This is a genomic window from Mesorhizobium robiniae (assembly GCF_040545535.1).
GTDB lineage: Bacteria > Pseudomonadota > Alphaproteobacteria > Rhizobiales > Rhizobiaceae > Mesorhizobium > Mesorhizobium robiniae.
Genome location: NZ_JBEPMC010000012.1, coordinates 112,823 through 167,669, shown reverse-complemented (window position 1 = coordinate 167,669; position 54,847 = coordinate 112,823). Strand labels below are relative to the sequence as shown.

Annotated in this window: 64 protein-coding genes and 1 pseudogene (2 of these 65 cut by a window edge); 41 read left to right on the top strand and 24 right to left on the bottom strand. The window is 62.4% G+C overall.

Annotation, left to right across the window (positions count from 1 at the left end):
- The 15 genes from ABID19_RS27950 to ABID19_RS27880 all read left to right on the top strand — a co-directional run.
- Positions 1-191: the 3' portion of a DUF3597 domain-containing protein gene (locus ABID19_RS27950; RefSeq protein ID WP_354494121.1), read on the top strand. The gene continues 262 nt to the left of window position 1, outside the view; only the last 191 of its 453 coding nucleotides appear in the window; its start codon lies beyond the left edge, outside the window; the stop codon is at positions 189-191.
- A 155-nt stretch (positions 192-346) separates the two neighbouring features.
- On the top strand, positions 347-607 hold the full coding sequence (locus tag ABID19_RS27945) for a DUF982 domain-containing protein (RefSeq protein WP_354494120.1): 261 nt from the start codon (positions 347-349) through the stop codon (positions 605-607).
- A gap of 56 nt (positions 608-663) precedes the next feature.
- Positions 664-852: a DUF3606 domain-containing protein gene (locus ABID19_RS27940; RefSeq protein WP_354494119.1), complete on the top strand. Its 189-nt coding sequence runs from the start codon at positions 664-666 to the stop codon at positions 850-852.
- Positions 853-872: 20 nt separating this feature from the next.
- Complete coding sequence (locus tag ABID19_RS27935; RefSeq protein WP_084646720.1) at positions 873-1,034, top strand: hypothetical protein; 162 nt, start codon at positions 873-875, stop codon at positions 1,032-1,034.
- A gap of 140 nt (positions 1,035-1,174) precedes the next feature.
- A complete protein-coding gene (locus ABID19_RS27930; RefSeq protein WP_354494118.1) occupies positions 1,175-2,224 on the top strand; it encodes a glycosyltransferase family 2 protein in 1,050 nt (349 codons plus the stop codon).
- Positions 2,205-2,903 carry a class I SAM-dependent methyltransferase gene (locus ABID19_RS27925; protein WP_354494117.1) on the top strand — a complete coding sequence of 233 codons (699 nt, stop codon included), beginning with the start codon at positions 2,205-2,207 and terminating at the stop codon, positions 2,901-2,903. Before ABID19_RS27930 ends, ABID19_RS27925 begins: the two co-directional genes overlap by 20 nt.
- 78 nt (positions 2,904-2,981) lie before the next feature.
- Entirely contained in the window at positions 2,982-4,472 is a 1,491-nt protein-coding gene (locus tag ABID19_RS27920) for a hypothetical protein (protein WP_354494116.1), read from the top strand.
- Between the two features lie 87 nt (positions 4,473-4,559).
- Positions 4,560-4,853 (top strand): hypothetical protein, encoded by a 294-nt coding sequence (locus ABID19_RS27915; RefSeq protein ID WP_354494115.1) that lies wholly within the window; start codon positions 4,560-4,562, stop codon positions 4,851-4,853.
- Between the two features lie 227 nt (positions 4,854-5,080).
- Positions 5,081-5,170 (top strand): K(+)-transporting ATPase subunit F, encoded by a 90-nt coding sequence (gene kdpF, locus ABID19_RS27910; protein ID WP_081609884.1) that lies wholly within the window; start codon positions 5,081-5,083, stop codon positions 5,168-5,170.
- 34 nt (positions 5,171-5,204) lie between these two features.
- A complete protein-coding gene (gene kdpA / locus ABID19_RS27905) occupies positions 5,205-6,908 on the top strand; it encodes a potassium-transporting ATPase subunit KdpA (RefSeq protein ID WP_354494114.1) in 1,704 nt (567 codons plus the stop codon).
- A gap of 53 nt (positions 6,909-6,961) precedes the next feature.
- Complete coding sequence (locus ABID19_RS27900) at positions 6,962-7,177, top strand: hypothetical protein (protein WP_354494113.1); 216 nt, start codon at positions 6,962-6,964, stop codon at positions 7,175-7,177.
- Entirely contained in the window at positions 7,174-9,267 is a 2,094-nt protein-coding gene (gene kdpB / locus ABID19_RS27895) for a potassium-transporting ATPase subunit KdpB (protein WP_354494112.1), read from the top strand. Before ABID19_RS27900 ends, kdpB begins: the two co-directional genes overlap by 4 nt.
- Before the next feature lie 12 nt (positions 9,268-9,279).
- Entirely contained in the window at positions 9,280-9,849 is a 570-nt protein-coding gene (kdpC, locus tag ABID19_RS27890) for a potassium-transporting ATPase subunit KdpC (protein WP_354494111.1), read from the top strand.
- A gap of 52 nt (positions 9,850-9,901) precedes the next feature.
- Entirely contained in the window at positions 9,902-12,643 is a 2,742-nt protein-coding gene (locus ABID19_RS27885) for a sensor histidine kinase KdpD (RefSeq protein ID WP_354494110.1), read from the top strand.
- Positions 12,640-13,332 (top strand): response regulator transcription factor, encoded by a 693-nt coding sequence (locus ABID19_RS27880; RefSeq protein WP_354494109.1) that lies wholly within the window; start codon positions 12,640-12,642, stop codon positions 13,330-13,332. Before ABID19_RS27885 ends, ABID19_RS27880 begins: the two co-directional genes overlap by 4 nt.
- A gap of 30 nt (positions 13,333-13,362) precedes the next feature.
- Here the strand turns inward: ABID19_RS27880 and ABID19_RS27875 are convergent, their stop codons facing one another.
- Positions 13,363-13,944 carry an invasion associated locus B family protein gene (locus ABID19_RS27875; protein WP_354494108.1) on the bottom strand — a complete coding sequence of 194 codons (582 nt, stop codon included), beginning with the start codon at positions 13,942-13,944 and terminating at the stop codon, positions 13,363-13,365.
- 396 nt (positions 13,945-14,340) lie between these two features.
- Between ABID19_RS27875 and ABID19_RS27870 the strand changes: the two genes are divergently transcribed.
- On the top strand, positions 14,341-14,613 hold the full coding sequence (locus tag ABID19_RS27870; protein WP_354494107.1) for a hypothetical protein: 273 nt from the start codon (positions 14,341-14,343) through the stop codon (positions 14,611-14,613).
- A 132-nt stretch (positions 14,614-14,745) separates the two neighbouring features.
- A complete protein-coding gene (locus ABID19_RS27865; RefSeq protein WP_354494106.1) occupies positions 14,746-15,255 on the top strand; it encodes an NUDIX hydrolase in 510 nt (169 codons plus the stop codon).
- On the opposite strand, the gene ABID19_RS27860 is transcribed toward ABID19_RS27865, so the two are convergent.
- From ABID19_RS27860 to ABID19_RS27840, 5 genes are all read right to left on the bottom strand, one after another.
- A complete protein-coding gene (locus tag ABID19_RS27860) occupies positions 15,231-16,082 on the bottom strand; it encodes a citryl-CoA lyase (protein WP_354494105.1) in 852 nt (283 codons plus the stop codon). The genes ABID19_RS27865 and ABID19_RS27860 overlap by 25 nt on opposite strands.
- Positions 16,079-17,263, bottom strand: a complete 1,185-nt coding sequence (locus ABID19_RS27855) for a CaiB/BaiF CoA transferase family protein (RefSeq protein WP_354494104.1) — start codon at positions 17,261-17,263, stop codon at positions 16,079-16,081. The genes ABID19_RS27860 and ABID19_RS27855 overlap by 4 nt, the downstream gene beginning before the upstream one ends.
- A gap of 15 nt (positions 17,264-17,278) precedes the next feature.
- Entirely contained in the window at positions 17,279-18,802 is a 1,524-nt protein-coding gene (locus tag ABID19_RS27850) for a tripartite tricarboxylate transporter permease (RefSeq protein ID WP_354494103.1), read from the bottom strand.
- Between the two features lie 4 nt (positions 18,803-18,806).
- Positions 18,807-19,343, bottom strand: a complete 537-nt coding sequence (locus ABID19_RS27845; RefSeq protein WP_354494102.1) for a tripartite tricarboxylate transporter TctB family protein — start codon at positions 19,341-19,343, stop codon at positions 18,807-18,809.
- 126 nt (positions 19,344-19,469) lie between these two features.
- Positions 19,470-20,447 (bottom strand): Bug family tripartite tricarboxylate transporter substrate binding protein, encoded by a 978-nt coding sequence (locus tag ABID19_RS27840; RefSeq protein ID WP_354494101.1) that lies wholly within the window; start codon positions 20,445-20,447, stop codon positions 19,470-19,472.
- Positions 20,448-20,651: 204 nt separating this feature from the next.
- Here ABID19_RS27840 and ABID19_RS27835 point away from each other — a divergent pair, with 204 nt between their 5' ends.
- A complete protein-coding gene (locus ABID19_RS27835; RefSeq protein WP_354494100.1) occupies positions 20,652-21,422 on the top strand; it encodes an IclR family transcriptional regulator in 771 nt (256 codons plus the stop codon).
- 12 nt (positions 21,423-21,434) lie between these two features.
- Here the strand turns inward: ABID19_RS27835 and ABID19_RS27830 are convergent, their stop codons facing one another.
- Positions 21,435-21,974 carry a GNAT family N-acetyltransferase gene (locus ABID19_RS27830; protein WP_354494099.1) on the bottom strand — a complete coding sequence of 180 codons (540 nt, stop codon included), beginning with the start codon at positions 21,972-21,974 and terminating at the stop codon, positions 21,435-21,437.
- Positions 21,975-22,201: 227 nt separating this feature from the next.
- Here ABID19_RS27830 and ABID19_RS27825 point away from each other — a divergent pair, with 227 nt between their 5' ends.
- Positions 22,202-22,657, top strand: a complete 456-nt coding sequence (locus ABID19_RS27825) for a DUF2214 family protein (protein WP_354494098.1) — start codon at positions 22,202-22,204, stop codon at positions 22,655-22,657.
- Here the strand turns inward: ABID19_RS27825 and nth are convergent.
- A complete protein-coding gene (gene nth, locus ABID19_RS27820; RefSeq protein ID WP_354494096.1) occupies positions 22,651-23,448 on the bottom strand; it encodes an endonuclease III in 798 nt (265 codons plus the stop codon). The genes ABID19_RS27825 and nth overlap by 7 nt on opposite strands.
- Positions 23,449-23,470: 22 nt before the next feature.
- On the opposite strand from nth, the gene ABID19_RS27815 reads away from it, so the two are divergent.
- A complete protein-coding gene (locus ABID19_RS27815; RefSeq protein ID WP_352935386.1) occupies positions 23,471-23,965 on the top strand; it encodes a DUF2244 domain-containing protein in 495 nt (164 codons plus the stop codon).
- Here ABID19_RS27815 and ABID19_RS27810 read toward each other — a convergent pair whose 3' ends face one another.
- Complete coding sequence (locus ABID19_RS27810; RefSeq protein WP_354494095.1) at positions 23,966-24,784, bottom strand: class I SAM-dependent methyltransferase; 819 nt, start codon at positions 24,782-24,784, stop codon at positions 23,966-23,968. It abuts the gene before it with no gap.
- 113 nt (positions 24,785-24,897) lie between these two features.
- Here ABID19_RS27810 and ABID19_RS27805 point away from each other — a divergent pair, with 113 nt between their 5' ends.
- The 6 genes from ABID19_RS27805 (at position 24,898) to ABID19_RS27780 (ending at position 29,813) form a co-directional block, all read left to right on the top strand.
- Entirely contained in the window at positions 24,898-25,776 is an 879-nt protein-coding gene (locus ABID19_RS27805) for a methylated-DNA--[protein]-cysteine S-methyltransferase (RefSeq protein WP_354494094.1), read from the top strand.
- Between the two features lie 152 nt (positions 25,777-25,928).
- Positions 25,929-26,837 (top strand): ribokinase, encoded by a 909-nt coding sequence (locus ABID19_RS27800; RefSeq protein WP_354494093.1) that lies wholly within the window; start codon positions 25,929-25,931, stop codon positions 26,835-26,837.
- Positions 26,838-26,846: 9 nt separating this feature from the next.
- On the top strand, positions 26,847-28,295 hold the full coding sequence (locus tag ABID19_RS27795) for an amidase (RefSeq protein WP_354494092.1): 1,449 nt from the start codon (positions 26,847-26,849) through the stop codon (positions 28,293-28,295).
- 109 nt (positions 28,296-28,404) lie between these two features.
- Complete coding sequence (locus tag ABID19_RS27790) at positions 28,405-29,019, top strand: LysE family translocator (protein ID WP_352935395.1); 615 nt, start codon at positions 28,405-28,407, stop codon at positions 29,017-29,019.
- A gap of 127 nt (positions 29,020-29,146) precedes the next feature.
- Entirely contained in the window at positions 29,147-29,437 is a 291-nt protein-coding gene (locus ABID19_RS27785; protein WP_354494091.1) for a hypothetical protein, read from the top strand.
- Between the two features lie 4 nt (positions 29,438-29,441).
- Positions 29,442-29,813 carry a hypothetical protein gene (locus ABID19_RS27780; RefSeq protein ID WP_354494090.1) on the top strand — a complete coding sequence of 124 codons (372 nt, stop codon included), beginning with the start codon at positions 29,442-29,444 and terminating at the stop codon, positions 29,811-29,813.
- Between the two features lie 6 nt (positions 29,814-29,819).
- Here ABID19_RS27780 and ABID19_RS27775 read toward each other — a convergent pair whose 3' ends face one another.
- Positions 29,820-30,761: a nucleoside hydrolase gene (locus ABID19_RS27775; protein ID WP_354494089.1), complete on the bottom strand. Its 942-nt coding sequence runs from the start codon at positions 30,759-30,761 to the stop codon at positions 29,820-29,822.
- 143 nt (positions 30,762-30,904) lie between these two features.
- Between ABID19_RS27775 and ABID19_RS27770 the strand changes: the two genes are divergently transcribed.
- Entirely contained in the window at positions 30,905-31,330 is a 426-nt protein-coding gene (locus tag ABID19_RS27770) for an Hsp20 family protein (RefSeq protein WP_352935401.1), read from the top strand.
- A 64-nt stretch (positions 31,331-31,394) separates the two neighbouring features.
- A complete protein-coding gene (locus tag ABID19_RS27765) occupies positions 31,395-31,652 on the top strand; it encodes a BQ00720 family protein (RefSeq protein ID WP_258122204.1) in 258 nt (85 codons plus the stop codon).
- A gap of 74 nt (positions 31,653-31,726) precedes the next feature.
- Here the strand turns inward: ABID19_RS27765 and ptsN are convergent, their stop codons facing one another.
- The 6 genes from ptsN to lptC all read right to left on the bottom strand — a co-directional run bounded on the left by ptsN (position 31,727) and on the right by lptC (position 37,049).
- A complete protein-coding gene (ptsN, locus tag ABID19_RS27760) occupies positions 31,727-32,191 on the bottom strand; it encodes a PTS IIA-like nitrogen regulatory protein PtsN (RefSeq protein ID WP_095488401.1) in 465 nt (154 codons plus the stop codon).
- Positions 32,192-32,345: 154 nt separating this feature from the next.
- A complete protein-coding gene (hpf, locus tag ABID19_RS27755; protein ID WP_354494088.1) occupies positions 32,346-32,930 on the bottom strand; it encodes a ribosome hibernation-promoting factor, HPF/YfiA family in 585 nt (194 codons plus the stop codon).
- A 267-nt stretch (positions 32,931-33,197) separates the two neighbouring features.
- The gene (rpoN, locus tag ABID19_RS27750; RefSeq protein ID WP_354494087.1) at positions 33,198-34,724 is read right to left on the bottom strand and encodes an RNA polymerase factor sigma-54; all 1,527 of its coding nucleotides are present in this window, start codon (positions 34,722-34,724) and stop codon (positions 33,198-33,200) included.
- 189 nt (positions 34,725-34,913) lie between these two features.
- Complete coding sequence (lptB, locus tag ABID19_RS27745; protein ID WP_354494086.1) at positions 34,914-35,729, bottom strand: LPS export ABC transporter ATP-binding protein; 816 nt, start codon at positions 35,727-35,729, stop codon at positions 34,914-34,916.
- Positions 35,729-36,349 carry an LptA/OstA family protein gene (locus ABID19_RS27740; RefSeq protein ID WP_354494085.1) on the bottom strand — a complete coding sequence of 207 codons (621 nt, stop codon included), beginning with the start codon at positions 36,347-36,349 and terminating at the stop codon, positions 35,729-35,731. The genes lptB and ABID19_RS27740 overlap by 1 nt, the downstream gene beginning before the upstream one ends.
- Positions 36,336-37,049, bottom strand: coding sequence for an LPS export ABC transporter periplasmic protein LptC (gene lptC / locus ABID19_RS27735; protein ID WP_354494084.1), 714 nt, complete (start codon positions 37,047-37,049; stop codon positions 36,336-36,338). The genes ABID19_RS27740 and lptC overlap by 14 nt, the downstream gene beginning before the upstream one ends.
- Positions 37,050-37,367: 318 nt before the next feature.
- On the opposite strand from lptC, the gene sppA reads away from it, so the two are divergent.
- The 11 genes from sppA (at position 37,368) to olsB (ending at position 47,720) form a co-directional block, all read left to right on the top strand.
- Positions 37,368-38,321 (top strand): signal peptide peptidase SppA, encoded by a 954-nt coding sequence (gene sppA / locus ABID19_RS27730; RefSeq protein WP_354494083.1) that lies wholly within the window; start codon positions 37,368-37,370, stop codon positions 38,319-38,321.
- A 68-nt stretch (positions 38,322-38,389) separates the two neighbouring features.
- A complete protein-coding gene (locus ABID19_RS27725) occupies positions 38,390-38,674 on the top strand; it encodes an integration host factor subunit beta (protein WP_023797441.1) in 285 nt (94 codons plus the stop codon).
- An 80-nt stretch (positions 38,675-38,754) separates the two neighbouring features.
- Positions 38,755-39,087, top strand: coding sequence for a lipopolysaccharide assembly protein LapA domain-containing protein (locus ABID19_RS27720; RefSeq protein WP_126104883.1), 333 nt, complete (start codon positions 38,755-38,757; stop codon positions 39,085-39,087).
- Between the two features lie 34 nt (positions 39,088-39,121).
- Positions 39,122-40,102: a bifunctional Delta(1)-pyrroline-2-carboxylate/Delta(1)-piperideine-2-carboxylate reductase gene (gene lhpI, locus ABID19_RS27715; RefSeq protein ID WP_354494082.1), complete on the top strand. Its 981-nt coding sequence runs from the start codon at positions 39,122-39,124 to the stop codon at positions 40,100-40,102.
- Between the two features lie 144 nt (positions 40,103-40,246).
- Positions 40,247-40,732, top strand: a complete 486-nt coding sequence (locus ABID19_RS27710) for a DUF1772 domain-containing protein (RefSeq protein ID WP_354494081.1) — start codon at positions 40,247-40,249, stop codon at positions 40,730-40,732.
- Positions 40,733-40,822: 90 nt separating this feature from the next.
- Positions 40,823-41,860: a class I SAM-dependent rRNA methyltransferase gene (locus ABID19_RS27705; protein WP_354494080.1), complete on the top strand. Its 1,038-nt coding sequence runs from the start codon at positions 40,823-40,825 to the stop codon at positions 41,858-41,860.
- Positions 41,861-42,718 carry a TrmH family RNA methyltransferase gene (locus ABID19_RS27700; protein ID WP_354494079.1) on the top strand — a complete coding sequence of 286 codons (858 nt, stop codon included), beginning with the start codon at positions 41,861-41,863 and terminating at the stop codon, positions 42,716-42,718.
- Between the two features lie 8 nt (positions 42,719-42,726).
- Positions 42,727-43,227 carry a signal peptidase II gene (lspA, locus tag ABID19_RS27695; RefSeq protein WP_354494160.1) on the top strand — a complete coding sequence of 167 codons (501 nt, stop codon included), beginning with the start codon at positions 42,727-42,729 and terminating at the stop codon, positions 43,225-43,227.
- A 52-nt stretch (positions 43,228-43,279) separates the two neighbouring features.
- On the top strand, positions 43,280-44,269 hold the full coding sequence (gene acuI, locus ABID19_RS27690) for an acrylyl-CoA reductase (NADPH) (protein WP_354494078.1): 990 nt from the start codon (positions 43,280-43,282) through the stop codon (positions 44,267-44,269).
- Positions 44,270-44,378: 109 nt separating this feature from the next.
- Positions 44,379-46,667: a hybrid sensor histidine kinase/response regulator gene (locus ABID19_RS27685; RefSeq protein ID WP_354494077.1), complete on the top strand. Its 2,289-nt coding sequence runs from the start codon at positions 44,379-44,381 to the stop codon at positions 46,665-46,667.
- A gap of 177 nt (positions 46,668-46,844) precedes the next feature.
- Entirely contained in the window at positions 46,845-47,720 is an 876-nt protein-coding gene (gene olsB / locus ABID19_RS27680) for a l-ornithine N(alpha)-acyltransferase (RefSeq protein ID WP_352935727.1), read from the top strand.
- A 109-nt stretch (positions 47,721-47,829) separates the two neighbouring features.
- Here olsB and grpE read toward each other — a convergent pair whose 3' ends face one another.
- Positions 47,830-48,465 (bottom strand): nucleotide exchange factor GrpE, encoded by a 636-nt coding sequence (grpE, locus tag ABID19_RS27675; RefSeq protein WP_354494076.1) that lies wholly within the window; start codon positions 48,463-48,465, stop codon positions 47,830-47,832.
- Positions 48,466-48,704: 239 nt separating this feature from the next.
- Between grpE and ABID19_RS27670 the strand changes: the two genes are divergently transcribed.
- Both ABID19_RS27670 and ABID19_RS27665 read left to right on the top strand, forming a co-directional pair.
- Entirely contained in the window at positions 48,705-48,917 is a 213-nt protein-coding gene (locus tag ABID19_RS27670) for a hypothetical protein (RefSeq protein WP_354494075.1), read from the top strand.
- Between the two features lie 169 nt (positions 48,918-49,086).
- Positions 49,087-50,109, top strand: coding sequence for a fatty acid desaturase (locus tag ABID19_RS27665; RefSeq protein ID WP_354494159.1), 1,023 nt, complete (start codon positions 49,087-49,089; stop codon positions 50,107-50,109).
- Between the two features lie 82 nt (positions 50,110-50,191).
- On the opposite strand, the gene ABID19_RS27660 is transcribed toward ABID19_RS27665, so the two are convergent.
- From ABID19_RS27660 to ABID19_RS27630, 7 genes and pseudogenes are all read right to left on the bottom strand, one after another.
- The gene (locus tag ABID19_RS27660; protein WP_354494074.1) at positions 50,192-50,359 is read right to left on the bottom strand and encodes a hypothetical protein; all 168 of its coding nucleotides are present in this window, start codon (positions 50,357-50,359) and stop codon (positions 50,192-50,194) included.
- A gap of 399 nt (positions 50,360-50,758) precedes the next feature.
- On the bottom strand, positions 50,759-52,048 hold the full coding sequence (locus tag ABID19_RS27655; protein WP_354494073.1) for an MFS transporter: 1,290 nt from the start codon (positions 52,046-52,048) through the stop codon (positions 50,759-50,761).
- A gap of 39 nt (positions 52,049-52,087) precedes the next feature.
- A complete protein-coding gene (locus ABID19_RS27650) occupies positions 52,088-52,516 on the bottom strand; it encodes a VOC family protein (protein WP_354494072.1) in 429 nt (142 codons plus the stop codon).
- A gap of 339 nt (positions 52,517-52,855) precedes the next feature.
- Positions 52,856-53,115: pseudogene (locus ABID19_RS27645) on the bottom strand (SLOG family protein); the annotation flags it as partial.
- Positions 53,116-53,138: 23 nt separating this feature from the next.
- Positions 53,139-53,669 (bottom strand): DUF934 domain-containing protein, encoded by a 531-nt coding sequence (locus ABID19_RS27640; protein WP_354494071.1) that lies wholly within the window; start codon positions 53,667-53,669, stop codon positions 53,139-53,141.
- Between the two features lie 169 nt (positions 53,670-53,838).
- The gene (locus ABID19_RS27635) at positions 53,839-54,603 is read right to left on the bottom strand and encodes a phosphoadenylyl-sulfate reductase (RefSeq protein ID WP_354494070.1); all 765 of its coding nucleotides are present in this window, start codon (positions 54,601-54,603) and stop codon (positions 53,839-53,841) included.
- Positions 54,578-54,847 carry the end of a nitrite/sulfite reductase gene (locus ABID19_RS27630; protein ID WP_354494069.1) on the bottom strand. Its footprint extends 1,401 nt past the window's final position, so only the last 270 of its 1,671 coding nucleotides appear in the window; the start codon falls outside the window, past its right edge; the stop codon is at positions 54,578-54,580. The genes ABID19_RS27635 and ABID19_RS27630 overlap by 26 nt, the downstream gene beginning before the upstream one ends.

Here is a 54,847-nt window from a genome sequence, read left to right as displayed (position 1 = left end):
GCTCGATCGTCGACCTGATGAAGGCCCTCGATATCGACAGCAGCCTCGCCGCCCGCAAGGAGCTTGCTCGCGATCTGAACTACACCGGCGACATGAGCGACTCTGCAACCATGAATGTGTGGCTGCACGGTGCATTGATGAAAAAGCTTGCCGAAAATGGCGGCAAGATCCCAAGCGATCTGGCTGCCTAGTTCTGCCCAATTCTGCCTGGATCCCTGACCTTCGGAATGGGCCAGACCAAAAAGTGCGAGCGCCACCCGATGTCATCGAGAGGGGCTCGCTCAACGTCTCTGGAACGAATACCCCGCTGCGCCGTTCCTCTCGCTGGAGTTGAGGAGTGGCGTCAATGCGTGATGAACAATTCGACGTTCCCGTGACGATCGAGAGCGCACCGACCGGACGGCCCGTCTCTGTGACGAGGACGGTCCAGGCGGCCACGCTTCTGGTCGACACATGGCCAGACGAAAATCGCGGGCCGAAATATCGCGCAGCCTTGAAAGCCATGATGGATGCGATGGAGCAGCGTCGGGCAGTTGGCAGTGCGCGGCGGGCATTCACGGCCGCGGCTAAGGAAGCCCATCTGTTTGTGCGCGAAGGCCGGCGCTAAGGAACCTCACGAAATTTCCGTCGTTATGCTCCAGGGTCGAGACGAGGAGAACTGCCATGGCCGACGACAAGACCAAGACCGACAACCGCGATCGCTCGCAAGTGGCGGGCGATGAAGACTATGAGGTGAGGCATTTCGCCGAGGAAGCCGGCATCACTCCCGAGCAGGCTCGCACGCTGATCAAGCGCCACGGCACCGACCGCAAGGTGCTGAACGAAATCGCACAGAGCATAAAGGCGTTGTGATGGCTGGCAAGAGGGCCGCAATGGCCGATCGGAAGAAACGCGAACCGGACGACAAGGAAGCCCTGCGCCTCGCCGAAACCACCGATGTTTCGCCCAACCAAGCGAAAGATCTGATGCGCAAGCATGGCAAGGATAGCGCTAAGGTCGAGAAGGAAGCGAAGAACTTCAAGGCCGAAGGCTGAGCCACCGATTTGGCGGAGCGGCCGCTTACGACGTCGTGCGCCGCCACGGTCTGACGGCGCCGGCCGAGCTGAGCTGAGCGGTTTTATCGGTTTTCTAACAAATTCGGCCTATTCCCGTTCTAATAACGGGAGCTGGGCTTTTGGCGCAAACAGAGAAAATCGACACGCGACGAGCCATTGCGCTGTCTGTTGTCGTGCCGTGCTACAACGAAATCGGGGGGATCGCCGAGCTTTACCGGCGCGTCACAGCCGCTTGCCGTGAACAAGCGGGGCATTCCTACGAGATCGTCCTGGTCGTCGATGGAGCGACCGACGGTACGCGAGAGGCCATTTTCGAGCTCGCCAGACAGGACAGCCACGTCGTCGGATTGGATCTTGCCCGCAACTACGGCCACCAGATTGCGCTCAGCGCCGGCCTGGAGTTTTGCCGCGGCCAGCGCATTCTCATTCTCGATGCCGACCTTCAGGACCCGCCGGAATTACTCGAAGCCATGATGGCAAAGATGGATGAGGGTTTCGACGTCGTCTATGGCCAGCGGCTGAAGCGGCAAGGCGAAGGCTGGTTCAAGCGCGCGACGGCGGCCGTGTTCTACCGTCTGCTGCGCAGGATGGTCGATGTCGACATGGCGCTCGATTCCGGGGACTTTCGCCTGATGAGCCGCCGTGCGCTCGATCATCTCAATGCGATGCCCGAGCGCTACCGCTTCATTCGCGGCATGGTGAGTTGGATCGGTTTGAAACAGGTGGCCTTTCCCTATGAACGGCACCAGCGCTTCGCCGGCTCCACGCACTATCCCCTGAAGAAGATGGTGCTTCTGGCAATGGACGCGATGACCAGCTTCTCGATCGTGCCACTGCGGTTTGCCTCGCATCTCGGCATGATCTTCGGTTTGCTCGGACTTGCCGCGCTCGGCTACACGCTGTTCTCATGGTTTGCCGGCAGCGTCTTGCCCGGCTGGACCAGCCTAGCCGCTATCATCCTGATCCTTGGCAGTGTCCAGCTTCTGGTCCTCGGGATTTTCGGCGAGTATCTCGGGCGCATGTATATGGAGACCAAGCGACGGCCTCTCTATCTCGTCAACGAGATCGCTGCCCACGATCCCGCCGCCGCGAAGCTGCACGTCAATCAACTGCAGGAACTGGCTCGGGAAATGACGAAGGGAGCCGCGCGTGCTTCAGGCCGAGTTTGACCAGTTCGCGCAGGAATATCAGCAGCAGCACGCCGCAAGCATCCGGCTGAGCGGCGAAACGCCGGATTTCTTTGCGCAGTACAAGATCGACGACGTCGCGGCACGACTTGCTCGTTCCGGCGTGAAACCGCGGCGGGTACTCGACTTTGGCGCCGGCGTCGGCAATTCGCTGGGACCGATGCGGGCTGCGTTTCCCGACAGCGAAATCACCTTGCTCGACCCGTCCTCACAGTCGCTCGACATCGCCCACAAGCGCTTTCCCGGCCAGGCTCGTTTCAGGCATTTCGACGGCGAAACGATCCCTTTTGCAGACGGCAGTTTCGATCTCGTCTTCGCCGCCTGTGTGTTCCATCACATCCCTGAAAACCTCCATGTCGGTCTGATCAAGGAGATCGAGCGCGTGCTGGCTGACGGCGGCAGCTTCTTTCTGTTCGAGCACAATCCCTGGAATCCTCTGACGACGCACGCCGTCCGAAGCTGTGCCTTCGACGAGAACGCGGTTCTGATCAACGGCCGCGACATGCGAGCGCGAGTGGCCGCAGCAGGCTTCTCCAGGGCCGATATCGTCTACCGGATTTTTTTTCCGCGCCTGTTCGCAAGATTGCGGCCCCTGGAACGCTACTTGAGCGGGATTCCTGTGGGGGCTCAATATTTCGTGCATGCGCTCAAGCCTGCCTGACCGAACGCCTTGCCCCTCGGATGAGCGACACGCCGAAACCTCTGATCAATCTGCCGCAAAGCGGTCTGGAGACATGATATGAACGTGGTTCAGGCGACCATGGTGGCGGCGTCGCCGGTCAATGACGCCCAGCGGTCGCGGTTGATGTTCTGCCTGCTCGTCGTGCCTATCATTGCGTTCGCGCTTTGCGCCCATGCGGTCGAAATCCTGCAGGATCCCGACTGCTGGTGGCAGGTCAAGGTGGGACTCGACCTGCTGGCAAATCGTACGTTCCCGCTTGTCGACAGCTATTCTCATACCTTCGCCGGCCAGCCATGGATCGCCAAGGAATGGCTTGGGCAGATTCTCCTCGCATTCGCCTACACGGCAGGCGGCTGGAACGGCGTGGCGATGCTGATCATCGCCACCATCGCGCTGACGATGTCGCTGCTGTCATGGCATCTCAGCACCTGGCTGAGACCGATCGCAGCGGTCGGACTGGCCTTGTTCGCGGCGGCCATGATCTCTCCCATCTACACCGCACGTCCCCACATCTTCACCTTGCCCATTATCGTGATCTGGGCTGCAACGCTTTTCCGCACGGCGCGCAATGAGCAAGCACCGCCTCTCTGGCTGCTTGGTCTTCTTGTGCTATGGGCCAATCTCCACGCGACCTTTACTCTGGGCTTCGTCATTGCGGCCTTCGCCGGCCTCGATCTTCTTGCGCGAACCCGCCTGTCCAACCCCGTGCTCCTCGCCAAATGGGTGGCTTTCGGTCTGCTTTGCCCGCTGGTCAGCCTGATCAATCCCTATGGCGTCAAGGCCATCCTCGCCACATTCACCGTAGCCTACGGCAATGAAGCGGTTCCCCTGATCGCCGAGTGGCGACCCTTCGACGCCTCGGATCAACCGCTCCAGGAAGTGGGTATCTTGCTGTTCGTTTTCGCGCTGCTTGTGTCGAGACTTCGCATCGGCTGGGCCAAGGCTCTGTTCATCATCTTTGCCCTGCATATCTACCTCACCCATTTGCGCTTCATGTATCTGTTCTTCCTGCTGGTGCCGATCGTGATTGCGGCCGAGATAGCGGAGCAATATCCAGCACTTTCCCTGGCGAAGTGGATTGAGGACAAGCGCGACGGGCTGGAACGGTTTTTCGCCAAATGGTTTTACCAGATCTGCGGCGTGGCAGGCGTTTTGGCGATGGGCGCGGTAGCCACGCTCACCAGCGCCTATCAGGTCGAGCCGAGCCAGAAGACTTCCGCCCGGGACGCGCTTGCATTCGCCGAGAGTCATCATCTGTCAGGCAATGTCCTGAATTCTTACAATTTCGGCGGCACCCTGATCTTCCACGGCTTCAAGACATTCATTGACGGTCGGACGGATCAGCTCTTTCTCAACGGCTTCACGAATACCAACACCGAAATGGGCCGTAGCGGCGGAAAGCCGGTCCTCGAGGCACAGCTCAACAAATATGCGATCGATTGGGCGCTGCTGACCGCGGACGACAGCCGCATTCCCTTCTTCGACGAGTTGGGATGGAAACGGGCATATTCCGACAAATACGCCGTGATCTACGTGCCCGGCGCCTGATTTCGGCGTCGATCGGTAACCACGCTGCGCGCCCATCGGCTGAGGCCGCTCATCGCGGCGCTGGAACTGGAAAGCAATCCAATTCCGGTGAAATACGCGCTGCATCTCGCGCTGGGGCTGAGCGCCGATATCCGCTTGCCGCTGCCTTCGGTGCAGCCGGAAACAGCCGGCGCCATTCGCGAGGCGATGCTGATACTTGCCGAGAACGACAGCAATGTCTTCCGCTCAAGACGGGCTGTCGTCGGCGCTGGATATTGGGGGCCGAACGCGCCCTATCGGACAGTCACTTCTAAGCCCGAAACGCGCTTCAGCAGTGTAAATCTTTATAGGAATTTTATTTCTTTTCTGTCCGGAACGTCTCGAATCTTTATGGTATTTTGATCCATATTCTGTCGAGAACATGCAACTCGGCCCAGATCACCATCACGGTCGGTGTCTCCATACTTTCGACATGCCGATCGCAGGTGTGCAAAGCAGAAGAAAATAAAACTGGAACAAGGAACATCCGCGATGGACATCATCGTTCTCGGAATTGGGGTTTTGTCTTTTGCCCTGTTCTTCGCCTACATCAAAGCTTGCGACAGTCTTTAGGCGGAAGGATCCCAAAAATGCTTGTCGACTATATCCTCGGTGGCGGCGTGACCTTGTTTCTTCTCGCCTACCTGACTTACGCCCTCGTTCGCCCAGAACGCTTCTGACAGCAACTGGCGCCAGGCACGGAAAGCTATGTCAATGACTCTCTACGGATGGCTACAGATCCTCGTCTATTGCGGCATCGTCGTTTTGCTCGTGAAGCCGCTCGGCGGCTACATGTATCGCGTTTTCAGCGGCGACCGCACATTCCTCTCGCCGATTCTGGCCCCCGTCGAGCGGAGCCTTTATCGCATCTCGGGAACCAGCGAGCGCGAGGAGCAGCACTGGACCTCCTATGCAGCGGCCTTGCTGTTCTTCAACCTGGCCGGCTTCCTGGTGCTTTACTTCCTGCAACGGCTGCAAGGCAGCCTGCCTTACAATCCCGCCGGCATGACCGCCGTCGAACCCGGGCTCGCCTTCAACACCGCCGCCAGCTTCATGACCAACACCAACTGGCAGAACTATGGCGGCGAAGGCACGATGTCCTATCTCGTGCAGATGGCCGGGCTCACCGTGCAGAACTTCCTGTCGGCTGCAACCGGTATCGCCATCGCGATCGCGCTGATCCGCGGCTTCACCAAGGCTTCTGGCAAATCGATCGGCAATTTCTGGGTCGACATGACCCGGTCCACCCTTTACCTGCTGTTGCCGCTCTGCATCGTGCTGACGCTGGTCTATGTCTATCTCGGCGTGCCGCAGACGCTCGGCGCCTACATCAGCGCAACCACGCTCGAAGGCGCACAGCAGACGATCGCAGTCGGCCCCGTCGCTTCGCAGATCGCCATCAAGATGCTCGGCACCAATGGCGGCGGCTTCTTCAACGCCAATGCCGCGCATCCGTTTGAAAATCCCGACGCGATCTCGAACCTGATCCAAATGGTTTCGATCTTCGCCATCGGTGCGGCGCTGACCAACGTCTTCGGCCGCATGAACGGCAACCAGCGCCAGGGTTGGGCGATCCTGACTGCGATGGGCGTCCTGTTCATCGCTGGCGTTGCCGTCTGCTACTGGGCGGAAGCATCGGGCAATCCGCTGGTTCACGTCCTGGGCATCGACGGCGGCAACATGGAAGGCAAGGAAATGCGTTTCGGCATCGCCTTGTCGGCGCTGTTTGCGGTCGTCACCACGGCCGCGTCCTGTGGCGCCGTCAATGCCATGCATGATAGCTTCACCGCACTTGGCGGCATGATCCCGATCATCAACATGCAACTCGGCGAGGTCATCGTCGGCGGCGTCGGCGCCGGCCTCTACGGCATCCTGATGTACATCGTGATCGCCGTCTTCGTCGCCGGACTGATGGTCGGACGCACGCCCGAATACCTCGGCAAGAAGATCGAGGCTAAGGAGATCAAGATGGCAATGCTGGCCATTCTCTGCCTGCCGCTGGCGATGCTGGTCTTCACCGCCATCGCGGTGGTGCTGCCGACAGGCGTCGCTTCCATGGCCAATGCCGGCCCGCACGGCTTCTCCGAGGTTCTCTATGCCTACACCTCGGCTGCCGCCAACAACGGCTCGGCCTTTGGCGGCCTGACCGGCAACACGCCCTGGTACAACATCACGCTCGGCATCGGCATGCTGATGGGCCGCTTCCTGGTCATCATCCCGGCTTTGGCAATTGCCGGTTCGCTGGTCGCCAAAAAGACGGTGCCCGCCTCCGCCGGCACCTTCCCGACCGACGGGACGTTGTTCGTCGGACTGCTGGTCGGCGTCATCCTGATCGTTGGCGGCCTCACCTTCTTCCCGGCTCTGGCGGTTGGGCCGATCGTCGAGCACCTGGCTGGCATCCACGGGCAGACATTCTGAAAACCGCCCCGCCTTGGATCCCCAGCTTGGATCCCCCACCTTGGATCAATGTCATGTCCTGGTTCGAAACCATACGTCGCAAGATTCGCCATCGGGCAGATCAGAAGGGCGAGGCAAACCCTCCGCCTTTCCCGACCCTGTCCACCTTCTTCGGCATTGCGGCAGTCATGTTCGTGATCTGGTTGCTGGCCTCCGGGCTTCCGCATCTGCTTTCGGCATACGATCGATCGGTGCCATCCAACAACATCGACACTGGAGCCACTAAATGAGCCAGTCCAAATCGGCTGTAATCATGGATGCCCGCATCCTGCTGCCTGCCATCGGCGGCGCCTTCAGGAAACTGAACCCGCGCACCTTGATGCGGAATCCGGTGATGTTCGTCGTCGCCGTCGTCTCGGCACTCACCACTGTCCTGTTTGCCAAGGATCTTGTCACTGGCGGCGGCGATCTCGGCTTCTCGCTGCAGATCATCATCTGGCTGTGGTTCACCGTGCTTTTCGCCAACTTCGCCGAAGCGGTCGCCGAAGGCCGAGGCAAGGCGCAGGCCGATTCGCTGCGCAAGGCGCGCACCGAAACCCAGGCCAAGCTATTGACCGGCGACGACCGCAGCAAGTTCAAGCTTGTGCCGGGCACAGGCCTGAAGGTCGGCGACGTGGTGCTCGTCGAGGCCGGCGACATCATCCCGTCGGACGGCGAGGTGATCGAAGGCGTCGCCTCGGTCAACGAGGCGGCGATAACAGGCGAATCCGCTCCGGTCATTCGCGAATCCGGCGGCGACCGCTCCGCGGTGACCGGCGGCACGCAGGTACTGTCCGACTGGATCCGCGTGCGCATCACCGCCGCCTCCGGCCATACGTTCCTCGACCGCATGATCTCGCTCGTCGAAGGCGCCGAGCGTCAGAAGACGCCCAACGAGATCGCGCTCAACATCCTGCTCGTCGGCATGACGCTGATCTTCGTGCTGGCAACAGCGACGATCCCGAGCTTCGCCTCCTATTCGGGCGGCTACATCTCGGTGACCGTCCTGGTCGCCCTGTTCGTGACCTTGATCCCGACGACGATCGGCGCGCTGCTTTCGGCCATCGGCATCGCCGGCATGGATCGTCTGGTGCGCTTCAACGTACTGGCCATGTCGGGCCGCGCCGTCGAGGCGGCGGGCGACGTCGACACGCTGCTGCTCGACAAGACCGGTACGATCACGCTCGGCAACCGCCAGGCGACGGCATTCCGCCCGGTCAAGGGCGTCACCGAACAGGAGCTGGCCGACGCGGCGCAGCTTGCCTCGCTTGCCGATGAAACGCCGGAAGGCCGCTCGATAGTCGTGCTGGCCAAGGAGAAATACGCCATCCGCGCCCGCGATATGGCAACACTGCATGCCACTTTCGTGCCCTTCACCGCGCAAACCCGCATGAGCGGCGTCGACATCGATGGCTCGTCGGTCCGCAAGGGCGCCGTCGATTCGGTGCTCGCCCACGTCAATCAGTCGACTGTCGCCACCCATGCTACGCGCCCCAGCAGCGACACCGTCCGCGACCTGCAGGCAATCGCCGACGACATCGCCAAATCCGGCGGCACGCCGCTGGCGGTCGAGCGCGACGGACGCCTGCTCGGCGTCGTCCATCTCAAGGACATCGTCAAGGGCGGCATCAGGGAACGGTTCGCCGAACTGCGCAAGATGGGCATCCGAACGGTGATGATCACCGGCGACAATCCGATGACGGCGGCGGCGATCGCAGCGGAAGCCGGCGTCGACGACTTCCTTGCCCAGGCGACGCCCGAGGACAAGCTGAAGCTGATCCGCGACGAACAGGCCAAGGGCAAGCTCGTCGCCATGTGCGGCGACGGCACCAATGATGCGCCCGCCCTTGCTCAGGCCGATGTCGGCGTTGCCATGAACACCGGCACGGTCGCCGCGCGCGAAGCCGGCAACATGGTCGACCTCGATAGCGATCCGACCAAGCTGATCGAGATCGTTGAAATCGGCAAGGCGCTGCTGATGACTCGCGGCTCGCTGACGACCTTCTCGATCGCCAACGACGTGGCCAAGTACTTCGCCATCATCCCGGCCATCTTCGCCGTCTTCTACATCGCGCCGGGGCAGACATCAGGCCCTCTGCAGGCGCTCAACATCATGCATCTGGCAACGCCGCAGAGCGCCATTCTCTCGGCCATCATCTTCAACGCGCTGATTATCATCGCGCTGATCCCGCTGTCGCTCAGAGGCGTCAAATATCGCGCGATCGGCGCCGGGGCGCTGCTCAGCCGCAACCTTCTTGTCTATGGCCTCGGCGGTATCATCGTCCCCTTCGTCGGCATCAAGGCGATCGACATGGCCATCACCGCGCTTGGCCTCGCATAAGGAATTACGTCCATGCTCAAGCAAATCAGACCCGCGATCATCATGATCGTTTTATTCACCGTGCTAACCGGCCTGATCTACCCGATCGGCATGACCGGCATTGCTCAGGCTGTGTTCCCGCGCCAGGCCAATGGCAGTCTGATCGAGAAAGACGGCAAGGTCATCGGCTCCGAACTGATCGGCCAGCCCTTTGCCGGCGACCGCTATTTTCATGGCCGCCCATCGGCCGCCGGCGACGGCTACAATGCCAGCGCATCGAGCGGTTCGAATCTCGGCCCGACCAATCCCAAGCTGATCGACCGCATCAAGGGCGATACCGACAGGCTGAAGGCGGAAAATCCGGACCAGCCGGTGCCGATGGATCTGGTCACGACTTCAGGCAGCGGCCTCGATCCGCATATCAGCCCCGAAGCCGCCTATTTCCAGGTCGCCAGGGTGGCCAAGGCCAGGGGGATGGATGAAGCCGGGATCAAATCCCTGGTCGACAGCCATGTCGAGAACCGCGAGCTCGGTTTCATGGGAGAGCCGGTGGTCAATGTGCTGGCGCTCAACTTGGCGCTCGACGAGGCGACCAAGCAATGAATGGCAGGCCGGGGATCGACACCACCTCCGGCGCCATTCATGATCGATTCTGATGCCGGACGACAGCCGCAACGAAACCAGACCATCACCCGACGCACTGCTTGATCATGCGGAACGGGAGGCGCGCGGTCGCCTGCGGATATTTCTGGGCGCAGCGCCCGGTGTCGGCAAGACCTACGAGATGCTGATGTCAGGCCGTGCAAGATTGGCCGACGGGGTGGACGTTGTGATCGGCGTCGTCGAAACGCACGGCCGCAAGGAAACCCAAGCGCTGGTCGACGGCTATGAGGTGATTCCGCGGCGCCAGGTCGACTACAAAGGGCGCATCCTCGAAGAGATGGATATCGATGCCATTCTGGCCCGGCGCCCGGCGCTGGTCCTCGTCGACGAGCTCGCCCATACCAACGCGCCGGGCAGCCGCCATCCCAAGCGTTATCTCGACGTCCAGGAAATCCTGACGCACGGCATCGACGTCTATACGACGCTCAACATCCAGCATGTCGAAAGCCTGAACGACGTCGTCGCCCAGATCACGCGCGTCAGGGTGCGTGAGACGGTTCCAGACTCCATCATCGACCATGCCGACGACATCGAGATCATCGATCTCACGCCCGACGACCTGATCAAGCGGCTCGAGGAAGGCAAGGTCTATTTCCCGCAGACCGCCCAGCGCGCCATCGAGAACTATTTCTCGCCGGGCAATCTGACGGCGCTCAGGGAGCTGGCGCTCCGCCGCACTGCTCAGCGCGTCGACGAGCAGTTGCTGATCCACATGCAGGCCCACGCGATACCGGGGCCCTGGGCGGCCAGCGAACGTGTCCTGGTCTGGGTCGACGAGGATCCGCGCAGCGCATCCCTAGTGCGCTATGCTCGCCGCCAGGCCGACCGACTTCGCGCATCATGGCTGGCGCTCTACGTCGAAACGCCTCGTTCCCTGTCCGAGCAGGATCGCGACAGGCTCGCATCGACGCTTCGCCTCGCCGAACAATTGGGCGGCGTTGCCGTCACCATACCCGGTCAGGACGTCGCCGCCGACATCCTGCGCTACGCGGCGGCAAACAACGTCACCCACATCATAACGGGCAAGCCGCGCAAGCCGCGCTGGCGGCAGTTGTTCGACGGTTCCGTCACCTATGATCTGATACGCGACGCCGGCAAGATTAGCGTTCACGTCGTCTCCGGCGACGACCAAACACAAGTCCAGCCGGCACGAGGTGTCACCCCGGCGCGAGCGGCGCGTTTCGACGTCAAGCCCTATTTGATCGTCACCGCTTACGTTGTCGCAGGGTTGCTTTTCGGGCTGCTGTTGTCGCGCGTGCTCGACGTGCGCAACATCGCCCTTGTCTTCCTGATGGGAGTGCTGGTGTCCGCCGTCACGGCGGGCCTGTGGCCGGCGATATTCGCTTCCGTTCTCAGCGCCATGGCCTTCAACTTCTTCTTTCTCGATCCGCTGTACACGTTGAACATCAGCGATCCGGAAAGCGCCGTCGCGCTCGGCTTCTTCTTCTGCGTGGCAGTCATTGCCAGCAATCTGACGGCGCGGGTGCAGCGCCAGGCCGTGGCGGCACAGTCCCGCGCCCGCACAACCGAGGATCTATATCTGTTCTCGAAGAAGCTGGCCGGAACAGGCACGCTCGATGACGTTCTCTGGGCGACCGCCTTCCAGATCGCCTCGATGCTGAAGCTTCGTGTGGTGCTGCTTCTGCCCGAAAACGGCACGATTACGGTCAAGGCCGGCTATCCGCCCGACGACACTCTGGCCGAAGCCGACATCGCCGCGGCACTCTGGGCTTGGGAGCACAACCGGGCTGCGGGACGCGGCGCCGACACGCTGCCCGGAGCAAGACGCCTGTATCTGCCGTTGCGGACCGGGCGCACCGCCGTTGGGGTCGTTGGCCTCGACAACGACAAGCAAGGACCGCTGCTGACGCCCGAACAGCAGCGGCTGCTCGATGCCCTCACCGACCAGGCGGCGGTGGCCATCGAACGCATCCAGCTTGTCGCCGACGTCGACCGGGCCAAGCTTGCTGCGGAGGCGGACCGCCTGCGCTCGGCGCTGCTGACCTCGATTTCCCACGACCTGAAAACGCCGCTTGCAGCGATCATGGGCGCTGCCGGCACGCTCAGGGAATTCGCACCGGCACTTCCCGAACCGGATCGTGCGGACCTGCTGTCGACCGTGCTCGACGAATCGGAGCGGCTGAACCGCTTCATCGCCAACCTGCTCGACATGACCAAGATCGAATCCGGGGCGATGGAGCCGAACTACGCCTTTCACTATGTCGGCGATATTGTCGGTTCCGCACTGCACCGGGCCAGGAAAATTATCGGCGAACATAAGACCGATATAGATATTCCCGCCGACCTGCCAATGCTGAGGCTTGACCCTGTTTTGTTTGAGCAGGTGCTGTTCAACCTCCTCGACAATGCCGCGAAGTATGCGCCGTCCGGTTCGACGATCCGCCTGCAGGGCTGGCTCGACAACGGCTTCGTCACCCTGCAGATCATGGATGAAGGGCCGGGCATTCCGCCGGCCGATCTGGAGCGCGTTTTCGACACGTTCTACCGGGTGCGCAAAGGCGATCAGGTCCGTGCCGGCACCGGGCTTGGACTTTCGATCTGCCGCGGCTTCATCGAAGCGATGGGCGGGACGATTTCGGCGGCCAACAGGACCGACCATTCTGGTGCGGTTTTTACCATCAGAATGCCGGTGCCGACGGAATTGCCGACTGTGGACGACCCCAACGGCGAGGACCAAGATGTTGGCGCCCCCGACATGGATGACTTGCCATGACCAATCTGGACGTCAGGATATTGGTCGTCGATGACGAGCCGCCGATCCGCAAGCTGCTTCGCGTCGGCCTTGGCAGCCAGGGCTATTCGATCAGTGAGGCGCCCAACGCCAAAACCGCGATCGAACTCATGGAGACTGAAAAGCCGGACCTGGTCCTGCTCGATCTCGGCCTGCCCGGCATGGGCGGTCACGAATTGCTGCGCAAGTGGCGGGATGACGGCTTCGACATTCCCGTGGTCATCCTTTCCAGCCGCACCGATGAGGCCGGCATCGTCTCGGCACTTGAACTCGGCGCCGACGACTATGTCACCAAGCCGTTCGGCATGAACGAGCTCGTCGCGCGCATCCGCGTGGCGCTTCGTCACAAATTACAGCAACAGGGCGAGAAGCCGGTTTTCCATACTGGCGATCTCACGGTCGATCTGGTGAAGCGCATCGTCACCGTCGAGGGCAGGGAGATAAAGCTTTCGCCGAAGGAATATGATATCCTCCGCACCCTCGTGCAGCACGCCGGCAGGGTTCTTACCCACCAGTTTCTGCTGAAGCAGGTCTGGGGCGATTCGACCGACGTGCAGTATCTCAGGGTCTATGTGCGGCAGCTCAGGCAAAAGATCGAGAAGACGCCCGACCAGCCGCGCTACATCACCACCGAAACCGGCGTTGGATACCGCCTGCGCGAAATCGACTGAGCGGCGCCATGACTGTAGGGGATTTAGGTCTCAATCGGCCGAGAGCTCCGCGGTTCGGGCAAGCGCACCACTGAAGCCGGCTAATGAGATGGAAAAGCTGACCGGCTGACCGCTATCCGCCGTAACCGCATTGATCTTCAGCGTCGTGGCATCCTTGAGCAGAGGCGTGATTTTCGCATCGAACGCCACCGGCACCAGGCAGCCGACGACTTGGCAGGTGCTGAATTGCAAAGTATCCTCGAGCTTCTTGTCGTCGACTTCGAGATTTATGCCCTTGGCCAATGCCAGCCCGAACGGCAGTGCCAAGGTGCCATTGGCTTGTTCAGCGGTCCTGGTCGCCAATTCTATCGCCAAAAGGCGCTGGCCGCCCTGCTTGTTGAACTGCTGATGCGACAGGCTGCATGCCTTGCTCGTGCCGGCGATCTTGCAATTGACCGTCCAGTCGCCATGGGTTTCGGACAAGGCCGACGCGCCACCGGGCAGTTGCGGCGGCTTGGCCGCATCAACCGACCCCACGTTGTCGGTCTTAGTCTGCGCCAATGCCAGCGCGGCCGGAAGGCCGACGACGAAAGCGGTGCACAGCACGCCCGCGAAATACGTCCGCTTTCCCATGATGACCCTCTGCCCTCCACCTCAAGCCAGCTAGAAGCTGACCTTGAGGGACACGCTGACCGCGTTCTGTTTTACTGTTCCCCGAAGTCGCCATTGTACCTGACGGCCTTGCCGACGCCATTCACGCATTGAGTTCGAGACCGGCACCGACGCGATAGAGCGGCGAATCGACCTTTTCTGTCAAGTGCAGCGTTGGATTGCCGGGGCAGGTCTTCCATGGCCGCGAAACGGCCCGGCATATATGGGTCGACGGAATTTGAGTTCCGGTAACCGGTCAATCCCGCCCCGGCGAGGCTTTAACCATGGCATAGCCGGGCAAATGCCCTATATGATTGCAAGGTTTCTGTTTCGTGCGGGAATGAATGGATGTCGCCGCTTCGCCTCTCGACGATCTTGATGTCGGCAATGCTGGTAACAGCAATGCTGTCAGGCTCGGCTGTCGCCGCGCAGATCGTCAGTCCTGCCAACCGCAACAACGCGCTGGTCCGGCAAAACGAATTGCAGATGCTTGAGAACAGGCTGCGGCGGCAGCAATATCAGCAGCAGCAGCAGCAGTTCCGTGCTCAGGATCGGGAGATCGCGCCGTCGCAGCGGCCTGATGTGCAGCAGATGAGGCCTACTTGCCAGTTGCAGCGGTCGGGCAGCCGCTATATCAGCACCTGCCGCTGATGAGCCGGCGCTTTCATTTATTTAGCCGACTTATATGCTTGAACGCCGCTGTTCTTGAAGTAGGATCGAAGGCGGTTTTGATTTCGCAACGTGCCTTTGCGCTTGGGCACTGCCCTGATTGGATCGTCGGGAATGGCAGCCACCAAGAAGAAGGTCGTACGCAAGGCAAGGAAGGGGGAGCGGGTCCGTCAGGTCGCGGCTATTCCTTTTCGGCTGAGCGAGCATGGTGACGTCGAGGTGATGCTGGTCACCTCGATATCGACAAGGCGCTTTATCGTACCCAAGGGCTGGCCGATGAAGGGCAAGAGCGGGCGCAAGGCAGCCACCATCGAAGCGCAGGAGGAAGCCGGCGTCCTCGGCAAGACGCTGAAGCAGCCGGCCGGCACCTATTCCTACTGGAAGCGGCTGACGAACCGGTTCGTCCGCGTCGACGTCACCGTCTATCTGCTGGCGGTGACCGAGGAGCTGGCCAACTGGCAGGAAGCCAACAGGCGGCAACGGGCATGGCTGACGCCGGAAGACGCAGCAGTGCTTATCGACGAGCCCGAGCTGTCAACGCTGCTGAAGAACTTGAAGGTTTCCCAAACTGCGCCCGCTAGCGAGCTTGAACCAGGGCCTCATTTGGAATCGTCGTCTCCCTGAGGAAAAGGCCGCACCGGCGTGCCGGTATAGGCCCACAACCATTCGCGCGGCAGCGGCCCCTTGTTGCGGTCGCTCTGCTGCGACTGCTCCCACGCATGCGCCAATATGCCGACCGATCGCGACAACACGAAGAGGCCGCGCGTCAGCGGCGGCGGAAAGCCGAGCTCGCCATAGATGACGGCGGTGGCGCCGTCGATGTTGAGCGGGATCTTCTTTCCCTTGCGCCGTGCAACCTCGTCCTCGACAGCTTCGGCGATGTCGGCGAAACGTCCGCTGACGACGCCGCGCGCGGCAAAATCGCGGGTTAGCTCGATGAGGCGCGGCGCCCGCGGATCGACCGGGTGGAAGCGGTGCCCGAACCCCGGCACATAGGATTTTTCCTCGGCGAAGAAACGATCCAGTCGCGTCGCTACGGCATCGGCGAGCGCCGCCCCTGCGTCCAATGCAACGGCAATCTCACCATAGAAGGCAAGCGCCTGCTCGCCGGCGCCGCCATGCACATCGCCAAGCACGTTGATGGCCGAGGCCATGGCGCTGTTGATGCCGACGCCGCAGGTGGCCGCCATGCGGGCGATGGCGATCGACGGCGCCTGCGGCCCGTGGTCGACGGCCGCACCGAGCGCGATGCCGAGCAGCGCCGCCTGCTCCTCGCCAGGCAGTTCGCCACGCAGCATCAGCCAGATCATCGCCGGAAAGCTGACGCGGCCGATCAGGTCCTGGATCTCATAGCCGCGCAGCCGGATCACGCCGGGGCGCATTTCGATGATATCGGTCTGCCACCATTCCTCGCCCCGCTCGCGGCCGTTTTTTTTCCCAACGTGGCTCATGCCTGCGCTCTCTTTTTTGCCCGGGGCGGCAGGCTGGCGAATACCTCGTCCATATGTTCGCCCAATCTTGGCGGCGGCTTGGTCGGCAAGGGTGCGGTGCCATCGACCATGAACCCGCCGCGCACGACGGTCAGCGGTCGGTCGATGTTTGGCATGCCATCGAAACGAGTGGTCATGTCGCGTTCGATCACTTGCTGCTCGGCCAGTATCTGCGGGATCGTCAGCACCCTGCCCGCCGGCACGCCTGCCCGATTGAGCGTCTCCTCCCAGGTCGCGGCCGAGCCACTCGCCAGGGCGTCCTCGATCAGCGCCTTCAAGGCGATGCGATTGCGCTTGCGCGTTTCGCGCTCGGCAAAGCGCGGGTCCGACGCCAGGCCGGGCAGCCCGATCAACCGGCAAAGCGTGACGAACTGCTCCTGCTTGTTGGCGGCGATGTTGAGCAGACCGTCGCCTGTGCGAAACGTTCCGGAAGGTGCAGCCGTCATGTTCTCATTGCCCATCGGCTGCGGCTCGACGTCGGCAGTGAGATAGTTGGAAACCGGCCAACCCAACGCAGAGAGCGTGCATTCGAGCATCGACACGTCGAGGAAGGCGCCCTCGCTTGTCGTCTTCTGCTTCACAAGTGCCGCAGTGATGGCAAACGCCCCGACCAGCCCGCCCAGCGTGTCGGCGACGGGATAGCCGACACGCAACGGCGCCGTCTCCGGCGTGCCGGTGATGCTCATGATGCCGGACAGGCCCTGGATGATCTGGTCGTAGGCCGGATTGTCGCGCATCGGCCCCGTCTGGCCGAAGCCCGAAATCGCGCAATAGACAAGGCTGGGGCGGACCTCCTTCAGCCTCGCATAGCCGAGCCCCAGCCTATCCATCACCCCTGGTCGAAAATTCTCGACCAGCGCGTCGGCGGAGGCGACCAGATCGAGGAAGCGTTCGCGATCGGCCTCTTTCTTAAGATTGAGCACCACCGATCGTTTGCCGGCGTTCTGCGCCAGGAACGAAGCGCCCATGCCGGTGCTGTTGAGTTCCGGCGAGCCGCCGAGCTGGCGTGCCAGATCGCCGCCCTGCGGCGCTTCGACCTTGATCACGTCGGCCCCGAGCAGCGCCAGCTGATAGGCGCAGTAGGGGCCGGCCAGGACATTGGTCAGGTCGAGGACGCGGATACCGGACAGCAGATCGGTCATGATGTCACAAACAGATCAGGCATCGCCCGGCACATGCTCCGGCCCACGCGTGCGCCTGCGCTCGATGTAGGTCCAGATATGCGGCCCAATCAGCCCGATGAACGCCAGCGTCAGCAGCGTCAGCGACAGCTTGTGCGTGTAGAACACCGACCAGTCGCCATTCGAGATCGTCATCGCCCGGCGGAACTGCGTTTCGGCGAGCGGCCCCAGGATCATGCCGATGATGACCGGCGCCGTCGGGAAATCGAAGCGCCGCATCAGGAAGCCAGCAGCACCCAGCAGGTAGAGGATGACGAGATCGGTCGGCGACTGCGAAATGCCGTAAGTGCCGACTGTGGCAAACACCAGGATGCCGGCATAGAGCTGCGGCGCCGGGATTTTCAGCAGCCGCACCCACAATCCGATCAGCGGCAGGTTGAGGATGACGAGGATGACATTGGCGATGAACAGGCTGGCGATCAGCCCCCAGACCAGATTGGCCTGCGTCATGAACAGCATCGGCCCGGGATTGATGCCATAGCTCTGGAAGGCCGACAGCATGATCGCGGCCGTCGCCGAGGTTGGCAGGCCGAGCGTCAGCATCGGCACCAGCACGCCGGCGGCCGACGCGTTGTTGGCGGCTTCGGGACCGGCAACGCCTTCGATGGCGCCGACCGTGCCGAACTCCTCCTTGTGTTTGGACAACTTCTTCTCGATCGCATAGGACAGGAAGGTCGGGATCTCGGCGCCGCCGGCCGGCAGGGCGCCGATCGGGAAGCCGAGCAGGGCACCGCGCAGCCAGGCCTTCCACGAGCGTGCCCATTCGGCCGCCGTCATGTAGAGCGATCCCCTCAGCGGCACGATCTCGTCCTTGCCGGCATAGCGGCGCGAGGCCATGTAGAGCGTCTCGCCGACCGCAAAGAGGCCGACGGCAACCACGATCACATCGACGCCGTCGAGCAATTGGCTCATGCCGAAGGTGAAGCGCGGCTGGCCGGTCTGCAGGTCGACGCCGATCATGCCGATGACGAAGCCGGCAAACAGGCTGGTCAGCCCGCGCACCGATGACGAGCCGAGCACCGCCGAAACCGTGATGAAGGCCAAAACCATCAGCGAAAAATATTCGGCCGGGCCGAAAGACAGCGCGAATTTGACCACTACCGGAGCCAGGAAGGCGACCCCCAATGTGCCGAGCGTGCCGGCGACGAAGGAACCGATCGCCGAGGTGGCAAGTGCAGCGCCGCCACGGCCGGAACGGGCCATCCTGTTGCCTTCCAGCGCAGTGACGATGGTAGCACTTTCGCCCGGCGTATTGAGCAGGATCGATGTCGTCGAACCGCCATACATGGCGCCGTAATAGATGCCGGCAAACAGGATGAAGGACGCTTCCGGCGCCACTTGATAGGTGATCGGCAAAAGCAGCGCGATGGTCAGCGCAGGTCCGAGGCCGGGCAGCACGCCAATCGCCGTCCCCAGCGTTGTGCCGAGCAGGCACCACATGAGGTTGACCGGCGTAAAAGCGACCGAAAATCCATGCGCGAGATGGCCAAGCGTTTCCATGGTTTCAGGCCCTCAACATACGGATAATCGAATCGAGGACCGTGTTCAGCTGGTTCTCGATGACGCCGGCGCCGATATTGACGCCGAGCGCCCTGGCGAAGCCGAAATAGGCGGCGAGCGCCAGGACAAGACCGAGCAGCACGTCACGCAGCGGATGTCTGCTGCCGAACCCGTGGCAGATGAGAACGAACATGATCACCGAGGCCGCGGTGAAGCCAAGCGGCTGGATCAGCACAAGATTCGCGACCAATCCGGTGGCGACGATACCCATCGCCTTCCAGTCGGTCGGCGTTTCCTTTTCTTCCTCCGGCTGCCAGCCGCCCCGCAGGGCGGCGGCGATCAGCAGGAGGGAAAGGACTATCATGCCGACCATGGTGATGTAGGGGAAGACGGTCGGGCCGACCTTGGAGTAGAGCGGCGACACCGGAATCGACAGTGTCTGCCAGGCTACCGCGCCGGCGCAGGCGAGAAGCCCGATGCCGATCAGCAATTCGGGCACGGCAAGGCGCGGCCGCGCCGCCTGCTGGTCGCTGGTGCTCATGATCGTCCTCCCTCAAAGCCGGTTCCCACAGCCGGCCTCATCGCAGTTTCACCCGCGCTGGATCGTATGTCCATGCGGCTGGCGAACATAGGAAAGGAGTGGCGCAGGCCACCCCTTTCCGAGGTATCAGGCAAGGCCAAGGTCCTTGAGGATGGCCGTGATCCGAGTCGTGTCTTCGGCGAGAAATTTTGCATAGTCATCGCCGGTGAGCAGGATTTGGGTCCAGTTGCGGTTTTTGCATTCGGTGGCCCAGGCATCGCTTTTGGCCATGGTCTCGACCAGCGTGACCATCGCCGCCTTGTCGGCGTCGGAAACGCCCGGCGGTGCGAAGACGCCGCGCCAGTTGAACAGTTCGACATCGATGCCGGCCTCCTTCAGCGTCGGCGCGTCAATGCCTTCCTGGCGCTTGTCCGCGGAAATGGCGAGCAGCCGAAGCGCGCCTGCCTTGACCTGTTCTGAGAACTCGCCAAAGCCCGAGATGCCGGCCGCGACCTGGTTGCCGAGCAGCGCCGACAGCGCCTCGCCGCCGCCGGCGAATGGCACGTAGGAGAGGTTGGCTGCCGGAACACCGGCCGTCTTCGCGATAAGACCGAACAATATGTGGTCCGAACCGCCGGCCGAACCGCCGGCCACCGGAACCTTGGTCGGATCGGCTTTGAGGGCGGCGACGAAATCCGCCGCTGTCTTGAACGGCGAGGCCGCCGGCACCACAAGCGCCTCGAACTCGCCGGTGAGCCGGGCGATCGGCGTGACTTCAGTGAGATTGTTGGCCGATTTGTTGGCGATAATGGCGCCAACCATGACCATGCCGGCCACCATCAGCGAATTGCCCTTGCCATTCCACTGGCTGATGAACTGCGGCAGGCCGACTGTGCCGCCGGCGCCTCCGACATTGGTGATCTGAGAACCGGAGATCAGCTTCTCGCTGCGCAGCACCTGGTCCATCGTGCGCGCGGTCTGGTCCCAGCCGCCGCCGGGCGCTGCAGGCACGAAGATCTGGATCTGCGGCGCATCCTGCGCGAATGCGGGCGAGAGATGGAACGCTGCGAAACCGGCTGCGCCGGCAGCAGCGGTGCTCATTAGAAATCTGCGTCTGTTCAGCATGGGATTCCTCCAATCACGACACCTCCTCTGGTGCCTGCCAGCAACGTAGCCTGAATTCAGACCCGCTCGACAAAAATTCATGCAGTCTTTGCATCGTTCTGTCAACAGGAACACCATTCTGCTAGACAGAACTGTCCGCATGCGGCACATTGTTTCGATTGGCGCTTTCTGTCCAACGGAGAACGGAACGACGTGGTCAAGCAGATGACCGTGACACAACCCAAGCCTGCCTCGAGCGACGGTGTTGCGGCGCTGGATCGTGCGATCGTCATCCTCGATGCTTTCGCCGCCGCTGACCGCTCGCTCAGCTTGGCCGAAATCGCGGCGCGGACCGGCCTCTACAAGAGCACCATCCTGAGGCTGGCGAACTCACTATTGCGCGGGCAGCTGCTGGAGCGCCTCGATGACGGCCGCTACCGTGTCGGCCCTGCCACCTTCCGGTTGGGCGCCCTGTACCAGCGCTCGGTCGTGGCGATCGATATCCTGCTGCCAATCATGCGCGATCTGGCCGACCGAAGCTGGGAAAGCGTCGCGTTCTACGTCCGCTCGGGCGATGTCCGCACCTGTCTCTATCGTGTCGAGTCCAAGCACCCGATTCGCTACACCATACGGGAAGGCGACGTGCTGCCCTTGCTGGCCGGTTCGGGCGGCCGCGTGCTTGCGGCGTTTTCAGGTCAGCAGGGAGAGCCTTACGAGACGATCCGCGAAACCTATCACTGTTTGTCGGTCGGCGATCGCGACCCCGAGACGGCGGGCGTCTCGGCACCGGTGTTCGGGCCGGGGCAGGCCTTGCTCGGCGCATTGACGCTGTCCGGCCCGAGCACACGCGTCGACGCGGCCTTTCTCCAGCGCATGAAAAATCCGCTGATCGAGGCGGCCGCGCGCGCCACCCGCGCTTTCGGCCAAGACGCCTCGATGCTCGAACAGGCGGCTCGTAAAGCCGGTACCGAAACGGCAGCCAGAACGACGGGATGACAGGAAACACCCTCAAGGCTGCCGTTCCAGCAGGATCGTCGCGGTGTCGTGATAGGTGGTTCGCAGCACTTCCTTGTAACCACATTTTGCCGCGACGTTCCGCGAACCGGTGTTTTCCGGATCGATGATGCAGACGGTCCTTGCGCGCCCGAATGCTTCGTCGCCCCAGGCGAGAACCCTTCCGACGACCTCGCTGGCGAAACCCATTCCGTGGGCAGCCGGGATGAGTGCCCAACCAGCTTCCGGAACGCCCTCGATTGACGGCACCATATCGCGCTTCAGGTCGTGAAAGCCGGCCTCACCGATGAAGCGGCCGGATTCCCTATCCTCGATCGCCCAGAAGCCGTAGCCCAGCAGCGACCACAGGCCCGAATGGCGCAGGAAGCGCATCCAGCTTTCCTCTCGCGTCCGCGGCTTGCCGCCGATGAAGCGGGTGACGACCGGATCGGCCCACATGGCGACATAGGGGTCGAAATCATCGAGCCGGTGCGGCCGCAGCACGGTGCGCGGCGTTTCGATGACGGGAGCGACGAGCGCCTGCGGATTACCCATGTGTCATGCCTCGGTTGCGGTTGCCTGTGTGCTTAGTGCGTGTTGCCCAGCGCTCGGTGATTTTGGGGACAGCGATATGCGGCAGAGATCCAAATTGTCTCCACCAGACAAGAGCCAAAGCCTGTGCAGATCATCTTCCAGCCCAATGTGAATCCTGTCCAGCGATGCTACTTTTCACCAGCAGCTGATTCAGCGTCCGCTGTGCCGTCCAACGGAGGGAAATGGGCATGGATACCACCGACCTTCTGCTTGCCATCTTTCATCACCTGCTGGTGTTTTCACTGGCAGGCATCATCGGCGCCGAATTTGTCCTGATCCGCGGCGATCTGCCCGCCGCGACGCTCCGGCGGCTTGTCGGCATCGACCGCCATTACGGCATCATCGCCATGTTGATCGTCATCGTCGGCATCGCCCGCGTCATCTACGGCCTGAAGGGCTGGGAATTCTACGTCTACAACTGGGTGTTCTGGGCAAAGATGGCAGCCTTCGTCATCGTCGGCCTGCTGTCGATCATCCCGACCGTCCGCTTCGGCTCCTGGAGCAGGCAGGCCTCGGCCAGCCCCGGTTTTCAGGTGCCGGCCGCGCAACTCGCGTCGGTTCGAACATATGTTCGCGCCGAGGCGTTGATCTTCCTGCTGATCCCGGTCTTCGCGGCGGCGATGGCGCGCGGCTACGGCTATTGAATTTCGCCTACCGGTTCGAGTGGTGCAATCTCGACCAGCGGCGCCGGCACATCATTCGTCTTTTCGTCAGCCTTGCAGATATCGGCGATGACGCAGACCGGACAATCCGGCTTGCGCGCCTTGCAGACATAGCGCCCATGCAGGATCAGCCAGTGATGGGCGTGGCGCATATATTCGTCCGGAATGATCCTCAACAACCCCTGCTCGACCTGTTCCGGCGTCTTGCCCGGCGCCAGCCCCAGCCGGTTGCCGATGCGGAAAATGTGTGTGTCGACCGCCATCGTATGCTGGCCGAATGCCATGTTGAGCACGACATTGGCGGTCTTACGGCCGACGCCCGGCAGCTTGACCAGTTGGTCGCGGTCATCAGGCACCTCGCCGTCATGATCGCGGATCAGCGCTTCAGACAGCGCGATGACGTTCTTGGCCTTGTTGCGCCAAAGCCCGATGGTGCGGATATAATCGCCGACCTTGGCTTCGCCGAGCGCCAGCATCTTTTGCGGCGTGTCGGCGACCTTGAACAGCGCCCGCGTCGCCTTGTTGACGCCGACATCGGTCGCCTGCGCCGAAAGCACCACCGCCACCAGCAATGTGAAGGCGTTGATATGTTCGAGTTCGCCCTTCGGCTCGGGCCGCTGAACGGAAAAGCGTCGGAAAATCTCGTGCACCTCGGCCGGGCTGTAGAGCGACCGCACCGGCCGGGCGCGCGGCTTGGCAGTTGAGCCGTCGCGTCGGACGCGGGGCAAGTCGTTTTTGGGTGTGGAGGAATTTTTGGACTTGGGGTTCGCCATCCCCTTCCTATAATATCCCGCCATGAGCGATACAAACGCCTCATTTCAGGCTGACGAGCCATTCTTCGAGGCGTTGCTGACGCCACATCGGTCGCTGGGCAAGACCGGCTTTGCCATCCTGATGGGCGCTCTGCTGTTCGGCTCGTTGGTGACTGGAGCGTTTTTCCTGTCGCGTGGCGCCTGGCCGGTGTTCGGCTTCCTCGGTCTCGACGTCATCGCCGTCTACATCGCCTTTCGCGCCAACTATCGTGCCGCCCGCGCCCGCGAGGAGGTGTCGGTCTCGCGCACCAGTCTCGACATCCGCAAGACGGCGCCGTCAGGTAAATTGGAAGCGCATCGCTTCAACCCGTTCTGGGCGCGTTTTTCGGTCGCCCGCCACGCCGAGATCGGCATCACCAGGATGGCGGTGGAAGCGCAAGGCCAGAATGTGCCGATCGGCGGCTTCCTCAATCCCGACGACCGCGAGAGCTTTGCCACCGCTTTTTCGAGGGCACTGGCGACTGCGAAGGCGCGCTGATCAAAACCGAAACCGCAACAGCCTGCCAACCCTCCGAAGAGCCGGAATGTGGCTCCAGAGGCGAAAGATCAGCCCGGCGAACCAACTTACACGGGCGGCGTGTTCGGGCTTGTAGGCCATGGTCTCCTCCACCAGCCGCAGGCCGGGCGCCGCTTGCTCCAATGCGCGCGGATCGTTGATGGCCCAGTGGATTTCGGCTCCGGTGGCACGGAACGAGGGGCTGAGACGCACGAACTTCAGACCCAGATCACTATAAGCGTCACAGACAAGTTCACCGCTGGCCAGATGCGACACAAGCCGCGAAAACAGTCTTGGGCCCTCGTCGGCGGTAAGGTAGGGGGTCAGGCCCTCCGCCACGACCATGGCCGGACGATCGCGAGGCACCTCGTCCAGCCAGCCCGGTTCAGTGACTGACGAAGCGATCAGGCGGTAATGGTCACGCGGCGGATAGAGTTTGCGCCTGAGCTCGATGACCTCGGGATAATCGACGTCGAACCAGTCCACGCCGGATGGCGGATCGATGCGGAATATCCGCGTGTCGAGCCCGCAGCCGAGGTGCAGCACGACGGCGTTCGGGTTCTTCGCCAGAAAGGCCGAAGTCCAGTCGTCCAGCGTCTTCGCTCTGATCGCCAAGCTGACGCCGAGATTGTCGTCGACCTTCAGCCTGGAGAAATCATAGTCGATCCGGCGAACCGCCTCGTCCGCGAAATGGTCTTTCAGAAGCGAGTTGGGGAGCCGGCTTTCCAGCGCCTTGCCATAGACAGTGATGAGCAGCGTCTCCTTTTCCTTGGTGAGGTGCACCTTTTCACCGGCCAACATTGTCCTCCCTCAGCATGAAGCCGACTCTATTTGGGTACATGCCTGGAGAAGGCAAGTTTCGGGTGGTGATCGGCGCCGCGAAGGGCGATATTCGCGGTCAAGGAGACAGTCCCATGAACGCACAGACCGCTATTCTGAAGAAAGACATCACGCCCGAAGGCGGTGACTACGAAGTTGTTCGGCGCGCGATCGAGAAGATCAGCCTTGACTACCGTGACCAGCCATCGCTCGAGGTCCTGGCCGAGGAAGTTGGTGAAACGCCAACCGGCCTGCAGAAGCTCTTCACCCGCTGGGCCGGCCTGTCGCCCAAGGCCTTCCTCCAGGCCGTCACGCTCGACCACGCGCGCAAACTGCTCGATTCGGGCATGCCGCTGCTCGAGGCTTCTTTCGAGGTCGGCATGTCAGGCCCTGGCCGGCTGCACGACCTTTTTGTCACCCACGAGGCGATGTCGCCGGGCGACTACAAGACGCGCGGCGCCGGGCTGACGATCCGCTACGGCTATCACATCTCGCCTTTCGGCATCGCCCTGATCATGGTCACCGACCGCGGCCTTGCCGGCCTCGCCTTCAGCGATGCCGGCGGCGAGCGTGCGGCCTTCGCCGACATGTCCAGCCGCTGGCCGAACGCAAACTATGTCGAGGACATGGCCGCGACGGCGCCCTATGCCGCGCGCGTCTTTGATCCGGCGCTGTGGCGCGCCGACCAGCCGTTGCGCGTCGTTATGATCGGCACCGATTTCCAGGTCCGCGTCTGGGAAGCCCTGCTGCGCATTCCGATGGGCAAAGCCTGCACCTATTCCTCGATCGCCGCCCGCATCGGCGCACCGAACGCCAGCCGGGCGGTGGGTGCCGCGGTCGGCGCCAATCCGATGTCCTTCGTGGTGCCGTGCCACCGGGCTCTCGGCAAGTCCGGCGCGCTCACCGGCTATCACTGGGGCCTCACCCGCAAACGCGCCATCCTTGGCTGGGAAGCGGGACAGGTCGCGCCTTGAAATAGTTCACAGCGTGCGCTGATACCCAGCAGACCTTGCGACACCGGCGAGACGCTTTCGCCGGTGTTTTTCGTTGATTCGCGAAATGACCGTTCGCTCTGGCAAGCAACCGCCTTCCGGGCTAGCTTCCCGCCATCAGCAGGAGGCCTTCCTTGATTATCGTTGTCGGCTCGATCAATCTCGACCTTATCGCCAATGTCGACCGCTTGCCCGCACCGGGCGAGACGGTTCGGGGCTCCGGTTTCACCACCGCTCCCGGCGGCAAGGGCGCCAACCAGGCGCTGGCTGCCGCGCGCGCCGGCGCTAAGGTGCGCATGGTCGGCGCGGTCGGCAAGGACAACTTCGCCACCGAAGCGCTGGCGCTGCTGCGGGACGGCAAGATCGACCTGTCCGGTGTCGGTGAAACCTTCGCCTCCACCGGCACCGCATTGATCATGGTCGCCGACGACGGCGAGAACGTCATCGCCGTGGTGCCGGGCGCCAATGATTCGGTCGTGACGGGCGACCTTTCCAAGGCCTTCATGAAAAAGGGCGATGTCGTGCTTCTGCAGCAGGAGATCCCGCTGCAGACCGTCGATGCAGCACTGGACGCGGCACGGGCGGCAGGCGCGGTCACCGTGCTGAACACGGCACCGTTCCGCGCAGAGGCGGCCGCCTTCCTCGGCAAGGCCGACTATGTCGTCGCCAATGAAACCGAATTCGACCTCTATGGCGAGGCATTGTCACTGAGCGGCCGCGACCGCCCGGCGCGGATGCGCGACTACGCCGGCAAGACCGGCCGCACAATCGTCGTCACGCTCGGCGGTGACGGTGTCCTGGCTGCCACGCCAGCCGATCTTCTGATGGTTCCGGCGCTGAAGATCACTCCGGTCGACACAGTCGGCGCCGGCGACACGTTTTGCGGCTATTTCGCCGCCGGACTGTCATCGGGCCTGCCGCTCGATCAGGCGCTCGCCCGCGCCGCCGCTGCCGGCTCGCTCGCTTGTTTGAAACCCGGCGCCCAGCCGGCGATCCCGCTGGCCAGGGAAGTCGACGCGGCGCTACAAAAATCCGCCAGCTAGGTGAGAGCCATGCGTCCTGCCACGAAACACGCCGTGCCGCCTGCCGGTGACATCTGTCGCCTGTCCGCCGTGGACCTTGCCGGCGCGATCCGGCGCCGGCAGCTTTCCGTGCGCGAGGTGGTGACGGCATTTCTCGATCGGATCGACGCAGTGAACCCGCTGGTCAACGCCATCGTCTCGCTGCGCGATCGTGCCGACATTTTGCGCGAGGCTGACCAGGCAGACGCGCATCTGGCGCATGCGGGAAATGCCGGCGCCCTGTTCGGCCTGCCGATCGCCATCAAGGATCTCGCGCAGACCAAGGGCCTTAGGACCAGCTTCGGCTCGCCAATCTTCGCCGATTTCGTTCCCCAAGAGGATGATTTTTTCGTCGAACGCGTCCGCAAGGCCGGCGCCATCATCATCGGCAAGACCAACGTTCCCGAATTCGGGCTTGGCTCCAACACCTACAACACCGTGTTCGGCCCGACGCTCAACGCGTTCGACCCGGCCTTGACCGCCGGCGGATCGAGCGGCGGCGCTGCCGTCGCACTGGCACTCCACATGCTTCCTGTCGCCGATGGCAGCGACTTTGGCGGCTCGCTGCGCAACCCGGCCGCCTACAACAATGTCTATGGTTTCCGTCCGTCGCAGGGGCTTGTCCCGGCCGGCCCCGACCTCGACGTCTTTCACGCACAAATGGGCGTCGAAGGGCCGATGGGCCGCAGCGTGCGCGACATGGCGTTGCTGCTCGACGAGCAGGCCGGCTACGACCCCCGCGCGCCGCTCTCACATCACAAGCATGGCTCGTTCCTGCAACGGCTGGAAACGCCGGCGACTGGCGGGCGCATTGCCTGGCTCGGTGATCTCGGCGGCCATCTGCCGGTTGAAACAGGCATTCTTGATCTTTGCGAGGCCGCTCTCGGCCGATTCGCCGACACATCCTTTCAGACCGAAGCGCTGGTGCCGGATTTCGACTTCGAAGCGCTGTGGCAGGCCTTTGTGACGCTTCGCCAGGCGAGCAGCGGCTGTGCGCTCAAGGCGCATTACGACGACCCCTTGAAACGCAGTCTTCTAAAGCCGGAAGCCGTGTGGGAGGTGGAACATGCACTGCGCCTCACGGCGCCGCAGATCCACGCCGCCACGGTGAGGCGCTCGTCCTGGCATCGACTGCTGCTGTCGCTCTTCGACCGGTTCGATCTCGTCGCGCTGCCGACCGCACAGGTCTTTCCTTTCGATGTCGTCACCCACTGGCCAACGGAGGTGGCGGGGCGTGCCATGGACAGTTATCACCGCTGGATGCAGGTTTCAGCGTTCGCCACGCTGGGCGGCTGCCCGGCGGTCAACGTCCCAGCGGGCTTCGATGCCAGAGGCAGGCCGATGGGCATGCAATTGATCGGGCGGCCGCGCGGCGACATGGCCGTGCTGAAAGCGGCGGCGGCCTATGAGACGACGCTACCGTGGCAGGCCGGAGCCTAAATCCAGATCAAGGTTGCCAGCGACACAGGCTGCCGGCTTGCACCCGCGCTCCTGTCATGCATTGATCACCCTCGGCCGCATCGCAAGCCGCATACTGTCGAGGAAAACCATGTCGCTGGAACTTTACGCTACCTATGTCGTTGCCTGCATCGTCATTATCCTGGTGCCTGGACCGACGGTCACGCTGATCATCGCCAACAGCATCCGCCATGGCTCCCGCGCCGGCCTCGCCAACGTCGCCGGCACCCAGGCCGGGCTGGCGATCATGATCGCCATTGTCGGCATCGGATTGACCTCGCTGATCGCGGGAATGGGCCATTGGTTCGAATGGGTCAGGCTGATCGGCGCCGCCTATCTGATCTGGATGGGCGTGCAGATGTTCCGCTCCAAGGGCAAGTTGAACGCCGACGGATCGGCGAAAACACCGCGCGGCGGCTTTTTCCTGCAGGGCCTGCTGGTGGCGGTCAGCAATCCCAAGACGCTGGTGTTCTTCGGCGCCTTCTTTCCGCAGTTCATCGCCCCTGAAGGCAATTACGCATTGCAGATCGGCGTCATGGGCCTCACCGCCATGATCTTCGCCGCCGTGTCGGATTCGACCTACGCGCTGGCCGCCGGCCGTGCCGGACGCCTGCTGTCGGCCAGCCGCGTCAAGCTGCTGTCGAGGATCAGCGGCAGTTTCCTAGTCGGCGGCGGGTTGTGGCTGGCGTTTTCGAAGGCGAAGTAACGACTGCCGAGAGCTAGGACGCAAACAGCAATCTCCTGAACAGGAAGGCCGATTGAAAGTCGGCCTTCTGTGCACCACATGAATCGACGGTTGGGGATTCATGCCGGTGCCATGGACTTTTGCGGATGTGAAAAGGCACGCGATCGGCGTGATCCTGATCGTTGCTTTGTTTGCGGCGGTGTTGGCTCTCGATCCGCACAAATGGACGAATAACGCCAGCCCGATCCGGTCGGTCGACACCGTCGACGCAATGGTCAGAAGTGTCCAGTGGAACCGCGTCGGCATCTATCTGGTCTCTATCGAGAACGGTCCGTCTGTTCTCATCAAGGACAAGCGCCCGCATCTGATCGGCTCGCGTGCAAGCATAGAGCGCGTCACGCGCGACAACGGTTCGGTCTCCTACCGGTTTGCAGGTTGACCGCATGGCAAGAGCGCGGCTGGCCCTCACCTTGCTGATACTGCGGGAAAACCTCCGAGGCATCATCATCACTGCCCTTGTGGTGGGCATCTGCATTCTGGCAATCGGCGCACTGATTGCCAGGCGGAGCAGCCCCATCGTCGATGTCGCACGCCTGACAGGCGCTGTGGTCAGCGTCCTCAATGCTTCTCCAAATCCCGAAGGCGCGATCGGCGGCAGACCCCGCTACCTGTACGGAATCCGCCTCGACGAAAACAACCTCCTGGTGTTTGTGTATGGCGACGCAAGCGCGCCCCGAGCCATCGGCTCGCAAGTCTCGATCGAGCGACACCACCGTCAGAACGGTACTGAAACCTATCGACTGCTCCGCGAGTGAGCGGCCTTAAAGCCGCCTCAGCCGTTCCAGCAGCAGCGCGAAAAACGCATCATGGTCGATGTCGCGCATCACCATGGCGTTCTTCGGCCGCTTGGTCACGCCCCACCAGTCGATCACGGTCATGCCCATGGTGAGCTCCGAGGCGGTTTCCACGGTGACGTTGCAGTTGCGGCCGCTGAACAGCTCCGGCTTCAACAGATAGGCGATGACGCAGGGGTCGTGCAGCGGTCCGCCATCGGTGCCGTATTTCTCCTCGTCGAAGCGCTCGAAGAACTCCAGCATCTCCGCCGTGGCCGTGCCGACCCTCGTGCCGAGCTTGCGGAAGGCCTGGGTGCGCTTGGCCGTGGTCAGCGCCTTGTGGGTGACGTCGAGCGGCATCATGACGATCGGAATGCCCGATTTGAACACGACATTGGCGGCATGCGGGTCGACATAGATGTTGAATTCGGCGGTCGGCGTGACATTGCCGCCTTCGAAGAAGCCGCCGCCCATCAGTACGATTTCCTTGATGCGCGGCGCGATCTTCGGCTCGCGGATCAGCGCCAGCGCGATATTGGTGAGCGGTCCGAGCGCACAGAGCGTGATCGTGCCGCGCTCTTCCTTCATCAGCGTCTCGACGATGAAATCGACCGCGTACTGGTCCTGCAGTTTCATTGTCGGTTCGGGCAATTGCGGTCCGTTGAGGCCGGTCTCGCCATGCACTTCCTCGGCGGTAACCAGTTCACGCGCCAGCGGCCGGATGGCGCCGGCATAGACCTTGATGTCTGGCCTGCCGGCCAGTTCGCAGATCTTGCGTGCATTCTTTTCGGTCAGCCTCAGCGGCACGTTGCCGGCGACGGCGGTCATGCCGACGATTTCCAGCTCGGCGCTGCCAAGCGCCAGCAATATGGCGACGGCATCATCCTGGCCGGGATCCGTGTCGATGATGATCTTGCGGGATTGGGGCATTTCAATTCCTTGTTTAGGGAGTCTTTTTGGGCGGGGCTTTTGACGGCTTGAACTTGACCGCGCGGCGGACCATATCAAGACCATCGGGAAAAATGCCATCCGGGTTTTTCCACTTTATGTCGCTCTTGAGAGGACAGTGTAACATGAGCCGAATGACGCCCTTTTCCAGCCCGCTTCTCCTGGGCTTCGACGCCATGGAAAAGACCCTGGAGCGTCTGGCGAAGTCGGGTGACAGTTACCCTCCCTACAACATCGAGCGCCTCAGCGGCGCCGACGGCAAGGCCGAAAGGCTGCGCATCACGCTAGCCGTCGCCGGTTTCGCCGAAAGCGATCTCGATGTGACCACGGAGGAGAACCAGTTGGTCGTGCGCGGCCGTCAGAACGACGACACCGAGCGCGAATTTCTTCATCGCGGCATCGCCGCGCGCCAGTTCCAGCGCTGTTTCGTGCTGGCCGACGGCATGCGGGTGATCGCAGCGGAGCTGAAGAACGGCCTTTTGTCGATCGATCTCGATCGGCCCGAGTCCGAACGGCTGGTACGGAAAATAAACATATCGGTGAAAGACTGATCTTCACCGATGGCTCTCATGCGGGGCGGCCTTGAACGGCGTCCTCGCGCCAAGGAGGCTTGAAATGACCAGAACTGACGAAAATCTCATCATGACCAGCGGCGAATTCGCCCATCTCGGCGAAGGCTCGGTCGCCTATCTCAGGAAAGTGTCGAGCGACGATCTGCGCGGCCGTTTCCCGGGCCTTGGCGAAATCGCGCCCGGCCTGGAACTTTGGGCCCTGTTTGCCGCCAATGGCCAGCCGATCCTGCTTTCCGACGCCCGTGACCGGGCGCTGGCAGGTGCCCTGGAAAACGATCTTACACCGGTCGCCATCCACTAATTACGCACAGTGATCTGGTTAGAAACGGACAGGGCCGCTCGCGGCGGCCCTTGAACGGATCTGATCAAAAAAGCTCAGGCCGCGTGCGAGGCCTGCGTGTCCGATAAAAGCGCGTGGATCGCTGCAGCGTCGCGGGTGCCCCTGATCTTGGCCACCGTGTCGGCGTCGCGCAGCACCCGCGCGATGCGCGACAGCGCCTTGAGGTGGTCGGCGCCGGCGCCTTCGGGCGCCAGAAGCAGGAACACCAGATCGACCGGCTGGTCGTCCAGCGCCTCGAAATCGACCGGCGTCTCCAGCCGGGCGAAAACCCCGGCGATCCGCTTCACCCCGGCCAGCTTGCCATGCGGAATGGCGATGCCGTTGCCGACACCGGTGGAGCCCAGCCGTTCGCGCTGCAGGATGGTGTCGAACACCTCCCGTTCCGGAATGCCGGAAATCGCCGCCGCCCTTTCGGACAGCATTTGCAGCAGTTGCTTCTTGGAGTTCGCCTTCAACGCCGGCAAGATCGCCGGAACGTTGATAAGATCGCTCAGATCCATACTTGAAATCCCTTGTTCGCCTGCCGTCGCCAGCCCTCACTCACGCGTGCGGCTGGCTGCTTATCCCAGTGCGGCCTTGGCCGTCATCTCGATGCGACCTTGGTCGTCATCCCTGTGCGACCCCGGGTCGTCATCCCTGTGCGGCCCCGGGTCGTCATCCCTGCGAGACCTTGGTCGTAGACGGATCGATCCAGCCGATATTTCCGTCCGGCCGGCGATAGACGATGTTGAGATGCTCGTTTCCAGCATTGCGGAAGACGAGGACCGGGCTGTCCTTGGCATCGAGTTCGATCACGGCTGATGCCACCGACATGGTCCGCAGCGTCATGGTCGATTCGGCGACGATGGCCGGCGCGAAATTCTCCGGTATGTCCTCATCGTCGTCGGCAAGCGGCGCCATCACCGTATAGGCGATGTCGGTGGGTTCGCCATTGGCGTTGCCTGAATTGTGCGACTTCAGCCGACGCTTGTAGCGCCGAAGGCGGGTTTCAAAGCGATCCGCCGCGGCCTCGAAAGCAAGCGTCGGATCCTGGGCTTCGCCGGTCGCCTGCAGCGAAGCGCCGGAATCCAGCCTGATCATGCAATCGGCCGTGTAGCGCGACCCCGATTTGACGACGACGATTTGCCCTGAAAAGCCCCGATCGAAATATTTGCCGATCACTTCTCCGACACGGTCGTTGATGCGCGTACGGAACGCATCGCCGATATCCATGTGTTTTCCCGATATGCGCAGTGTCATCTGAAAACTGACCTTCCTTGCTCAGGCTTCAAACTGTCCCGAGTTTATACCCGTGGTCTGTGCGCACAAGCTTTGCGGCGTCACTTGCGCCGATTTTAAATCCGAACTTTCCGGTTGATCACAAGCCGCCTTCTTGACCGTCCCGTGGCCAACGTCATGACGGACCATCCGCATGCGGGCAGTAACCCGTCTCATGCGGGCGGGCTTCTAGCCACTTCATCGCGGCTTGTCAATGAAGCGCGAAAGCTGTGGAAATTCCGCCTGAGATCAACGCCCGGCGCTGGCCAAAGCGCGTTTTTCACGCCGCCGCTGCACCGACGAGGGAATATTCATGCCCTCCCGATACTTGGCGACCGTGCGCCTGGCGATGTCAACGCCACTTTCCCGCAACATATCCACAATGGCGTCGTCGGAAAGCACGTCGACAGGTTTCTCCTCGTCGATCAACTGCTTGATGCGGTCGCGCACCGCCTCCGACGAATGCGCGTCGCCGCCACCCGACGACGCGATCGAGGCTGTGAAGAAATAGCGCAGTTCGAACACGCCGCGCGGCGTCAGCATGTACTTGTTGGCGGTGACCCGGCTGACGGTCGATTCGTGCATGCCGATCGCATCGGCCACCGTGCGCAGATTGAGCGGCTTCAGCTGTCGCACGCCGTGGACGAGGAAAGCGTCCTGCTGGCGCACGATCTCCGAGGCGACCTTAAGAATGGTCTTCGCCCGCTGGTCGAGGCTGCGCGTCAGCCAGTTGGCGTTTTGCAGGCACTCCGCCAGAAAATCCTTTTCCGTCTGGTTCTTCGCATGCGGTGAAACCTGGGCAAAATAGATATGGTCGACCAGCACGCGCGGCAGCGTTTCGGAGTTGAGTTCGACCACCCAGCTCCCGTCATTGGCTGCCCGCACTTCGACATCGGCGACGATCGCGTCGCTGGCGCCGCCCGAAAACGCCATCCCCGGGCGTGGATCGAGCGCACGGATCTCGGCCAGCATGTCGAGCAGATCCTCCTCGTCCACCCCACAAATCCGTTTCAGGGTCTGGAAATCGCGCCGCGCCAGGAGTTCGAGGTTGGCGATCAAGGCCTTCATCGCCGGATCGAGCCGGTCGCGGACGGCAAGCTGCAGCGACAGGCATTCGGCGAGATCGCGCGCAAAGATGCCGGCGGGCTCGAATGTCTGGCAGACCGCGAGTGCATTCGTCACCGCCATCCTGTCGGTGCCGAGACGGGCGGCGATCTCTGCCATGTCGGCACGCATATAGCCGGCCTCGTCGAGCCCATCGGCCAGTTCGCTGGCGATCAAGCGTGCTGCCGGGTCGGCGAAGGCAAGCGCGACCTGTTCGCCGACATGCTCGCGCAGCGTGATGGCGGCGGCGGCCATATCTGCGACGTCGAAGCCGTCGGAGGAGGACGCCGAACCATTGCCGGAGGCCGACTTCCATTGGGCCGTCAGGTCGGGACCGAGCCGCTCGCTGGTACCCGGGTCGTCGGGGAACAGGTTTTCCAGCGAAGTATCGAGCTTTTCCGAGATAGCCTCGGCGCTCCACGCCGTTTCCGTCTCGAACCAATCGCCGCCGGGGGCTATTTCCGGCGCAGCGTCGATCTTCTGCGTCTGGTCGCTGACGGCATCGTCCTGCGGCTCGGCGCGCTCGAGCAGAGGATTGCGCTCGATCTCGTCGTCGATAAAACGTTCCAGCTCGATATGGGTGAACTGCAGCAGCCGTATCGACTGCATCAGCTGCGGCGTCATCACCAGCGACTGGGATTGTCGTAGCTGTAGTTTTGCCGCCAACGCCATGGTTCGGTTTAAACGCCCTGTCTACGCATCCGGATTGCCCGGAAGGAGTTGGGCATAGAAACTGGCCCGGCTTTTGCTTGTCAAGGCGACGGCGATCAAAACTCGCCTGTCGGCGCGTTATTCGGACGAGAAATCGGAGAAAAGGGCCTGTCTCGCGTCAAAAATCCGTTCAGATAGAAATATTCACGCTCAGAGCGTAAATCCCTCACCGAGATAAAGCCGCCGCACATCAGGGTTTGCGACCACTTCGTCGGCCCGGCCATGGGTTAGCACCTGGCCGGCATGGATGATGTAGGCGCGGTCGATCAGGCCAAGCGTCTCACGCACATTGTGATCGGTGATGAGCACGCCGATGCCCCGCGCCGTCAGATGGCGCACGAGTTGCTGGATATCGGCGACGGCGATCGGATCGATGCCGGCGAAAGGTTCGTCGAGCAGCATGTAGGCGGGGCGGGTCGCCAGCGCGCGCGCGATTTCCAGGCGCCGCCGCTCGCCGCCGGAAAGCGACATAGATGGAGCCTTGCGCAGATGGCTGATGTGAAACTCCTCAAGCAGTGCGTCGAGACTGCGTTCGCGCTCCTTGCGGCTCTTTTCGACCACTTCGAGCACGGCCCGGATGTTTTGCTCGACGGTTAGGCCGCGAAAGATCGATGCTTCCTGCGGAAGGTAGCCGATGCCGAGGCGGGCGCGGCGATACATCGGCATCGAAGTGACATCGAAGCCATCGATTTCGATCGTGCCTTCATCGACCGGCACCAGGCCGGTAACCATGTAGAAGCAGGTCGTCTTGCCGGCGCCGTTGGGACCGAGCAACCCGACCGCCTCGCCAGCGCGCACGCCAATCGTCACGCCGCTGACGACTTTGCGGCCTTTGTAGCTCTTGGTCAGGCCCTTCGCGATCAAGGTCCCTTTGAACTTCGCCGTATCGGCGACCGTGGCCGGTGCCGCAAGTTTGCTGTCGGCGCGCCCTGAAAGACGCGCCATCAGCGATGTTACCTCGACCATCAGGGATTCGCTGCTCCCGACTTCGGCGGCGTGATCGACATCATGACGCGGCCCCCGCAGGCATCGACCTGGGCCAGGCCGCTCTTCATCTGCACGGTCAGTTTGCAGCCGACCAGCACATTGTCGCCTTGCGAAAGCACGACCTTGCCGCCCGAGAGCACCAGCACCTCCGTCTTCATATCGAAAGTGCCGCGGTCGCCCGTGGCGACCTGGTCGTCCGATTTGATGTAGACCTTGTTGTCAACTTCCAGGCGGTCGATGTTGGCCGAGCCGGTCATCGCGGCACCGGCGGCCTCCACGCCCTTGGCGGCAGCGCCGGCATCCTTGGCGTAAAAAACGGTCATCTTGCCGGCCTTGAGCACGGTCGGGCCCTGGACGACGCTTACATTGCCTGTGAACACCGCGACGCTGTCCGCCTGGCGGACCTCGAGCTTGTCGCTTTCGATCTGGATCGGCTTGTCGCCGGACAGTTTGAGGCCCGACAGCTGGCTGGTGGCCTTGGACTGCGCCAGGGCCGGTGCTATCCCCAAGCCCAGCCCCAGAGCCATCCCCAAGGCCAGTCCAAGGGCCGGCAACGCCGAAGCCGCGGTCACGAGCCGTGTCGAACTACTGAACCGCATTGGATGCTCCGCCTATTGCCTCTGCCGCCTTCAAGCTGGCGGGATCGATGTTGACACGCACTTTGTTCTCGAAAACCACGATCTTGCCGTTGTCCTGGATCGACATCGAATCCGCGGTGATCCGCGACCCGGCGCGGCTGACGTCGACCGGATCATTCGTCTTCATAGTGCCTTCGCCCATGTCAAGAAAGACCGATTTGAACTTTGCCTCCAAGCCATCGGTGGTGGTTATGGTGACATCGCTGGTCAGGCTCATCGTGTTGCCATCGCGATTGTAGGTGCCGTGCGAGGCATTGACGGCCGCCACATTGTCGGCCGAGAGCGGCAGCTTGGCGTCGATGCCCTCCAGATCGATGATGCCTTGCTTGCTCACGTCCTGTATGGCGCGCAAGGCGGTCATGGAATAGGGCAGTTTCTGCTTGGTGAACCCGTTGAGCTTGGGGTTGGCCATCACCAGCTTGCCATCAGAGAAGGCGCTGCCATCGGCCTGGATCTGGATCGAGACAGGCGCCGCGAGATAGGAATAGACCGGGAAGGCGATCGCGATCGCGGCAGCGACCAGCGGCACCGCCAGTTTCAAGATACGCACGCGGCGCGAATGGCGCTGGGCAATGCCGAAGGCGTCGACCCGCGCCGGGCCTACGTCCGGGGGGGCCAACTCCGTCTCGGTGTTGGTCGGTTCGATCGGTCGCGCTAACATAACTGCTTTCTTTTTAACCCCTGCCGCCAAGCACCCTATAGGTGGGATGCCGACGCCCTCAAGCAAGCACAAGCGGAGGAAAACCGCAAAAGTGTGACGGTTGCTGTTGCACAAACGAATGAAACCGGCACAACTTGCATGTCATACCAGATACAAGCGGACAGCGTTAGGGCCTCTCGGACTGGTCTTGATGACTCCTTGAAAGGCCGGCTCGGGTCTCAGGAAACTCTGTCTCGGTCGCATGCTCGTCAGGAATCGGTAGCCGGACGCGGATGGTTGCTTTAAAAGCATCTGCTCCCACCGACTATGAGGCTGACCATGGCACTGAGAGCCGACGACCTGATCGACCGCCGCCGCTTGCGCCGCAAGCTGACATTCTGGCGCGTCGCAGCGCTTGTTGTCGCAGCGGCTGGGCTGATCGCCCTTTCGACCTGGATTTACGGTGGCGAATTCACCGGCGTGGCGGTCGACCATATCGCCAAGGTCAAGATCGAGGGCACCATCACCGAAGACGAAGACCTGATCAAACGGCTGGATGACATCCGTCAATCATCGAGGGTGAAAGCCGTGATCCTGTCGATCGATTCGCCGGGCGGCACCACCGTCGGAGGCGAATCGATCTATGAGGAGGTGCGCAAGCTGGCCGCCGAAAAGCCGGTGGTGGCACAGGTCGGCACACTGGCCGCATCGGCGGGCTACATGATCGCCACCGCGGCCGATCATATCGTCGCGCGCCAATCCTCGATCGTCGGATCGATCGGCGTGCTGATTCAGTATCCGGACGTCAGCGGCCTTATGGACAAGCTCGGCATCAAGCTCGAGGAAGTGAAATCCTCGCCGTTGAAAGCCTCGCCATCGCCTTTCAAGCCGACCAATGACGATGAGCGCACCATGGTCCGCAAGCTCATCCTGGACAGCTACGACTGGTTCGTCGGCATCGTCGCCGAACGCCGCAACATGACCAAGCCGGAGGCGCTGGCGCTGGCCGACGGATCGATCTTCACCGGCCGGCAGGCTGTTGCCAACAAATTGGTCGACGCGGTCGGCGGCGAAACCGAAGCGATCGACTGGCTTGCAACCAAGGGCGTGGACGCCAAACTCAAAGTGGTGGAGTGGAAGGATACGGAAGGCGGCGGCTTCCTGTTCTCGAAGGCGATGGCGCGAACCATCGGCAGTGCGCTCGGCCTTCCCGACTATGGCAGCGACATTATTCACGAACTTGGCGCCAACCGCTTGTTTCTTGACGGTCTCGTTTCCGTCTGGCACCCTTGAGACGAGTGAAAAAGCAAATAAAATCATCCTCATAATTTGACCGCACTGTTTTCACGGGGAGCCTTCTCATGATCAAATCCGAACTTGTGCAGATCATCGCCACACGCAACCCGCACCTTTTCCTGCGCGACGTCGAAAACATTGTCGGCGCGATTTTTGACGAGATCACCGACGCGCTTGCCGAAGGCAACCGGGTCGAGCTGCGCGGTTTCGGTGCTTTCTCGGTGAAAAACCGCCCCGCCCGCACCGGTCGCAATCCGCGCACCGGCGAATCCGTCGAGGTCGAGGAGAAATGGGTGCCGTTCTTCAAGACCGGCAAGGAATTGCGTGAAAGGCTGAACAGCGGCAAATAAACGCCGCGCAGGCTCATCCGCCGTGCCGGCCTTTCAGCCGAACCCGGCCTTCGGTAGAGCCGCCTTCGACAGGAAATTCCATGTTCAATCGCTTCATGCTCATCGTGGTCTTCGTGCCGCTGGCTGTCATCCTGATTGCGTTGGCCGTCGCCAACCGCGATCCGGTAGCCTTCACCCTGGACCCGTTCAATCCCGGCAATCCGGCACTGACGATGACGCTGCCGCTTTTCATCTTCCTGTTCCTGGCTCTCGCCATCGGCATGGTCGTCGGCAGCCTGGCGACCTGGGTCAAGCAGGGCCGCTATCGCAAGCTGGCACGCCAGCGCGGCGTCGAGGCTGAGAACCTGCGCCAGGCGGTCAGCCGCGCACCGGCTGCGCCACAAGGCCCGGCCTTGCCGAAGCCGACGAGCTGAACGCCGACAGCGCTTTCCCGCCGCGGAGCTTCTCATGCTGACCATTTCGGCCGCCGAGGTTGATCACGCGCTGACCTTTCCCGGACTGGTCGAGACGCTGCGCGCCGCCTTTCGCGATGGTGCGGTACAACCGGTCAGACATCACCATACGGTCGAACGGCCTGACGGCGCAGCATCGACCCTGCTGTTGATGCCGGCCTGGACCGACTTCAATGCGGCCGGCACGTCGGCGGGCGGCCATATCGGCGTCAAGATCGTCACGGTGTCGCCCGACAACAACGCCGCAGGCAAACCCGCGGTGATGGGGCTCTACCTCCTGCTCGATGGCGCCACCGGCGAGCCCGAAGCCATGATCGACGGCCAGCGGCTGACGCAGTGGCGTACGGCCTGCGCCTCTGCGCTGGCCGCCTCCTATCTGGCCCGCGAGGACGCTTCACGGCTGCTGGTGGTCGGCGCCGGCGCGCTGTCGCCGTTCCTCGCCAAGGCGCACTCAGCGGTGCGGCCGATCACGACGATCCGCATCTGGAACCGCACGTCGGCCAATGCCGAGAAGGTCGCGGCGAAATTGCGCGCCGAGGGTTTTGCAGCCACCGCCGCAAGCGATCTCGACGCCGAACTCGGCTTGGCCGACATCGTTTCGTCGGCGACAATCACGACCACGCCGCTGATCAAGGGCGCGCTGTTGAAGCCGGGAACCCATGTCGATCTGGTCGGCGGCTTCACGCCTGGTATGCGCGAAAGCGACGACGATGCGATTGCGCGCGCCCGCGTCTATGTCGATACCCGGGCAGGCGCCACCAAGGAGGCGGGCGACATCGTCCAGCCGCTGGCCTCGGGCGTGCTAAAGGCCCAAGCCATCGTCGCCGACCTGCATGAATTGGCGCGCGGTGAGAAGAAAGGCCGGCAGAGCCCCGGTGAGATCACCCTATTCAAGTCGGTCGGTGCGGCCCTCGAAGACCTCGCCGCCGGCATTGCAGTGTACAAGGCACTCAAGAGTAGGGGAGTAGGGGAGTAGGGGAGTAGGGGAGTAGGGGAGTAGGGGAGCCATACCAACCGTGCGGCTTCGTGCCAGTCATACTTTCCCTATTCCCTTATTCCCTCACTCCCTGTCCCCGTTCGGACGGGAACATCTCCCGCATGACGCCGTTGTTCGGACGTTATGGAGATACGCGGGTTCTTGCTGTTCTGGTCGATCTTGGCCGCCGTCGTCGCCGCGCTCAGCCTTGGACCATCCTTCGCCCATGTCCTGGAATCGGTCCCCCGGCTGACGAAATGGCCGCCTTCTCTCTGGCGTGAGGCGACCGTGTTCAACGCCCAGTTCCAGTTGTTTGCCGTCATTGGCGCGCCGCTTGATGTGGCAGCGATCGGTTGTCCGGGGCTTCTTGCATGGATGCTGCGCAATGACCGCCCGGCGTTCTGGTTCGCATTGGCCGCTGCTGTGCTCTTTGCGGCGGCTCTTGCGATGTGGTCAGCTCTGGTTAAGCCTGCGAACGATGTTTTGGCCACCTGGGTGCCGGGACCGATCCCGGAAAATTTCGAGGCGATCCGGCTGCGCTGGGAAACCGGCCATATGATCGTCGCCGGCTTCAAGGCCGTCGGTTTTGTATCGCTGGTTGTCGCCCTGCTTTGGATCAAGCGCGGCTGACCGTTTCGGAAACCTCCAGCGACCGCGTTTGTTGCACCGGTGAATGTGCTGTGGCAGAAGCGGGCCAAGTCGCCCCGGAGACGCTCTTCTTTGAAACCTTTTCGCGACAAACGCCGCGACAGCCGCCCACATCAGTTCGCAAAGGGCGGAGCGGAACCGCGCGGAACTGGTGCATCGGGCAACCGCACCGAGCCGAAAGCCGGGCCGGGCGTCCTTTCCCGCCGCGACGGCGCCCTGCCCGCCGAACGTCTTCCAGTAATCCTTGAAGTGGCGCCCAACGCCGACTACGCGCTGCTCGACAGCGGCGCCGGGCAGAAGCTCGAGCAATACGGGCCCTATCGCATCGTTCGGCCCGAAGGCCAGGCAATCTGGCAAAAGGCGTTGCCGGCCAAAGATTGGGATCGCGCCGACGCCATTTTCACCGGCGATACCGACGAGGAAGGCATCGGCCGCTGGCGTTTCCCGAGGACGCCGCTCGGCGAGACCTGGCCGATGAAGCATGAGGGCATCGATTATCTCGGCCGCTTCACCTCGTTTCGCCATGTCGGCGTCTTCCCCGAGCAGGCCTCGCACTGGGACCACATGGCCGGGCTGATCGCGGCAGCGAAACGGCCGGTCAAGGTGCTGAACCTCTTCGGCTATACCGGCCTTGCCTCGCTGGTGGCGGCACGTGCCGGCGCCGAGGTCACCCATGTCGATGCGTCCAAAAAGGCGATCGGCTGGGCTAGGGAGAACCAGGAGATGGCAGGGCTCGGCAGCAAGCCGATCCGTTGGATCGTCGACGACGCCATGAAATTCGCTGAGCGCGAGGAGCGCCGCGGCAGCCGTTACGACATTATCCTGTTCGATCCGCCCGCCTATGGCCGCGGCCCAAAGGGCGAGGTCTGGCAATTGTTCGAGGACCTGCCTGATCTGACCGACCTCTGCCGCTCGATCCTGACGCCGAAGCCGCTTGCTGTCGTGCTGACGGCCTACTCGATCCGCGCTTCCTTCTTCGCCATCCATGCCTTGATGCGCGACACTTTCGCAGGCATGGGCGGCACGGTCGAATCGGGCGAGCTGATCATCCGCGAGAAATCCGCCGGCCGGGCGCTGTCCACGTCGCTGTTCTCGCGCTGGGTGGCCTGAATGAGTGAGCGGCACGCAGGCGCGCCAGGGCAAGTGAAGGAAGTCACTAGTCTCGCCAATCCGTTGATCAAGGACATCAAGGCACTGGCGCTGAAGAAATTCCGCGACCAGCAGAACGCCTTCATGGCCGAGGGGCTGAAGCTGGTCATCGACGCGCTCGACCTCGGCTGGTCGATCCGGACGCTGGTCTTCGCCAAAGCTGGGCGCGGCAATGCGGCGGTCGAAAAAGTCGCGGCGCGCACCGTCGCCGCCGGCGGCACCGTGCTCGAAGTTTCGGAAAAAGTGCTCGTCGCCATCACCCGTCGCGACAACCCGCAAATGGTGGTCGGCGTCTTCTCACAAAAGATCCTGCCGCTGAAAGACATCCGCGCTCAAGACGGCGACGTCTGGGTGGCGCTCGATCGTGTGCGTGACCCCGGCAATCTCGGAACCGTCATCCGCACCGTCGATGCCGTCGGCGCCAAGGGCGTCATCCTGGTCGGCGAGACCACCGATCCTTTTTCCGTCGAGACCGTGCGCGCCACCATGGGCTCGATCTTCGCCGTGCCGGTCGCCAAGGCGACGCCGGAAACCTTTCTGGCCTGGCGAAAAAGCTTTCCCGGTCTCGTCGCCGGCACGCACCTGAAGGGTGCGGTCGACTACCGTTCGGTCGACTTTTCCAAAGGCCCGGTGCTGCTGATGATGGGCAACGAACAGCAGGGCCTGCCAGACAGCCTGGCCGAAAGCTGCGACAGGCTACTGCGGATTCCACAGGCCGGGCGGGCCGATTCGCTCAATCTCGCGGTGGCCACCGGTATTATGCTGTTCGAGATCCGGCGCGGCGCGCTGAAACTTGCCCCGGAGGACGCCAAACCGTGACATCCCAAATGGTGAAATCCCAAACGGCAAAATCATGGTTCCCCTACGTCCTGCTGGTCGCCGCCGCGGTAGGGCTCGACCAGTGGGTCAAATACCTGGTCGAGACCGGCCTCGCCTTTCAAGAAAAGGTCGATCTCGTGCCGTTCCTGGCATTGTATCGCACCTACAACACCGGCATTGCCTTCTCGATGTTTTCGTCTTTCGGCGACACAGGCCTGGTGGTCATCGCCACTTTCGTCGTCGCTTTCGTGCTCTATCTCGCGGCCCGCACTCCGCCCGGCCACGTGCTGACCCGCATCGGCTTTGCGCTGATCGTCGGCGGCGCGCTCGGCAATTTGTTCGACCGCGCTACCTATGGTCACGTGATCGACTATATCCTGTTCCACACCCCGGTATGGTCCTTCGCCATCTTCAACCTCGCCGACGCCTTCATCGCGATCGGCGCGGTGCTGGTCGTCTTCGATGAACTCATCGGTTGGCGGCGGGAGCCCGAGCCCTCCGGCGATTGACCTGGCCTTTCGTCGCCATACAGTGCCCATTCGAAAAGCCCGAGGAGAAGACATGCCCGAAACCTTCAAAGCCATCCTCGTTTCGCGCGACGCCGAGAAGAAACAGTCGGTCGCCATGACCGACCTCACCGAAGCCGACCTGATGGAAGGCGACGTCACCGTCGCCGTCGAGGCAACGACGGTGAACTACAAGGATGGCCTCGCCATATCAGGCAAGGCGCCAGTGATCCGCCGCTGGCCGCTGGTGCCGGGCATCGATTTCGCCGGTACCGTCATCTCATCTTCCCATGCCGACTGGCGTAAGGGGGACAAGGTCATATTGAACGGCTGGGGCGTCGGCGAAACGCATTTTGGCGCCTATGCCGAGCGCGCCCGTGTCAAGGGCGATTGGCTGGTGCCACTGCCCCAGGGCATGAGCCCGCATGATGCCATGGCGATCGGCACCGCCGGCTACACCGCCATGCTTTGCGTCATCGCGCTGGAACGGCATGGCATCGTGCCCGATCGCGGCCCGGTGGTGGTGACGGGCGCCGCCGGCGGCGTCGGCTCGGTCGCAGTCTCGATCCTGTCCAGCCTCGGCTATCATGTCATCGCCTCGACCGGCCGCAGCGCTGAAAGCCCTTATCTGATCGATCTGGGTGCTGCGGAAGTAATCTCGCGCGACGAGCTTGCGCAGCCGGCAAAGCCGCTTGCCAAGGAACGCTGGGCCGGCGGCGTCGATGCGGTCGGCAGCCACACGCTGGCCAACGTTCTTTCGATGACCTCCTATGGCGGGGCCGTCGCCGCTTGCGGCCTGGCCGGCGGCATGGATCTGCCGGCGAGCGTCGCCCCGTTCATCCTGCGCGGCGTCTGTCTGCTCGGCATCGATTCGGTGATGGCGCCAAAAGCGGTCCGCATGGAGGCGTGGCGCCGCATCGGCATGGACCTGGACCTCCAGAAGCTCGCCAGCCTGTCCACGACCATTGGCTTTGACGGCATCATCGACGCCGCGCACGACATCGTCGAAGGCAAGATCCGTGGCCGCGTGGTGGTAGACATGTGAGTTCTGTCGTCTGCAATTTTTGCACGAAAGGACGTCAAAACCGGGCGACTGCTAAAATTCGAACGAACTGCCGCAATTTTCCATAATCTCTGTCTGCCAAGGAATCCGCATGATCACGGAATCCGGCATCAGGCAAACGGAGAGCGCCGAAAGCGTTGACGGGATTCGCCCCGAGGCGCCAAGGCGCCAGCATATCGCAGCGCCGCCACTGGCGCCCGAACTGCCCGCCGCCAATCGTGAAGGCCTGCCGTTCCTGATGCTCGTCGCCATCGTTGTGCTGGCAGGCCTGTCGCATCTGACCGGAGCGCCGATTTTCATCACCGTTGGCCTTTTGGCGACTGGCATGGCCGGCCTTGCCGCGCACTTGCATGCCAGGCGCACGGAGCGTCGCACGGTTGCCCTCCTTGGCGAGACCGCAGCTCGCAGCCGCGCCGAGGTCGAGACCCTGGCCGACCGCATGTGGGAGATGCAGGAGAGCGAGGAGCGCTTTCGCGGGCTGATCGACGCCCTTGGCGATCTCGTCGTCCACCGCGATCGTGACGGCCACATCGTCTATGCCAACAAGGTTTTCGCCGATCTCGTCGGAAGCGACCAGCGCGATCTTGCCGGCAGGACCCTGGCCGAACTAGGCATCGACGTCGGCATCGTTCCGGATGCGGCTTTCTCCGACCATGAATGCCTGAGCTCAACCGATGTCGCCATTAGCACGCCGAACGGTCCGCGCTGGTTCTCATGGATCGAACTGTCCGTGCGTGACAAGGAGAGCGGCGCCGCCTCGCATCGCGCCATCGCCCGCGACATCACCGCCCGCAAGCACGCCGAATCGTCGCTGATCACCGCCCGTGAGCGAGCCGAATACGCAAGCCAGGCCAAATCGCGCTTCCTCGCCACCGTCAGTCACGAGATCCGCACGCCGATGAACGGCATCATGGGCATGGCCAGGCTACTGGCGGACACCAACCTCTCGCCTGAACAACGGACCTATGTCGGCGCCGTGTCGACATCGGCCAGCGCGCTGCTGGCGCTGATCGAGGATCTGCTCGACTATTCCAAGATCGAGGCCGGCCGCTTCGATCCCGAACCGCAGCCAATGTCGGTGCGCGAGATCGCCGACAACATCATCGAACTCTTGGCGGCGCGCGCCTACGCCAAAAACATCGGCATTGGCTGCCATGTCGAGCCCGACGTGCCGCAGATGATATCAGCCGATCCGGGAAGGGTCAGGCAGGTTCTGCTCAACCTGATCGGCAACGCCATCAAGTTCACCGACAGCGGCGGCGTTTTGCTGAATGTCGCACGCGCCCGCACCGAAACCACCGACCGCATATGCTTCAGCGTCACCGATACGGGTCCCGGCCTGAGCGAGGACGACTTGGAACGCATTTTCGAGGAATTCGAACAGGTCGATGGCTCGTCGACCCGCGCGCATGGCGGCGCTGGTCTTGGTCTTGCCATCTCCAAACGTCTGGTGATCGCCATGGGCGGCACGATTTCGGTGTCGAGCCGGCTCGGCCACGGTTCCGAATTCGTCTTCGAAATCCCTGCAACATCGGCCACCGAAGCACCGCAGAACCGCCGGAATGCCCTGTCGGGCCGGCGCGCCGTGATCCTGTCGAAAAACGCCATCGAGGCCGACGCCATCGCCCGCACCATCCGCGCCAATGGCGGCATGGTCGATCTGGCCGCGACCGCCGCCCAGGCAGCACCCTTCGCCCAAGGCTGTGACGTGCTTCTGGTCGACGCGGCCATGGAAGAGAGCGACGGCAGGCTGCTCAAGCGCCTGCGCCAGAGCGGCTTTGCCGACGGCGAGGCGATCACCTTGATCGCGCCGACCGACCGCGGCATGCTGGGTGAGTTCCGCGCCAGCGGCTATGCCACCTTCCTGGCAAGGCCGGTGCGTGGCGAGACGTTGCTGCGCGTGCTTTTGAGCAGCAGCGTACCCGCCCTCGCCCAGCCACAGCCGGAAAAGCGCGGCGCGCCATCGGTCCGTGCCATTGGCAGCCGCCAGCAGGGCCTGTCCGTGCTGATCGCCGAGGACAACGACATCAACGCCATGCTGGCCCGCGCCACGCTGCTGAAGGCCGGACATCGCGTGACGGTGGTCGCCAACGGCAAGGCTGCCGTCGAGGCCGTCACCGGCAGCGGCCACAAGCACCGCTTCGACGTGGTGCTGATGGACCTGCACATGCCTGTGATGGACGGGCTGGACGCCATCGCCGCCATCCGCCGGCACGAGGAGGAAACCGCCGTGCCGCCGGTTCCCATCATGGTGCTGTCGGCGGACAGTCAGGAAAAGACCCGCCATGCCGTGCTTGCCCATGGTGCCAGCGGCTTCGTCACCAAGCCGCTCGATCCCGACGCGCTTGTCCATGCGGTCGAAGGCCAGGTTGCTGCGTGATCCGCCGGCTGCCCTTCTAAGCTTTCCCGGCGTAACATAGCCGGTTGAAGGATTACCCAGCCGACGAAGTATTGCCGGCAACGCCGTATCACGGTACTGTCACAATCCTGTTGCACCTACACCGTATCCCCGTGCCAAGAGGGATGGCTCGAAGGAGAATCACTCGTGCATACAGTTATGCCGGAATGTGACACTCGGCCGAACGCCAGCAGCGCATTGCTCGTTGGCCGGAACGTCGATGCCGTCATAAAAGGCGAAGCGCTCGGCCGCATCGGCAACCTCGAAGTGCGGCTCGCCCGCAACGAGGCCGAGGTCGCCGCCGCGCAGGAAGTGCGCTACCGGGTTTTCTATGACGAGCTTGGCGCCAGGAAGAACCTGTTCCAGGTGCAGGACCGCCGCGATGCCGACCATTTCGATCCGCTTTGTGATCATTTGCTCGTCTTCGATACCTCTCTGTCCGGTCCCGAGCACCGCCGCATTGTCGGCACTTACCGCCTGCTCCGGCAGGAAATCGCGACCGCCGCCGGTGGCTTCTATTCCGAGGGCGAATTCGAGCTGACCAAGCTCATCGCCCGCCATCCCGGCCAGCGTTTCCTTGAGCTCGGCCGCTCCTGCGTCTTGCCGGAATACCGCTCGAAGCGCACCATCGAAGCGCTCTGGCAAGGCATTTGGGCCTATATCAACCATTACGGCATCGGCGTGATGACCGGCTGCGCCTCGTTTCCGGGCACCGTGCCAGCGGCGCACGCCGAGGCGCTCACCTATCTCGCCCATCACTGCCGGACGAACTCGGCCTGGGATGTGCGCGCGGTCGCCGGGCGCTACTGTTCCATGGATTTGATGCCGATCGAGGCGGTCAATGCCAAGGCCGCGATCGCGGCGATGCCGCCGTTGGTCAAGGGCTATCTGCGCGTCGGAGCGCGCATCGGCGACGGCTGCGTCATCGACCGCGAATTCTCCACCGTCGATGTGTTCGTCGTGATGCCGGTCAAGGAGATCGGTGCCCGCTACGTCAACTACTATGGCGGGGAAGCCCAGCGATTCGCTGCCTGACTAGGGGAGTGGGGAGAGAAGGCAACGGCCGGAGTGGCAATTGCTCTACTTTACCATACGTAGCGCTGTTCTCTACTCCCGTACTGCCTTATTCCCCTACTCCCCTAACTTACGCATCCTTCTCAGCTTGCTCATTCACCGGCCCTGGCTCGACCGGAGCTTCGCTCGCCGCATGTTTGGGGCCGCCTTTGGCAACGCCTACCATAGCCGGCCGCAGCACCCGCTCGCCGATCGAATAGCCCGGCTGCACGACCTGGACCACCGTGTTGGCCGGTACTTCCGGATTGGGCACCTCGAACATCGCCTGGTGGAAATTCGGGTCGAATTTCTCGCCTTCCGGTTCGAGCTTCTTCACTCCGTGCCGCTCCAGCGCCGATAGCATGGCGCGCTCGGTAAGCTCGACGCCCTCGATCAGCGCCTTGAAACCGGCATCGCCCGACGCCTTGGCTTCAGCCGGGATCGCATCCAGCGCGCGGCGCAGATTGTCCGATACCGACAGCATGTCACGGGCGAAATTGGCAACCGCATAGGCACGCGCATCGTGCACGTCGCGGGCGGTACGACGGCGCAGATTCTCCATTTCGGCTGCGACGCGGAGCGCGCGGTCCTTCAACTCGTCGTTTTCCTTCAGCAGCCGCACAAGCGCTTCATAGTCGCCGTCGACGCTGCCTTGCGTATGTTCGGTAGCAGCTCCGGTCGTTTCGGCTTCATCGGGCGCGCGTTCGTCTTTTGCCTGGTCGCTCATCGCCATTTCCCGTCATTTCGAATGGTGTGGATTTTGTGCCCGATATCGAGGTTTGGCGGCCAAAAATCAAGGGGCAAGCGATACTGAGGAGGAGGACTCGCGCTTCAACGGCGCATCATGAAGACCTTTCGATATTAATTCAAATTTTACTGTAATCGCCGGCTTTGCTTGCCAAGATGCTGCGATGGGGGAACCATTCGTCTGCCGGAAGAGTTTCGAAGCCGACACAGGATTTTGAAATGACGACCCGCAACAACGGCGACCGTAATAAAAATGGCGCCCGCAACAATGACGAAAGACGTGAAAGGCTCGCGGCCGGCATCAGGCGCCAGTTCGGCGCCGAGGCAACGAAGCGCTTTCTGCGCGCGCTGCCGGCGTTCCGGACGCAGAACGACATTCCCGATCGTTTCAAGGAATTGCTCGAGCGCCTCGACGGCATCGAAAGCAGATAGCCGCTCGTGGCCGCAGGCGGTAGACCAACACACTCGCCTGTCGTTGCGTGCCACCGGAACCCAAGCATGACTTTCCACTTTGCGGCTAGCACGTCGCGCGACAATTACGCGCAGTAACTTGGCGTGATCATTGCCTTGCGGCGACGGAATGGTCCGTCTATGCTTCCTGATGAACATGATTTCCCCCGAAGCTGTGGCGAACAGCAAACGTGCCTGGTTGAAGATCCTGGCGCGCTACAAAACACCCGACAGGCGGCGCAGCGCCGTCGAACTTGCCATCACCCTCATCCCCTTTGCCACGCTGTGGGCGCTGTCCACGGCTGCCTATGCCCATGGTCATTGGTGGGGGCTGATCCTCATCCTTCCGGCCGCCGGCTTTCTGGTGCGGATCTTCATGATCCAGCATGATTGCGGCCACGGCTCCTTCTTCGCCAACCGCACGGCCGACGACTGGATCGGCCGCGGGCTGGGCATCCTGACCTTGACCCCCTACGATTGCTGGCGGCGTGCCCACGCAACCCATCACGCCAGCGCCGGCAATCTCGATGAGCGCGGCACGGGCGACATCAGGACGTTGACTGTTGCCGAATATCGGCAAATGTCCTGGCGTGGCCGCCTCGCCTACCGTCTCTATCGCCATCCGCTCGTCATGTTCGGCCTCGGCCCCATTTGGCTTTTCATCTTTGAGCAGAGACTGCCGGTCGGCATGATGCGAGGCGGACTCACGCCCTGGGTGTCGTCGATGGCCACCAACGTGGCCATCGCGGTCGCCGCCGCCGGCCTTATCTGGTCCGTCGGCCTCGAAGCGTTCCTGGTTGTCCATTTGCCCATCGTCATCCTCGCCGGTTCCGCCGGAATCTGGCTGTTCTACGTCCAGCACCAGTTCGAAGAGACCGAGTGGGCAAAGGACTCCGAGTGGGAATTCCAGCACGCGGCCCTGCACGGCTCGTCCTATTATGACCTGCCCCCGGTGCTGAACTGGTTCACCGGCAATATCGGCGTCCATCACGTGCACCACCTCTCCGCCAAGGTGCCGTGCTACCGGCTCCAGGAGGTCCTGAGGGACTATCCGGAACTGCGCGAAATCGGTCGCGTCACGCTTCTCGACAGCCTGCGCTGCGTCAAGCTCGCATTGTGGGACGAGAGCCGCAGCAAGCTGGTGTCATTTCGCGAAGCGCGGATGACTGCGTAAAACGCACCGCCGCACCTAAGTGCGGCGGTTTTCCAAGGCTTGGCTTAAGCCGCCTTGCGTTCGTCGCGCATCAGGGCCCCGGTTATGGGGCGAAGGGGTCGATCACTTGGACGATCGCCGCCATGTCACCGTCGTATTCGCTGGCGAGCGTCACCGAGAGCGTGCCGTCTCCAGCCTGGAAGATGATGATGGCGGCCATGAGGGTGGTGGCGAGGCTGAAGGCGAAGGCGTGTGCGTCGTTGAGGGACATCGATCCGGCTCCTGTTCCGAGCGGAGGACCATCCCCCGCTGACAGGCGCCCGAAGTGTCGGACTGAACGCTGCAATCACCGCGCAGGCGCAGCCGAAGCGGCGGCATGCTCGCATAGCCGACCCTTTACGGGTTGATGGCGTCAGGCGATCAGTCTGACCAAGGATCAGCGCTATGAAGCGGTCGGGTATTCTCGCAATCAAGAGATGACGGGCGATATCTGATCGCGCCACGGCCACTAGCAATAGCAGGTGGCGCCCTCATATCGGTCCATGCGCAACAACTGGCGGTTTCCCGAGTGCGGACACTCCATCAGATTCTGCGATGGCGCTAAGCACGCCCGGCTCCCGTTCAACACTATCAGGATTGGCTTACCATCCACTTAGCAAGGCGTTGATACCTAAACATCAGTTTTGCTGCCGACCTCCCATTCTGGCCAGGGAAGCATGAAGAAGGCGACCATGGCCAGCAGGCACGCCGCGGCGATGAACGCGAAGACAGCAGCGAATGGATTGACGCTAAACGTGCTCGCGGTGGACGCCACCCATCCAGTTGCGCCCTGCATGATGGCAACGCCGAGGAATACAGCTGTGTTCAGAATTCCGAATGCCCGGCCGACGACCTGAGGTTCATATGCACTCTTAGTGTCTGCGAACTGCAAGATCGTGAAGCCGGTGAGCGCCCCAAGCGCAACGCACATCGTAGCATCGACGATCCAGTTGGCGGAGATTGCAAGGATAAGGAAGATCCCGGCGGAAGCGGCCATGCTCGCGCAGATCAGGTATCGCCGTGAGCGTCCTTTCGCCCGCACCAGACCGAATAGCGGTGGGCCAACCAAGGTCGCGACCGACGAGGCGAGAAGCACATTCCCGACGTCCGTCAGTGTGAAGCCGTGTCGCTCTATGAACAAGGGTGTCGCCCACAGGCCCCTCAGCGCGATGTAGGATGAGTAGCCAACGAGCGCGAGCGCAACGATGCCCTTGGTCTGCCGTTCTTTCAGGATCGCAAGCGTCTCTCGAATTGCGCCTGCGATGTCGCCTGAGTTCTTGCCGTGATCATCCCGAACGAGGACGAGGATGCAGACCAAGTTTGCCGCCGCAACGACGCCCGTCACCACAAAAGCGCTGCGCCAGCCCCAATGTTCGACTACCCATGCCAGCGGCGTGCCAGTGGCCAGTAACCCAAGGCCGCTGAAGCTGAGAACCAAGCCCGATACTCGGGCAAAACTCTTTTCAGAAAAATGTTTGCTTACAAAGAACAGCGATCCGACAAAGGCTGGTGCGCAGCCGATGCCAATGAGCAACTGCCCCAGCATCAAAACCGGGAAGCCTGTTGCAATGAACGACAGGAGCGCTCCCGCTACTGCAAGGAGGAAAGCCGAACCAACGGTCTTTCTCACGCCGTAAAGGTCGAGCGCTAGGCCCATCGGAATCTGGGCGAGGGCAAAGGACAGATGGAAGGCGCCGGCGTAGATGCCGAGTTCTTCGGTCGAGAGCCCGAATTCACGTTGCAGTCCGGGGGCGACGATCGCGGCGATAGTACGAAACACCTGACTTATCGCGGCCACGCCAACAAGCGTCGCGAGCATGACTCCGGCCGCACCGGCCTTGTCTGCGTTGAATACTTTCAGCCTACCGCCCTCCTTCCGGCCAAGCCGCAATGCGATCGATAACCTGGTATCCCGTTGCACCTAGGGGCAAATCTCCCATGCGAACGCGGCTTCGTCTGCCTACGCTGTCCGTGACTCGAGCATCTCGACGTAGTGCGGATTGTACATGATACCCAATACGTTGCCGAACGGATCGACCACCGAGGCGGTGACGAAGTTGCTCTCGCGCTTGGTGATCGGATCGTACTCCGTGGCGCCCATGGCCTTGAGCCGAGCGAACGCCGCCTCGATGTCGTCGACGTGCCACAGCAGTATGGCGCCGCCCGGACCGGGCTGCATCGCTGCTGGTGCGTAGCGGCGTTCGATGATGCCGAACTCGTCCTCGTCGTCGCCGATTCGGAACTCGACATAGGCGGGGTTTTCCGCATCCGGCCGCTGGAAGTACGCTTCGACGCCGTACAGCTCCGCGTACCAGTCGCGCGCCGCGGCCACGTCGTCGGCCCAGAAGTTCACCGTCGCCATGCCACGCAAAAAGTGCTTGTTGCTCATTGTCGTAACCCTTTCCTTGATTGCGATCAGCGGCCAAATGATGCGCGATAGTGTAAAGCCCGTATTTCAAAAACCCGCAGACGGCTACGAGCCCCATGGGCGCCTCGATCCGGCCGATTTCGACCGCTATGTAAGATTTCAACGCCAATTATCCACCAAACTGAGCTAGGCCAGACATTAACAGCATTCGGTCCTGATCTCTGACTTCGGCAAAACGATTGGGGATATGTTTCGTCGCGCACAGTCTCTACGTCGTTCGCGACCAATAGGGCTGAATGTCAGTTCCCTGCATTAGGTTCCCAGTCCGCCGGTATGAGACGCCGAAGATGCAAGCGTCGCTTAAGCACCGCCGAATTTCCAGACCGGGATGCCGAGCTTCTTCGCCTTGTCGGCGAGGTTGTCGTTGATGCCTGTGTCGGGGAAGTGCATCACGCCCTTGGGCATGATTTCCAGTATCGCGTCGTTACGCTTGAAGGGTGCGGAACGGCCGTTCGTCACCAGTCGGGCGCAAAGCCGATCTGCGGCACGTTGCGGTTCGTTGCCCAGAGTGAGGCGATCTTCTCGGCGCCTTTCGGCGATTTGCCGTGCATCAGCACCACTCGCCGTGGCGCGGCGCAGGCGATCAGCTGGCGCGCATCCGCCGCCAGGAATATTTTGGGCCTTTGGCCTCCGGCTTCTCGGTCGGCTGATAGTACAGCGGCAGACCGCCGGTGCGGCCTTCCTCAAGCCGTTTCAAAAGCACCGGATGCGACACTTCGAACTCGTCGAAACCGAGGCGCAGCATATGCGGTAGCTGGTCGACCAGAACTTGCCCGGTGGCGCGGACCGCGCCCTCGAAATGGTGGCGGCTGCGCAGCAATTCGCCCTTTGAAAAGGAACGACCGTCACTGAAAGCCGGGAAGGCCAACGCCACCAACGTTATCTGATCGAGCAGGTCCGCGATCTTTTCGAGCTGGTCGCCGGGCTGCAGCAGAACGCCGATGCGCTCCTTCGCCGACCGGCGCACCGCCGGGTCGAGGTCGAGGAACGCCTGCAACGGCAGGATGAAACGGCCATTGCCGGACAGTGCATCGGCACTCTCAGCATGGGTCCACTCGTCTTCGCGGAAGCCTTGCGGGGTCCAGAGGCGGGTCTCCGGTGTCTGTGCGGTCATCAAAAAATCCTAAAACTCAAAGAACCGGAGGGTGTGTGAGATTCAGGTCAGGCCGAGCCGAAAATGGTGGCTTCCGAGAACCGGAGCGGAGCGTACTTTCTGTACGTGAGCACCGGAAGCGCAGGAAGCCGCCATTTGCAGGCCGGCCTCACCTGAATATCAACATACCCTAGAGTGATGCGTCGGTCAGCGACTTTTCCAGCCCCGACAGATGGATGCCGCACTCGGTCTTGGCGTGCCCCGCCCAGCGGCCGCTGCGCGCGTCTTCGCCCGGCTGCACCGGCTGCGTGCACGGGAAGCAGCCTATCGACAGATAGCCATAAGCGACCAGCGGATTTTCACGCAGCGCATGCGCGCGCATATAGTTGGCCTGATCGGCGGTCGTCCAATGCGCCAGCGGATTGATGCGGATGCGCGAACCGACCGCCTCGAACACCGGAAGCGCTGCCCGCGTCGTCGCCTGAAAACGCTTGCGGCCGGTGAACCAGGCGCGGAACGGCTCGACGCCGCGCGCCAGCGGCTCGACCTTGCGAACGTCGCAGCAGGCGTCGGTATCGGTCTCGTTCAGATTGCCGGTCGGATCGATCCGTTCGAGCGCCGCTTCTTCGGGCGTGATCACCCTTATATCGGTCAGCCCGAAATCGGCAACGAGCGCATCGCGATAGCCGAGCGTCTCCTCGAAGTGCTTGCCGGTGTCGAGGAAGATGACCGGCAGCGTCCGGTCGATCTTGGCTGTCATGTGCAGCAGCACGGCAGAATCCGCGCCAAAGGACGAAACCGCGGCGATTTCACCGTGAAAGAATTCCCGGGCCGACCGCTCGATGATCTCCAGCGGCTTCAGATGACCATAGAGCGCATCGAGCCCCGCCGCTTCGGCGGCGATCCCGGCCTCGACGTCGACGATACGATCAAGCGGCCTTGGCTTCGCCAGCATAGAGCGCCTCCTTGAACGGCGCGGGACCGACTCGGCGGTAGGCGTCGATGAATTTTTCATTTCTGTCGAGCCGGAGGCCGAGGTACGTCTCGACGATCTGCTCGATGGCGTCGGTGATCTCTGCCGACGAGAAGCCGCGGCCGATGATCTCGCCAACCGAGGTGTTCTCGTCGGCCGAGCCGCCGAGCGTGACCTGATAGAGTTCGGCGCCCTTCTTCTCGACCCCGAGGATGCCGATATGGCC

Coding starts and splice junctions, on each gene's coding strand:
- ABID19_RS27945 (WP_354494120.1), top strand. CDS start 347: ATGCGTGATGAACAATTCGACGTTCCCGTGACGATCGAGAGCGCACCG.
- ABID19_RS27940 (WP_354494119.1), top strand. CDS start 664: ATGGCCGACGACAAGACCAAGACCGACAACCGCGATCGCTCGCAAGTG.
- ABID19_RS27935 (WP_084646720.1), top strand. CDS start 873: ATGGCCGATCGGAAGAAACGCGAACCGGACGACAAGGAAGCCCTGCGC.
- ABID19_RS27920 (WP_354494116.1), top strand. CDS start 2,982: ATGAACGTGGTTCAGGCGACCATGGTGGCGGCGTCGCCGGTCAATGAC.
- kdpF (WP_081609884.1), top strand. CDS start 5,081: ATGCTTGTCGACTATATCCTCGGTGGCGGCGTGACCTTGTTTCTTCTC.
- kdpA (WP_354494114.1), top strand. CDS start 5,205: ATGACTCTCTACGGATGGCTACAGATCCTCGTCTATTGCGGCATCGTC.
- ABID19_RS27900 (WP_354494113.1), top strand. CDS start 6,962: ATGTCCTGGTTCGAAACCATACGTCGCAAGATTCGCCATCGGGCAGAT.
- kdpB (WP_354494112.1), top strand. CDS start 7,174: ATGAGCCAGTCCAAATCGGCTGTAATCATGGATGCCCGCATCCTGCTG.
- kdpC (WP_354494111.1), top strand. CDS start 9,280: ATGCTCAAGCAAATCAGACCCGCGATCATCATGATCGTTTTATTCACC.
- ABID19_RS27885 (WP_354494110.1), top strand. CDS start 9,902: ATGCCGGACGACAGCCGCAACGAAACCAGACCATCACCCGACGCACTG.
- ABID19_RS27880 (WP_354494109.1), top strand. CDS start 12,640: ATGACCAATCTGGACGTCAGGATATTGGTCGTCGATGACGAGCCGCCG.
- ABID19_RS27875 (WP_354494108.1), bottom strand. CDS start 13,944: ATGGGAAAGCGGACGTATTTCGCGGGCGTGCTGTGCACCGCTTTCGTC.
- ABID19_RS27870 (WP_354494107.1), top strand. CDS start 14,341: ATGTCGGCAATGCTGGTAACAGCAATGCTGTCAGGCTCGGCTGTCGCC.
- ABID19_RS27865 (WP_354494106.1), top strand. CDS start 14,746: ATGGCAGCCACCAAGAAGAAGGTCGTACGCAAGGCAAGGAAGGGGGAG.
- ABID19_RS27860 (WP_354494105.1), bottom strand. CDS start 16,082: ATGAGCCACGTTGGGAAAAAAAACGGCCGCGAGCGGGGCGAGGAATGG.
- ABID19_RS27855 (WP_354494104.1), bottom strand. CDS start 17,263: ATGACCGATCTGCTGTCCGGTATCCGCGTCCTCGACCTGACCAATGTC.
- ABID19_RS27850 (WP_354494103.1), bottom strand. CDS start 18,802: ATGGAAACGCTTGGCCATCTCGCGCATGGATTTTCGGTCGCTTTTACG.
- ABID19_RS27845 (WP_354494102.1), bottom strand. CDS start 19,343: ATGAGCACCAGCGACCAGCAGGCGGCGCGGCCGCGCCTTGCCGTGCCC.
- ABID19_RS27840 (WP_354494101.1), bottom strand. CDS start 20,447: ATGCTGAACAGACGCAGATTTCTAATGAGCACCGCTGCTGCCGGCGCA.
- ABID19_RS27835 (WP_354494100.1), top strand. CDS start 20,652: ATGACCGTGACACAACCCAAGCCTGCCTCGAGCGACGGTGTTGCGGCG.
- ABID19_RS27830 (WP_354494099.1), bottom strand. CDS start 21,974: ATGGGTAATCCGCAGGCGCTCGTCGCTCCCGTCATCGAAACGCCGCGC.
- ABID19_RS27825 (WP_354494098.1), top strand. CDS start 22,202: ATGGATACCACCGACCTTCTGCTTGCCATCTTTCATCACCTGCTGGTG.
- nth (WP_354494096.1), bottom strand. CDS start 23,448: ATGGCGAACCCCAAGTCCAAAAATTCCTCCACACCCAAAAACGACTTG.
- ABID19_RS27815 (WP_352935386.1), top strand. CDS start 23,471: ATGAGCGATACAAACGCCTCATTTCAGGCTGACGAGCCATTCTTCGAG.
- ABID19_RS27810 (WP_354494095.1), bottom strand. CDS start 24,784: ATGTTGGCCGGTGAAAAGGTGCACCTCACCAAGGAAAAGGAGACGCTG.
- ABID19_RS27805 (WP_354494094.1), top strand. CDS start 24,898: ATGAACGCACAGACCGCTATTCTGAAGAAAGACATCACGCCCGAAGGC.
- ABID19_RS27795 (WP_354494092.1), top strand. CDS start 26,847: ATGCGTCCTGCCACGAAACACGCCGTGCCGCCTGCCGGTGACATCTGT.
- ABID19_RS27790 (WP_352935395.1), top strand. CDS start 28,405: ATGTCGCTGGAACTTTACGCTACCTATGTCGTTGCCTGCATCGTCATT.
- ABID19_RS27780 (WP_354494090.1), top strand. CDS start 29,442: ATGGCAAGAGCGCGGCTGGCCCTCACCTTGCTGATACTGCGGGAAAAC.
- ABID19_RS27775 (WP_354494089.1), bottom strand. CDS start 30,761: ATGCCCCAATCCCGCAAGATCATCATCGACACGGATCCCGGCCAGGAT.
- ABID19_RS27770 (WP_352935401.1), top strand. CDS start 30,905: ATGAGCCGAATGACGCCCTTTTCCAGCCCGCTTCTCCTGGGCTTCGAC.
- ABID19_RS27765 (WP_258122204.1), top strand. CDS start 31,395: ATGACCAGAACTGACGAAAATCTCATCATGACCAGCGGCGAATTCGCC.
- ptsN (WP_095488401.1), bottom strand. CDS start 32,191: ATGGATCTGAGCGATCTTATCAACGTTCCGGCGATCTTGCCGGCGTTG.
- hpf (WP_354494088.1), bottom strand. CDS start 32,930: ATGACACTGCGCATATCGGGAAAACACATGGATATCGGCGATGCGTTC.
- rpoN (WP_354494087.1), bottom strand. CDS start 34,724: ATGGCGTTGGCGGCAAAACTACAGCTACGACAATCCCAGTCGCTGGTG.
- lptB (WP_354494086.1), bottom strand. CDS start 35,729: ATGGTCGAGGTAACATCGCTGATGGCGCGTCTTTCAGGGCGCGCCGAC.
- ABID19_RS27740 (WP_354494085.1), bottom strand. CDS start 36,349: ATGCGGTTCAGTAGTTCGACACGGCTCGTGACCGCGGCTTCGGCGTTG.
- lptC (WP_354494084.1), bottom strand. CDS start 37,049: ATGTTAGCGCGACCGATCGAACCGACCAACACCGAGACGGAGTTGGCC.
- sppA (WP_354494083.1), top strand. CDS start 37,368: ATGGCACTGAGAGCCGACGACCTGATCGACCGCCGCCGCTTGCGCCGC.
- ABID19_RS27725 (WP_023797441.1), top strand. CDS start 38,390: ATGATCAAATCCGAACTTGTGCAGATCATCGCCACACGCAACCCGCAC.
- ABID19_RS27720 (WP_126104883.1), top strand. CDS start 38,755: ATGTTCAATCGCTTCATGCTCATCGTGGTCTTCGTGCCGCTGGCTGTC.
- lhpI (WP_354494082.1), top strand. CDS start 39,122: ATGCTGACCATTTCGGCCGCCGAGGTTGATCACGCGCTGACCTTTCCC.
- ABID19_RS27710 (WP_354494081.1), top strand. CDS start 40,247: ATGGAGATACGCGGGTTCTTGCTGTTCTGGTCGATCTTGGCCGCCGTC.
- ABID19_RS27700 (WP_354494079.1), top strand. CDS start 41,861: ATGAGTGAGCGGCACGCAGGCGCGCCAGGGCAAGTGAAGGAAGTCACT.
- lspA (WP_354494160.1), top strand. CDS start 42,727: ATGGTGAAATCCCAAACGGCAAAATCATGGTTCCCCTACGTCCTGCTG.
- acuI (WP_354494078.1), top strand. CDS start 43,280: ATGCCCGAAACCTTCAAAGCCATCCTCGTTTCGCGCGACGCCGAGAAG.
- ABID19_RS27685 (WP_354494077.1), top strand. CDS start 44,379: ATGATCACGGAATCCGGCATCAGGCAAACGGAGAGCGCCGAAAGCGTT.
- olsB (WP_352935727.1), top strand. CDS start 46,845: ATGCCGGAATGTGACACTCGGCCGAACGCCAGCAGCGCATTGCTCGTT.
- grpE (WP_354494076.1), bottom strand. CDS start 48,465: ATGAGCGACCAGGCAAAAGACGAACGCGCGCCCGATGAAGCCGAAACG.
- ABID19_RS27670 (WP_354494075.1), top strand. CDS start 48,705: ATGACGACCCGCAACAACGGCGACCGTAATAAAAATGGCGCCCGCAAC.
- ABID19_RS27665 (WP_354494159.1), top strand. CDS start 49,087: ATGAACATGATTTCCCCCGAAGCTGTGGCGAACAGCAAACGTGCCTGG.
- ABID19_RS27660 (WP_354494074.1), bottom strand. CDS start 50,359: ATGTCCCTCAACGACGCACACGCCTTCGCCTTCAGCCTCGCCACCACC.
- ABID19_RS27650 (WP_354494072.1), bottom strand. CDS start 52,516: ATGAGCAACAAGCACTTTTTGCGTGGCATGGCGACGGTGAACTTCTGG.
- ABID19_RS27640 (WP_354494071.1), bottom strand. CDS start 53,669: ATGACCGCACAGACACCGGAGACCCGCCTCTGGACCCCGCAAGGCTTC.
- ABID19_RS27635 (WP_354494070.1), bottom strand. CDS start 54,603: ATGCTGGCGAAGCCAAGGCCGCTTGATCGTATCGTCGACGTCGAGGCC.